The sequence below is a fragment of the Pseudomonas sp. NPDC089396 genome (genome assembly GCF_044749545.1).
Taxonomy (GTDB): Bacteria; Pseudomonadota; Gammaproteobacteria; order Pseudomonadales; family Pseudomonadaceae; genus Aquipseudomonas.
The window spans coordinates 113,066-169,862 of record NZ_JBIVIC010000004.1 but is presented as its reverse complement, the minus strand read 5'-3'; the positions used below and the strand labels follow the sequence as shown (position 1 = coordinate 169,862).

Here is a 56,797-nt window from a genome sequence, read left to right as displayed (position 1 = left end):
TGACGTTGCGCAGGCAGAGGCTGGCCAGCTTGCGCTTGCGCGGGCCCTCGCGCAGGGTGATGTCGAACAGGAAATGCTCATCGAACAGCTCGGCGACCCGGCTGAACTGCAGGGCCTGGTAGAAGAACTGCAGCACCTGTGGGTCCAGCTCGGCGGGCTGCTGGTTCAGGCGTTCCTGGATCAGCCCGATGCACTGCTGCAACGCGCGCAGAAAATCATCGGGCAATCGCTCGCTGGCCTGATAAGGCGCCCGCTGCGCCTTGTACAGGGCATTCCACTGGCGGTTCAGCCGGTCCAGCGCGCTGGTCAGACCTTGCGGCCTGCTCTGGCGCAAGGCGAGCAACTGGCCCTGATCAAGGCTGGCGCTGTACATGCCGCGGCCGCGCTCGACCAGGTTGTGCGCCTCGTCCACCAGCGCCGCGACGCGCCACTGGTTGGCCTGGGCCAGGCTGAAGAGCAAGGCATGGGCGTCGAAGTAGTAGTTGTAGTCGGCCACCAGCACATCTACCCAGCGGGCCATCTCCTGCCCCAGGTAATACGGGCAGACCTGGTGCGCAAGGGCCACCTCACGCAGGTTGTCGCGGTCCAGCAAGGGGCGCAGCGCCGCTGCCTCGCGTGCGGCCGGCAGGCGGTCGTAGAAACCTTGGGCCAATGGGCAGGACTCGCCGTGGCAGGCCTTGCCGGGGTGCTCGCAGGCTTTGTCCCGGGCAATCAGCTCCAAGGTGCGCAAGGCGGGTTGGGGGGCGGCCTCGGTCATCTGCCGAAGGGCATCCAGCGCCAGCGCCCGACCCGGCGTCTTGGCCGTGAGGAAAAACAGCTTGTCGAGCTGTTGCGGGACCATGGCCTTGAGCAGCGGAAACAGCGTGCCCAGGGTCTTGCCGATGCCCGTGCTGGCCTGGGCCATCAGGCAGCGCCCGGTGCTCACCGCCTTGTACAGGGTCTCGGCCAGCTGGCGCTGGCCCTGGCGGAACTGCGGGTAGGGAAACGCCAGGGCCTGAAGGCCCTGGTCACGCTCGGCCAGGCGGCGCTCCTGGCCTTGGGCCCAGGCCAGGAAGCGCTGGCACTGGGTTTCGAAGAAGGTGCGCAAGGTATCGGCACTGTAGTGTTCGCTGATCAGCGTCTGGCCGTCGTTGTCGACGTCCAGGTACACCAGCGCCACCTCGATGGTGGGCAACTGCCGCGCTTGGCACAAGAGCCAGGCATAGACCTTGGCCTGGGCCCAGTGCAACTGGCGATGGTTGGCCGGCTGGCGCGTCAGGTCGCCGCGGTAGGTCTTGATCTCCTCCAGGCGGTTGGCGACAGGGTCGTAGCCGTCGGCACGGCCGCGCACCTGCAAGCCTTGATAATGGCCTTCGAGGGGGACTTCCGCCTCATAGCCGGCAGCACGCCTGGCCACCACCCGAAGGTGGCCTTCGATGCCCTCCTGAGCCGTTGGCGATGGGGTAAAGCGCAGGTCCAGGTCACCCACCTTGGCACTGAACTCGCACAGGGCGCGCACTGCCACCCTGTAGCTCACGCCGGCTCACTCCAGCGCACATGACAAACCGCCACCGGCAAGCCGTGTTCGGCGCAGAACGCCAGCCAGCGCAACTGGTTATCCTGCAGGCGATCACCCGGGCCCTTGACCTCGACCATGCGGTACTCGCCCTGCTCGGGCCAGAACTGGATCAGGTCGGGCATGCCGGCGCGGTTGTTGCGGATGTCCTGCAGCAGGCGCAGGAAGCACTGCTTGAGGTGTGCGGGCGGCAGGCAGGCCAACGCCTGTTCGAGCAAGGCCTGGTCAAGCATCTGCCAGAACACGAACGGCGACTGCAGACCGTACTTGGCGGCAAAGCAATCGAGGATGGCCTGGCGATGCGTGCCATCGTCGAGCCGGCCCAGGCAGGCATCGAACAGCGCTGCACGGCGTAGCTGGAAATCGCTGTCGTGCAAGTCCTGGGGCGCGGCCTGGAACGGATTGAAAAATGCGCCAGGGACCGGCGCGAAAATCGCGTCCCAACACAACAGGCCGAACAGGCTGTTGAGCAGCGTGTTTTCCACGTAGTGCACCTGCCCGCCGACCTGCGTCAGGTGTTGGCGCACCGCCTCCTCGACACCCAGCGCCGCGAGCTCGCGCGGCAGATTCAGCTCGATCAGCTGCGGCGCCAGGGTGCGTCGGCGCGGTTGCGCTGGCCCGCCGAGCTTGCGCGCCAGCCGCGGCAGCATGCGCTCCAGCGCCTGCACTTCCAGCGCGTTGGCGGGTGCCGCGGCCAGTTGCAGGGCCAATTCATGGGCCTGTGGCCAGCGCTCGCTGCGTTCGAGCACTCGCACCTGGCGGATACGCGCTTGTGCATGGCTGCTGCGGGCATACACCGACAGCGCCTGGTCCCAGTCGCCCAGCCGCTCGCACTGCTGGCCCAGGGCAAACAACAGGCGCCCATGGCGCCGGGCCAGCCACGGGTTGTCGCTGCGCCACGGGGCCAGGTCATCGAGGATCGCCGCAGGTGCCTCACCTTGTTCCAGGCGCTCGGCACAGTGGTGCAAGGCCATCGCCAGGTCGACCTCACTGCGTTGCTGCAGGGCGCGTGAGCCGGGGCTGAACGGCACTTGCTCGAAGCGCAACAGGCCCAGGTCGGTGAGCACGAAGTCCGACCAGTCCTGGTACAGATTGCCGAAGAACAGCAAGCGCATGCGGTCGCACAGCGGCTGCAGGCACCACTGAAGAATGCACACGGGGGCATCGGCGTACCATTGCGACAGCGGCCTGGGCGCCAGTGCCAGGGCTTGCAGCTGGTCGAACAGGTCGCGCTTGGCGGCGCGAGGTCGACTCAGTTGCTGGGCGAAACACTGGACCAGCTCGTCCTTGCGCAGCAACGCGAACAACTGCTCAAGGCTCAACTGCTCGGGCTCGCGTACCCAGCCCAGCGCCTGCAGTGGCTGCAGGGCGCGCACGGTATCGCCGATCTCGGCATAGTCGAGCCGGTCGCTGCGAAACAGCTCGCCCTTGCGCATGACCATGCGCACCATCAGCGCCTGGGCCGGTTGCTCCAGGGCCGCGAAGGCCTGAAGGAAGGCCAGCTCCTGGGCGTCGAGCAGGTCGGCATAGCGTTGTTCGACCCACAGCAACACCTGGCGAAAGTTATGCAGGTAGTACAGCGGGTCATCGACGGAATGGGCAATCACAAGGTACGGTCGGTCAGCAGGCATGGATACTGTTTATACATACAGATAACACACGCTGGCAAGCGCCCATGGATCGCCTTGCCTGAAGCCCGGCAACCTGCCGACGAAAGGCACTCGCTCACCCTTCGTCATCCGCCTGCCGACCGCCGGGCTGCGCCAGGGTTTCGCCCAACCTGTTCAGCGCCTCGCGCAGCGCGTCGGCCCCCTCCCCCGTCCAAGTCAGCAGCAGGTGGTGCTGATAGCGCCCATGCGCGCTGAACTGAGCGCCCACCAGTGCTGGCAAGACGGTGCCAGCCATCGCCGTCACCACGCGATCCATCGATACCGGCCCCAGCAGACGTACCCATACGGCATGCCCACCCTCGGGTACGGCAAAGTCCAGTTGCCCGCCCAGGTGCGCCTGCAGTTGATGACAGAGCTGTCGCATGCGCCGGGCCAGGACCACACGCTGGCGGTTCAGGTGTTCGTCTATCTCCCCCTTGGCGAACATCTGCGCCAGGGCCTGCTGGCGCAGCGGCGGCAATTGATACGCACGCCGGGCAAACGCTTCGCCCATGGCCGGATGCCGGCCAAGCACATAGGCGTAGGGTGCCTCGGCCCCGACCGTGGCTTCCAGGGAACCCAGCACCAGTAGCCAGCGTTGATCGACCCAGTCACGCAGATACGTGCCGGGCGACGAGGTGAAACGGCGTTCGCTGTCCAGATCATTCTCCAGCAACCACACCGGATGCCGTGCCAGCAGGTGGGCAAGCTGTTGCTGAACGTGCGGCGAGATCATTCGCCCGCCGGGCAACCCCAGGCACGACGGCATGATCAACATCCGCACCGTGCCTTGCCCGAGCAGCCGTGCCAGGCTGGCCAGGTCGAAGCCGCCATGATGATCCAGGGGTATTTCCAGCACCTGCAAGCCAAAGCGCTGCAAAACCTGCAGCAAACGCCAGCAACAGGGTGACGCTACCAGGACTGTGCTCCCTTGCAGCGCCAAGGCGGCCAGCAGCGTTTCCAGCAATGCCTGTACGTCGGGGCCCAGGTGCACATGCTCCGGCTTCCAGGGCTGGCTGCCCGTGCGGGTATAGCGGTGCGCCAACGCCTCCCGCAGGCGCGCACCAGCACCGCATGGCGACACGGCGTGCGCCTGCGCTCGCTGACGCGCCAAACGCCGTTCGTGGGCCAACAGCGAACGTTCGAGGCTCGGCTGCACCGGCTCGGGGCTGCGGCGCATGCGATTTGCGCCCCCATTGCCGCGGGGCTGCACGAAGTAGCCGGATTTCGCCACCGAACGCACACGCCCTTCATTTTCCAGCAGGCCATAGGCTGCCTGCACGGTAGCCAGCGACACCCGCAGATGCCGGGCCAAGGCACGCAACGAGGGCAGGCGCGGCTCCCCGCCCCGCTCGGCTTGGTCGATCAACGCTTGCAGATAGCGATAGACCTTGAGATAGGCGAACTCTCGCCCCATCAGGCTGACGCCTCGCGATCCGCCGGGCGGGGCAGCAAGCGCAGGTGCACATCGCGCCGCGCCAGCGCCGCCAACAGACGCCGCGTACCCTGCTGCAGGTGCCCGGCATAGACAACCCGCAAATGCCGTAGCGAAAGACCGCTGATATTGACCAGCCAGTTCTTGACCGCGTCAGGGCAAGGCTTGCCTTGCAAGGCACGGTGCAGATAAGGCAAGGCCACCAGCATGTCGGGGTGACGACACTGCAGAAAGCGCTCCAACCCCCGCCCCTGTTCGGCGAAAGGGCCAGACAGCATGCAGATGAGCTGGGCCTGGTCAACGCCATGAACCTGGGTGAGGTGCGCGAGCTGTGGCCTTTGCGGACTGCCCGAGGCCCGCTGGCCAACCAGCCGCAACGCCTCCCGTGGCCGGACCGGCGCCAGGCAGCGCTCGCGCAGCTCCTGCAGCTGCGCCACTGCCAGCGGGTCCAGGTAGGCTGCCAGCGGCATGGCGTCCTGCGACGGCGCGAAAGGCTGCTCCATCATGCGATCGAGCGCCCCCTCACACAGCAGCTGAGGCAACAGATCATCAATGGCCAGCAGCCGCATCGGCGCTTGTGCAAGCGGCTCATGGCTTGGCATTTCCGGCTCGCCCACCGGTAACCCGGCAAGCCCATGCAACTGACGCAGTCGCTCGGCCAGGCTCGCCAGGCAAGGGGTCGCAGTGAGCTGGCCGGTGTCCCCCGCAAGGCGCAAGCCCCTGCGCGCCCAGGCCAGGTAACGGCGCCGCTTGCCCACAGGCATGGCGGTCACCAGCGCATCTGCGCAAGGCTGGTCTTCGCAGGTCAGTCCCACGGCAGCGGCCAGTTCCAGGTGCATGCGGCTACCCAGCAGCGCTTCGGGCCGCGAGTCGATCAGATGGCCGAACAGCAACATCGCATCGCGCGCCAATGCCCAGGGCGCACAGGCCCTGGGCTGGCGGTCGAAGGGCACCACCCTCCCCGCCGTGACCATCTGCAAGTGAACGCGCGGATCGTCATGCATGAACAAGTTATCGAAACAACGCTGATGTTGCTCCAGCAGCACGCGTCCGGTCGCCGGCAGGCCCACCACCCGTACCTCCAGCTGGAAAGTCAACGGTGCGCGCAGGGCGATGCTCAACTGCGCGGCACGCAAGATGGCCAGCAGTCGGGCGCTGCGGTTATCGGCGCCCTGCACCACGAGCAATTTGAAAGTACCGATGTATTCCGGCCCTCCGGACGTCACCAGCAAACGCTGGATAAGCAACTGCAATGAGGCACGCTGGGGTTGGGTCATATGGCCCAACAAACGCTCTAGAACTTGTTGGTAGATATAGTGCATTGCCTGGTCGTGAATATGGCTCACGGGTCACCTCACCGCTTCAGTCACGCGTCGCACAGTGGATGTTTAAATCAATAACCGCACGACGAAATCAATAGGAGAAAATTCCTATTTATATTTAGGAAAAACTGAAGTAGCGAAACTCTGTCGCCAAGCCATCGAGAAAAAAGATCCCCTTCGCGCACCAGCTGCCTGGCGCCCAAGCCCGGCGTGGGGCCATCCCTTCTCCATCGCACGCTCCTTGCGTTAAGTATCACTGCGCCATTATCAAGCGTTGCCGAACGAATAAAAGATACAGATGCCGGTAAAAAAACCATGCAGCCAGAAGAAAAATACCCCTGCAATCAATCACTCATAGAGGCAGCAGATAGCGATTTCAGGAAAGTGGCATCGACATACATATTTAACGCGGAAAGAACACAAGAAAATTGAAGTTTGCTTGTAGGAAAATTCTTATTCTGCAGGCAGAAAAAACCCGGGCTTAGCCCGGGTCCATTTCGCTGCCATAGCCCTCTCAGGGCTGTCCCATATCCAGCACCACCCGCCCACCACACGGACATTCATCCATGCACTGATGGGCCTCGACCACCTGACTGAACGGAAACACCTTGATGATCTGCGGTGTCAGCAGTTGGTCGGCGGTGAACTGGTTGATATCGCGCAAGGCACGCTGCAAGGCCACCTGATCCTGGCTGATGCCCAGCTCCGGCTTGCCTGTGAAGTTGCCGATGCAGTGCACGTAGAACTGAATGTTCTTCTGGAACGCCGCACAGGCCGGGAACGGTGTCTGGTTGCCCCCTTGCAGGCCATACAGCACCAGGCTGCCACGCGGCGCCAACACATCGCCGAGCAGCGACATCTGTGGCCCCCCCATGCCATCGAGGACCATGTCCACGCCACGCCCGTTGGTGTACTTGCCGACCTGCATCAGCAGGTCCTGCTCTTCGGTGACGATCACCTTGTCGGCGCCCAGCCCCAGCAGGTATTCACGCTGCTCGGGTTCCTTGGTGGCGGCGAAGACCGTGAGCCCAAGCGCCTTGCCCAGCTGCACGAACGCAGGGCCCGCGCAGTGGCTGGCGTCGGTCACCAGGGCGGTCTGCCCGGCCTTGGCCCGGGCCAGATCGACGTAGGCGAAGTAGGCGATGAGCAAGGGCGTGTAGTGCACGCTGGCTTCGATCGGCGTGAGCACGTCCGGGTAACGGGTAATGGCGGTGCGCGGCAGCACGATGATATCGCCATACACCGGATGCTCGTTGGCACTGGCGGCCGGGAAGCTGGCCACCCGGTCACCGACCGCGATATCTTCGACACCCTCGCCGACCGCCGTCACCACGCCCGCCATCTCACTGCCGATCCCGGCCGGCAGGCGGGCCTGGGACGGTGCCAGGTTCTGCCGCCAGAGCACGTCGTACCAGCTCACGCCAATGGCCTCGACGCGGATCTGCACCTCGCCAACGGCAGGGGATGGTTCGGCCTGCTCCTCGCAACGGAGCACATCGGCAGCGCCGAACTTGTGGAAACGGATCATGCGGGACATCGCATACCTCGCCTGTGTGAACCTCGTATTACCACGAACTTTATCCGGGCTTTAGCCGTTAGACCATCAGTGGCGGTTAATAGTCGACATGCCTGTCATCGATTGGGCACCTGGCTTTCCTGTGCATTGGCACCCGGAAATCGGTGCAGGGTAACAGCCTTTGGCCTTAAGATTCACCCCTGCCCCCTTTAAGGCGAAGCGCACCGATGAATCGAAACGACCTGCGTCGCGTAGACCTCAACTTGCTGATCGTGTTCGAAACCCTCATGCACGAGCGTAGCGTGACCCGTGCCGCCGAGAAGCTGTTCCTCGGCCAGCCGGCGATCAGCGCGGCCCTGTCGCGCCTGCGCAACCTGTTCGACGACCCGTTGTTCGTGCGCACCGGTCGCAGCATGGAGCCCTCGGCGCGCGCCAACGAGATCTTCGCCCTGCTCTCCCCGGCGCTGGACTCGATCTCCACCGCCGTCAGCCGCGCCGCCGAATTCGACCCGGCCACCAGCAACGCCGTGTTCCGTATCGGCCTGTCGGACGACGCCGAATTCGCCCTGCTGCCGCAACTGCTCAAGCGCATTCGCGCCGAGGCGCCGGGCATTGTGCTGGTGGTACGCCGGGTCAACTACCTGCTGATGCCGACCCTGCTGGCCTCGGGCGAGATTTCGGTGGGTGTGAGCTACACCAATGAACTGCCGGCCAACGCCAAGCGCAAGGTGCTGCGCCGCAGCATGCCCAAGCTGCTGCGCGCCGACAGCGTGCCGGGCAGCATCACCCTGGACGACTTCTGCGCCAGGCCGCATGCACTGGTGTCGTTCGCCGGCGACCTGTCCGGGTTCATCGACGAAGCGCTGGAGGAAATCGGCCGCAAGCGCCACGTGGTGCTGGCCGTGCCGCAGTTCAATGGCCTGGGGAGTCTGTTGGCGGGGACCGATATCGTTGCCACGGTGCCGGACTACACGGCGGATGCGCTGACTGCCGCTGGCGGGTTGCGCGCAGAGGAGCTGCCGATCGAGGTGCGCAGTTTCGAGTTGCACATGGCTTGGCGGGGCGCACAGGACAATGACCCGGCTGAGCGGTGGTTGCGGTCGCGGATACAGATGTTTTTTGGGGATCCCGATAGCTTGTGACTGACCTCCATCGAGATCCTTAAATGCTAATAAAATCAGTGCTTTAATCTGATTTTACGTCCAAAACCGTCCGTCGTATTCCGCTCACTTCCAATGCACCTGCGGGTATATTTTTGGGTACTTTTTCCGTTTCAGAAAAAGTACCCGCACATGACGACTTCCCTCCCCACGCCGGCATTGCGGCGTAAACTCAGCGATGCCTTCTTGCGTGCCATTGCTGAACCCGGCAAGTACTCCGACGGCGAAGTACCCGGTCTTTACCTGCATGTTCAGGCCTCGCAGAAGTCGAACAAGCCTGCCGCAAAATACTGGCGGATGAGGTATCGCCTGAACGGCAAGGTGAATCGCCCCTGGTTTCGTAGACACCTCCAAGCCCCATAATGAGGCCCAAATAGGAGGTGCCATGAACTGGCCTAATGATTTTGGACACCTTCACTTTTCGTACAGAGCCTAGGGTTCATTGCGCTGGGTGCATTGGCACTGACAGGCGCGCTTCCCGATGTTTCAGTCAGCGGCGTGGTCAACCTGAGCCATGAGTTCGGGTGCCAGCCCCATTTGCCCCCGAGGCCCAACACCCAAGCACAAATTGGACCTACCCCTCCCCTCATTCGCGCCCGACCATACCGCGAGCCATCATTCCCGAGTCTACTGGGCTCAGGTGGCCTGACGTCTATCAAGAAACAGAATAACCCGCTACCTCACGCCCTGAGGGCACGCGGTTCCTTGCATCTCATTAATACAATCATAAGAGCGTGCAACTTATGAAGTTCAGCTTTGTAGACAACAGCAAGCCGAGCCGCCGGCGTTTTCTGCGCGATGCCATGACCCTGGCGTTGGCGGCCTCGCCGTTGGCGAGTGTTGCCAACGCTGCCAGCAAAACCGGATCACCCGACAACAACCTCGATGAGGTGACCTTCGCCGCAGGCCCGCGGCCGCTGGTGCAATATCCACAGAAGCGACCATTGACCTTGGTGACCACTCGCCCGCCGCATCTGGAAACGCCGTTCGCTGTTTTCAACGAAGGGCCGATCACGCCAAATGACGCCTTTTTTGTGCGTTATCACCTGGCTAATTTCCCTACCAGCATCGATCCCGAGCGTTACCGCCTGACGATCAAGGGCGCGGTGGACACGCCGCTGTCGCTGTCCCTCGCAGAGCTCAAGGGGCTCGCCGAACCGATAGAGGTGGTGGCCGTCAATCAGTGCTCAGGGAACAGTCGTGGTTTCTCGATGCCGCGGGTGTTCGGCGCGCAGTTGGGCAATGGCTCAATGGGGAATGCTCGCTGGCGGGGCGTACCGCTCAAGGCTGTACTGGAAAAGGCCGGTGTCAAAGCCAACGCCAGGCAAGTGACCTTCCAGGGCCTGGACAAACCCGTACTGGCGAGTACGCCGGCGTTCATCAAGGCCCTGGACATCAGCCATGCCATGAACGGTGAGCCGATGATCGCCTGGGCAATGAACGGTACCGACCTGCCCTTCCTCAACGGTTACCCGATCCGTCTGGTGGTGCCCGGCTATTTCGGTACCTATTGGATCAAGCACCTCAGTGAAATCGAAGTCGTCGATCACACCTATGAGGGCTTCTTCATGGCTAAAGGTTACCGCGTGCCGGACAACGACTGCTTATGCATCGCCCCTGGCACCACCGCCGCGCAAACCAAGCCGATTTCGAAGATGCCAGTACGCAGCTTCATTACCAGCATCAGCCAAGGCGATGTTTTGCCGCTCAATACAAGCGTGGTGCTCAAAGGCATAGCCTTTGATGGTGGCGATGGGATCGACAAGGTGCAGCTGTCCATCGACGGCGGCAAAAGCTGGCGCGAAGCTCAGCTTGGGCAGGATCTCGGCCGTTTTTCTTTTCGTCAGTGGACGCTGCCAGTCACCTTCACCCACAAGGGGGCTACGCAGTTGATGGTGCGCGCCAGTAACCGTGCCGGCGAGATACAACCGCTGCGAGCCGACTGGAACCCCGGTGGCTACCGCCGTCATGTTGTCGAAACCAGCCACGTCACTGTCGCCTGAGGGAGCTCGTATGAAACGTCTGACCACCTTGCTGTGCGCGGCGCAGATTTGTTTCGCTGGCGTCGCCAATGCGGCGCCGCTGTCGATCAGCTTGCCGCCTGAAACCGCAGCGCTCAAGCCCAGTCCACTGCCAGGCTACAAGCTGGCCCAGCAAAAATGCTCGACCTGCCATTCCGCCGACTACATCAACTTTCAACCTCCCGGGATGACGTTGGCGCAGTGGACTGCAGAAGCCGGCAAGATGCAGCAGGTCTACGGGGCGCCGATCAGCAATGAGGATGTGAGCATTATCGGCGCCTACCTGGCAGTGACCTACGGCAGTGCCCAGAGCAGCGACGCCGATGTGCAGGCCGCACATTCGCCGATGGGCCAGCGCGCAGCAACGCCCGCAACAAAAGTTGATGCGATGGCCCTGCTGCAGAACAATGCATGTCTGTCCTGCCACGCATTCGATCACAAGGTCGTAGGCCCGGCGTATCACGAGGTCGCTGCCAAGTATGCGGGTGATCCGCAGGCAGCGGCCAAGATAGCCGCCAGCATCCAGCATGGCGGGGCAGGGAAATGGGGGCAAATCCCGATGCCGCCCTACACCCAGTTGAACCCAGAGGATCTGCAAACCCTTGCGGCGTTCATATTGGCTCGATAAGCCCTGCCGGGGTCGACCTTCATGCCGATGTTTCCAGCAATAGCCTGGGCAGCGAATCCCAGATCAAGCTGATGCCTGCCAGCGCCATCAGGACAAAGACTATCCAGCGCACCGTACGCGGCGACAACTTCGTCGGATAACGTCGAACCAGCCAACTGACGAGCAGCACCAACGGCAATGCTTCGGCACTCAATAGCAAAGTGGACATGTGCATCTGTCCCTGGGCGACGACAAGGCCGAGGCGCGCCGCCGCATTGGCGGCGAATACCGTGACCAGGGTATTGCGGATAATTTCGTAACCCAGGGGCTGGCGATACAGGTGATAGACAATCGGTGGCCCGCCACTGGAAAACAAACCATTGAGCAGTCCGCATAGCGCTCCGGCCAGCCAGAACGAAGGCTGTGGCGACAGTCGCGCCTTGGGTTTGCTCTGCACCACCAACATGAGGCTGGCCGCCAGAATCAATACGCCGAGCAGGACCCGAAGCCAGGCTATCTGACTGCCGTTCAACGCACCGAGGCCCCATATCCCCAGGCTGACGCCAAGCAGGCTGCTGAGCAGCACCGGCATCAACACCGAGCGGTCAAGCTGCGGCTTCGGTCCGCCAAGCGTGGCCATGGCATTGCCCAGGGTAAGGATGCTGATCACCACTGCCACTTCAGTCAGGGGCACCATGTGCAACGAGGCAATCATGCCCATCAGGATCAAGCCAAAGGCAAAACCGGTCAGGCTCTGGGCAACCGTCGCCAGGGCTACACAACACAGAAAAATCAGATGCACTTGCAGGCTCATACCGCCTCCATTACTGCTTGAGCCAAACTGCCGCCGCACAGTCACTGTGGCGGCGGCAGTCGTGGTGATCAGGTGGGGGCGATGAAGATCACCCAGGGTGCAGGCTCACGCCAGCCATTTGACCGCTATCAGAATCAAGGCCGCGAGAAACACCGTTTCACTCACCAGCAGGGTCGCTGGACGCCAACCGACTTCCAGCAGTGCCTTCAATGAGGTTTTCATTCCCAGCGCGGCGATGGCCGTCACCAGGCACCAGCGCGACACATCGCCGGCAAACGTCTGCATCTGCGCCGAGGCGACGCCGCTGCTGTTTATCGCCACGAACAGCACAAAAAAGATGATGAACAAGGGCAACGGCAATGCCGGACGGGGACCGCCATCGCCGCGCTTGCGCAAAAGCAACGACAGGCTGAAGACGATAGGTACCAGCATGGCCACGCGCAACAGTTTGACCACGGTTGCGGTATCGCCGGTCTGCTCCGACATGCTGTAGCCAGCGCCGACTACCTGGGCCACATCGTGAATCGTTGCACCGAGAAATACCCCGGCCTGATGGGCGTCCAGGCCGATCCACCGAGCGATCGGCGGGTAGGCAATCATGGCGATGGTGCTCAGTGCCGTCACACTGATCACAGTGAAGATGATGTTGCGCTCACTGTCCTTGTCCTGCGGCAGTACCGCAGAAATTGCCAACGCCGCCGAGGCGCCGCAAATGCCCACACTGCCGCCGCTGAGAATACCGAAATCACGTGACTGGCCGAGTAGCCGAGACAGCAGGATGCCGAAACTGATGGTCAGGAATACGGCACCAATCACCACCGCCATCAGCGTTCCTCCCAGCGAGAGTATCTGCTCCACGGTAATGCGCATGCCCAGCAACGCCACGCCACAACGCAGGATGATGCTGGAGGTGAAACGGATACCGGCGACCGCCCGGCCCTCCTCGGAGAGAAAGCCCAATGCCATGCCCAGCAACAGGGCCATCAGCATCACCGGCGCACCGTAATGTTCAGAAAGGAAAGTGGCACTGGCGGCGACCACAACCGAGGCAAGGATGCCCGGCAATAACAGGCCGAGGCTCTGCTGCCGGCGTGCCAGCCACGACGTCGAGGGCTGGGCCGTGTCGCGCGGCCGGCTGGGCATTGGGGGAATCGTGTGATGCTGTTTTATTTTCATTTCCAGCTACACCCTGTGGTTTATGAAATCACTGGGTTTTGATGCTAGAGAAATCAACTTCTTCCCATTAGGACCACGTCGGTTCGGTATAGGGGGCCAGTCGCCACCTGCGCGCCGCGATGCTTCAGACCGAAGCTCGCAGCGCATCCGAGGTGATGCCAATCAATCGGCTAACTGCTCCAGGCGCTGACGCGTTTCGGCACTGTACTGCACCGCGGCCAGCGCAACCCGATCGCCAATGGCATTGCGGATCTGCTCGACGTCGGCCTCGGTGAACGCGCCGCACAACTCGATCAATTGAACATGCCGGGTCAACAACTCCTGGGCCACCAGCACCGCCTCCTCGACGTTCGCAACGCCACACACGGTCGCAGTGAAGGCATCGGACTCCAGGCTGCCGTTGTGGGTGAGGAACTGCATGCCCGGTGCCTTGAAGATAAAGCCATAACGTTGCACAGCCATCATCGTTCTCCTTGGGTCTGGACGTTGCCTAACCGGCAGCCAGCAGCTGGCTGTGCGACTGGCGACGATAGTCGATAAAAATGGACGCCAGGGCGCAGGATGCCACACGCGCCTCCAGCGGGTCCGCACGCGAAGTGAGAATGATCGGCACCCGCGCGCCTAGCACCAGGCCAGCGGCCGTGGCACTCATGAAGTGAACCATCTGCTTGAACAGAAAATTGCCGGCTTCCAGGTTCGGCACCAATAAGATATCGGCATTACCCGCTACCTCGCCGCCGATACCTTTGATCCGCGCAGCTTCCAGCGACACCGCATTGTCAAAGGCCAGCGGACCTTCGACACTGGCATGGCCCAATGCACCGATCGCCGCCAGTTTGGCCAGCTCGGCAGCATCCTGGCTGGACGGCATGCTACGCATGACTTCTTCGCTCCCCGACAACACCGCCATGCGCGGTTTCTCGTAGCCCAGGGCATGCATCAGCTCGATGGCGTTGCGGGCGATATGGATCTTGTCGACGATCGTGGGCTGAACATTGATCACCGCATCGGTGATCGACAATGCTTTGTCGCTACCCGGCAGGGTCATGTGGAACACATGGCTCAGACGGTTGGCAGCACGCAGTCCGAACTCATGCTTGAGCACTGCACGCAGCAATACATCGGTGTGCAGATGCCCCTTCATCAGTGCCTGCGCAGTACCGGCCCCGGCCAGCATACAGGCGGCTTCGGCGCACTGTGCCTCGTCACTGACATGCTGGATGCGCAGATCATGCAGATCCCAGTCCAATACCTCGGCCACGGCGCGGATTCGCCCCTGGTCCCCGACCAGCACCGGCTCGATGAGCCCTTCATCACACGCCCGCTTGGCACCGCTCAGGCTGAGCAGGTTGACGGGATTGACCACCGCGGTGACCACGCGCGGCAGCGCCTTGGCCCGGTCAAGCAGGAATGCCGGGCATTCCGGAGGAATAGTGCTCAACATGCTTGGATTCCTGTCTGTCTACAGTCGAAGCTGCAACAGCGCCCGAAGGCGCCGCGGCAGTGTTTCAGGTGGCCGGGGCAAACCGGTCACTTCGGCGACTCAGACGTAGTCTTTGTACTTCTCGAGGAAACGCACCGGCTTGGACAGCGCATCGCGGCGGAACGGATCGCCCAACTCACGGGTGCACATGATCTCGATCACCGTGGTCTTGCCAGCCTTCTGTGCCTCACAGGCTGCCTGGAGTGCCGGGCCGACATCTTCGAGACGGTCGACTGTGACGCCTTCGGCACCCATCGAGCGCGCAATCCCTGCGAAGCTCTGGTTTTCCAGCTCGCCTGCGACGAAGCGACGGTTGTAGAAGTCCACCTGGTTCTTCTTCTCCGCGCCCCACTGACGGTTGTGGAACACGATCGAGGTGACCGGAATGTTCTCGCGGACACAGGTCATGATTTCCATCATCGACATGCCCCAGGCACCGTCACCGGCGTAGGAGATGGCGGTGCGGTGTGGTGCAGCGACCTTGGCGCCGATGATGGTCGGCAGCGCGTAACCACAGTTGCCAAAACTCATGGCGGCGAAGAACGAACGTGGTTTCTCGAAACGCAGGTAGCTATTGGATACCGAGTTGATGTTGCCAATGTCGGTAGACACCATGGCATCGGCGGGCATGGCTTTTTCCAGTTCACGCAACACTTGGCGCGGGTGCAGGTAATTGCCCTCCTCACCGCTTTGCTCCTTGATCATGTCCAGCGAGAATTCGTCCTTCTCGTGGATCCAGGCGCTCAGCTCGGTTTCCCATTCATATTTTTCCTTGGCGATTTCCTCGGCTCGCGCCCCTTTGCTTTCCAGGCACAGCACGTCGAGAGTCTGCAGACGGCCGAGCAGATTGACCGCCGCAGCTTTGGCATCGCCGCAGATACCTACGTTGATTTTTTTCACCAGGCCGAGCATTTTCGAATCGCAGTCGATCTGGATCACCTTCGCCTGCTTGGGCCAGTAATCCAGGCCGTGCTGCGGCAAGGTACCGAATGGCCCCAGGCGCGTTCCCAGCGCCAGCACCACGTCGGCGCGCGACAGTAGTTTCATCGCGGCCTTGGAGCCCTGGTAGCCCAACGGGCCACACCACAGCTGGTGACTGGCCGGGAAGGAGTCATTGTGCAGGTAGCTGTTGACCACCGGGGCGCCGAGGTATTCGGCGAGCGCCTGGCAGGCTTCGACGGCATCGCCCATGACCACACCGCCACCGGAAATGATCACCGGGAATTTCGCCCCCGCCAGCAGCTGGGCTGCTTCGGCCAGGCTTTGCTCGCCACCAGCGCTGCGCTCGATACGGATCGGCGTGGGGATTTCAACGTTGATATCGCCGTAGAAGAAATCACGCGGAATGTTCAGCTGGGTCGGGCCATTTTCCTGCATCGCCCGATCGAAGCAGCGGCCGGTAAATTCCGCCATGCGCGCAGGATTGGACACATGGGCCTGGTATTTGGTGATGGTTTCGAAGAACGGCAGTTGCTGGGCTTCCTGGAAGCCACCCAGGCCCTGACTCATCGAGCCGGTCTCCGGGGTGATGACGACCACCGGGCTGTGCGCCCAGTAGGCCGCAGCGATGGCCGTGACGAAGTTGGTGATACCGGGACCGTTCTGCGCGATACACACGCCGTGACGACCACTGACCCGCGAGAAGCCGTCAGCCATGTGCCCGGCACCTTGTTCGTGGACCACCGGGATAAATCGAATACCGGCTGGTGCGAAGATGTCCATCGCATCCATGAAGGCCGAACCCATGATGCCAAAGATGTCGGTGACGCCGTTGGCAACCAGTGTTTCTACCATTGCTTCGCTAGGGGTCATGCGTGGCATATCGATCTTCCTCTCGTTACTTGAAGTACGGCGGCTGCGCCGCCAATGACTCGGGGCTCAGCCTTTCAGCCCGGCGGCGGCATAGGAATTCGTTTCAGGACAGGCATGCCGATCTCTCCGATTGTTGTTGTGATGGAGTTTTGGGGCAGGTCGAACGAGCCGCCTCTGCTTCACGTTGACGCGAGGACTGGCTGTCTTGGAGCTAGAGTAGGAGCCGGGGGAAAGTGGCCGATAGGACCAGTTGAGGACCAACTGTTAAGCCAGTGGGTCCAGATGCGTGAGCAGGCAAAGACAGCCCAGGCTGGGGGCGATCGGGAACCCTGAAACTGTGCGTATGAGATCACCAGCCATCGCGGGGCAAGCCCGCTCCCACAGGGTATCTGTGGGAGTCCGGCTTGCCGGCAATGGGCCGCGCAGCGGCCCCATTGGCCTTAACCGACGGGCATCAGGTTAGCGCTTAGCTGATCTGCTGGATCAGTTCAGCAAGCAGTTTGATCCCCGGTCGAATGCGCTCAGCCGGAATCGACGAGTATCCGAGACGGAAGTAATTGAGCGGCGGTTGCTCGCCGAAGAAATGAATGTCACCGGGTTCAATCAAGATGTCGTGTTCGCCGGCAAGTTTCTGCAGACGCCGTGCGTCCAGGCTATCGGGCCCCTTAACCCAGTAGCAGGAGCCGCCGAAGCTCGGCTCCTTGGACGACTCTGGCAGGTATTCGCGCAGGGCCGCGCCCATCTGCTCATGACGTTCCTCGTAAGCCCGCATCAGGCTCATGACCAATGCATCGTGGTAGCCTCGCTCAAGGAACAGCGCCACCGAACGCTGATTGTTCGCCGCAGGATGACGCACCATCAACCGACGCAACGCCCGTGCCTCCCGGATCAGCGCTTCGGGCCCGACCAGATAGCCAACCCGAAGGCCCGGCGCCAGGGTTTTCGACAGGCTGCCGACATAGAGCACCCGATCATTCTTGTCCAGGCTCTTTAGCGCTGGGATCGGGTTGCGCTTGAAGTTGGTCTCGCTTTCGTAGTCGTCCTCGATGATCAGAAAATCGTGCTCATTGGCCCGCTGCAACAACTCGTAGCGCCGCTCCAGGGGCATGGTCACAGTGCTCGGGCACTGATGACTGGGCGTGGTGTAGATAAGGTCGCAGCCATTGAGCTCATCGCTGAGCATCAAGCCCTGGTTGTCCACCGCCAGCGCCTGGACCCGCGAAGGATTGAGCATGGCGATATTGCGCACGTCGACATAACCCGGTTCTTCAATGCCCATCACACTGTCGGAGCGCAACAACAGGCGCGCCAGCATATACAGCGCGTGCTGCGCGCCTACTGTGACCAGGATCTGCTCGGGCGAAGCCCAGACTCCACGGCGCGGCAACAGACGTGTTCTGATCTGCTCCATCAGCAGAGGATCATCGTTATCGAAACGATCGGAGGCCCAATCACGGATCGCCGGAATACTCACTGCATCACGACAGCATTCACGCCAGTTGGCCGTCGGGAACAGGGCCGGGTCGAACTGGCCGTAGATAAAAGGGTACTTATAATTCTGCCAATCGCGTGGCTTGCTCATGTTGCGTTGCTGCGAGGGCTGCATGACCAGCCGTTGCGACCAATCCTGCTGGGTGACGACGGTCTCGTCCGGGTGCGCGCGCGGCGTCTCCACCTTGCGCCCGAGGATGGCCGGATTCACATAGTAGCCACTACGCTCACGGGCCAGCAGGTAGCCATCGTCGAGCAAGTGCTCGTAGGCAAGCACTACCGTATTGCGCGCAATGTTCAGCTGTTTGGCCAACTTGCGGCTAGAGGGTAACGGATTGTCGAGCGGAATATTGCCGTTGAGAATGACTTGCGCGATCTGCTCGCGCAGTTGCTGCTGCAAGTTGGTGGATTTATCGGCGGACAAATGGAATAGCTGGAACATAGCGGCCTCGACTGAACGGACGACAAGCACTGGTACCGCACACCACTCGGCCAGGCATTTCAGAGTGCTCTTGTCAGCACATCGCTGACGCAGCGATCGTCAGGCAGACTAGCAACAACACGTCGACAAGACTATCCGGTGCTCGACCATAAACGCCGCGCCAACAACAAGACCGGCCCGTCAATGCAACTCGGGACCGGTCTGTTCAAGCTTCGCAAGCGTTATGGATTGGCGGCTAGGCGGCCAAAGGCGGCGTCCAGGGCGACGATGATCACATCCAGGTCCTGCTGTGTCGCGATCAGTGCCGGGCTAAAACACAGCGTATTGTTGAATTGCTCGAAGCTGCGGTTGGTACGCCCGATCATCACGCCTTGGCGCATGCAGTCAGCGGCGATGGCGATCGTTACGCTTTCGGCCACCGGCTCCTTGGTCTTGCGGTCCTTGACCAGTTCCATGCCACAGAACAGGCCCTTGCCGCGAACATCGCCAATGATCGGATACTTGTCCTGCAATTCGCGCAGGCGACCCATGAAGTACTCGCCCATATGGGTGACATTCTCCAACAGGCCTTCGTCTTCGATAATCCGCATGTTCTCAAGCGCCGCCGCCGGGCCTGCGGTGCAGCCGCCAAAGGTGCTGATGTCACGGAAGTAGCCCATGCGGTCATCGGCTTCCCCTTTGAATGCTTCGAACACTTCCTCGGTGGTCACTGTGCAGGAGATCGCTGCGTAACCGCTGGCCACACCCTTGGCCATGGTGACGATGTCCGGGCTGATGCCGTAGTGTTGATAGCCGAACCATTTGCCGGTACGGCCCAGGCCACAGACCACTTCGTCAATGTGCAGGAGGATGTCGTACTTCCTGCAGATCGCCTGGATGGTCTCCCAGTAACCCTCCGGCGGGGTGATGACGCCGCCCCCGGCGGTGATCGGTTCGAGCACCACGGCGCCGATGGTATCCGGCCCTTCGGCGAGAATCACCCGCTCCATTTCCTTGGCCGCGCGAATGCCGTAGTCGGCCACGTCACCGAACTGCGAGCGGTATTCGCAGCAATGGGGAAACTCGACGAAACCGGGGGTGAAGGGACCGTACTGGTTCTTGCGCTCGAACTGGCCGGTAGAGCTCAGCGCAGTGATGGTGGTGCCATGGTAGTCGCGCTCGCGGAACAGGATCTTGTGCTTTTTGCCGCCGTACTTTTTGTGCGCAATCTGCCGGACGATCTTGTAAGCCTTCTCATTGGCCTCCGAGCCTGAGTTGGAGTAGTACACCCGGCTCAGGCCAGGCATCTTCTCGATCAGCTTCTTGGCGAACAAGGCACCTGGAATACTGCCGGCGGAACCGGCGAAGAAGTTCATCTTCGCCAACTGATCGCGCACCGCGTCTGCAATGCTCTCGCGGCCGTAACCGACGTTGACGGTCCATACCCCGCCCGACACCGCATCCAGGTACTCATTGCCCTTGATGTCGCGTACGCGCATGCCTTTGCCTTCAACGATCATCAGCGGGTCGCTGTGTTCCAGTGGTTTGTGCTGGGACAAGTGATGCCAGACGTGAGCGCGGTCACTTGCCAAGGCCTCGACTGCATCGAACTCGTGAGCTGTTGTTTTCATGCTTACCTCTCGACTGGTGCATTGTTTTTGTTGGTCACCGGGCAGCAGACAATCACCAGGCACCCGCATACGAAGGAGCAGTACTGGGCATCGCAACGCAGCACTGCCCGATCCACCCCTGAGGTAGAAACTAAGAACAAGCAGCGTGCACAGTTAGATCCAGTTATTGACCTTGCGTGATGCCAGCCTTGTATCAGCACACTGGACCAGCGCAGCAATTGCGACTGGCTCTAATAGCACCGTGGCGATCCCCTCACCCTGCGAGCACGACAACCCTCATCGACACGAGAGCCTGAATGATCGAAGTGGAGATCAACGGGGTAGCCCAGCGGTTGCCAGCGGACATCGATCTGGCGCAACTGCTCGTCCGCCTGAAGTTGCAAGAGCGGCGCCTGGCCATCGAGTACAACCTCGAAGTGGTACCGCGTAGCGAATACGCCCAAGTGCGGCTGAAACAGGGCGACCGCGTGGAAATCGTGAATGCCATCGGCGGCGGCTGATTGCTCGTGAACCAGCCATTACCCCCAACTGGAGCTTCTATGACATCAATTCGCCCAACCCACGACCCACTGATCATTGCCGGCCAGCCCTACGCCTCGCGCTTGCTGGTCGGCACAGGACACTATGCAGACCTGAGCGAGACCGGCGCAGCGATCGAGGCCAGCTCGGCGCAGATCGTCACCTTTGCGGTACGCCGCAGCAACCTTGGCCAGGAAGCCGACCAGCCCAACCTACTCGACACGGTCATGCCGCAGCGCTACACCCTGCTGCCCAATACCGCAGGCTGCTACAAGGCCAAGGATGCCGTGCGCACCTGCTTGCTGGCACGTGAACTACTGGACGGCCACCCGCTGGTGAAACTGGAGGTGCTCGGTGACAGCCAAACCCTGTACCCCGATATCGGTGAAACCCTGATCGCCGCTCAGCAATTGGTCGACCTGGGCTTCAAGGTGATGGTCTACACCAGCGATGACCCGCTGGTGGCTCGGCGCCTTGAGGAAATTGGCTGCGTAGCGGTAATGCCCTTGGGCGCGCCGATCGGTTCCGGGCTGGGCATCCGCAACCCCTACAACATTCGCCTGATCGTGGAAAACGCCAAGGTCCCGGTGATTGTCGATGCCGGTGTCGGCACCGCCTCCGATGCCGCCATTGCCATGGAACTGGGCTGCGACGGGGTGCTGATGAATACCGCCATTGCTCGCGCCCGCGAACCGATTCGCATGGCCTCGGCGATGCGCAAGGCGGTCGAAGCCGGCCGCGAAGCCTACCTGGCGGGGCGTATGCCGCGTCGGCTCAGCGGCGACGCTTCCTCGCCCTTGAGTGGCCTGTTTCTGTAAGTGCTCGAAGGTGCGGCTCAGCGCACCTTCGAGCGCCTTGCGAACAGTTCAACCGCGAGCCCCATCCAAGGCCAACGACAGCGCCAATTGCGCGGCTGCCGCCTGCATCTGCGGAATGAACTCGATCAGCTCGTTGAGACTTTTCCGTGCCGTCGGCGCATGACAGGCCAAGGCTGCCAGGCACTGCCCATCGGCACCTCTGATTGGCACGGCGACGGCCACCATGCCCCTGACGAATTCCTCACTGTCGATGCCCACACCCCGACTGTGGATACGCTCCAGCTCGGACGCCAACACGTCGTGATCGGTGATGCTGCGATCGGAGCTCGGCGTCAGCTCCAGATGCTTGAGAATGGCGCTGCGCCGGTGCACGGGCATCTCGGCGAGGAACAACTTGCCACTGGCAGTGCAATGCAACGGCACATGGGTGCCAGGCTCGACATGCAGGCGCAAGGGTTCGTGCGTTTCCACACGGTCGACGTAAATTACCCTGTCGCCATCCAATGCGGTCAGGTTGCAGGTTTCACCCAACTGCCGCACCAGCGTCTGCAGAATCAGCCGGCTGCGCTCAAGCACCACGTGGTTGCGCAGTAGCGCCAGCCCCATGCGGCTGGCCCGAGGACCGAGCAGGTAAGTCTTCTCGTCCCCTTCACGGAGCAGATAACCCAGACGCTCCAACGCTACCAACATACGCAGCAGCGTGGCTTTCGGCGCTGCAAGCCGCTCGCACAACTGTGCAAGAGACAGCGGCGCATCGACGCTGGCGAGCACTTCCAGAACCAGCAAGGCGCGCAGGCTGCGATCCGGATTTTCGGCGTTGATCGGCTCCAGCGGCCGCCCCTCGGTTTTCGCTACGATATGTTCCATTTATCAATTGCCCGATGAAAAGCCGTGGTGAATTAATTCATTAATTATTAATGCATTAAGCCGTCTTTTAGCAAGAAAAACAGCAGTGGACTAATCAGCACTCCAAATCTGGCCCCACATAAGTGGAATGAATTGTTCTAGTTTTCGAGTGCAATTCGGGTTCACAACTATAAAAAGAAGGGGATTTCGGATGTCACGTGCCTATGACTTCGTCATTGTCGGTGCCGGTTCGGCCGGTTGCGTGCTAGCCAATAGGCTCAGCGAGAATGGACGATACAGCGTTTGCCTGCTCGAGGCGGGGCCTACGGATCGCTATCCGTGGATTCACATCCCGATAGGCTATGCCAAAACCATGTTCCACCCGGTCTACAACTGGGGCTTCTACACCGATCCAGACCCTGGCATGAACGACCGGCGCATCTACTGGCCGCGCGGCAAGGTGTTCGGTGGCTGTAGTTCAATCAACGGGCTCATCTTCATTCGCGGCCAGCGCGCCGACTACGATGCCTGGGCCAGCGCCGGCAATGTCGGTTGGGGCTGGGACGAGGTATTACCGTACTTTCGCCGCGCCGAGTGCAACGACCTTGGCCCAGGTCCCACACGCGGCACAGACGGGCCGTTATCGGCATCCAGCATCAAGGCGCGCAACCCTCTCACCGACGGTTTCATCGGTGCGGCCAAAGAACTCGGTGTCGCGCACGTCCAGGACTTCAATACAGGTGATCAGGAGGGCGTCGGCTACTACCAACTGACCACCCGCAAGGGGTTGCGCTGCAGCACTGCGGTGGCTTACCTGCACCCCGCCAGGCGCCGGGCAAACCTGACGATAGTGTCGCTTGCCCATGCCGAGAAAATACTTTTCGAAGGCACCCGTGCAGTCGGCGTCCAGTACTGCCAGAACGGTCGGTCGATGAGCGTAAAGGCTAGACGTGAGGTGATTCTCAGCGCCGGTGCACTGCAATCACCACAGCTCCTGCAACTCTCCGGCGTCGGCCCCGCGCCGTTATTGAAAAAACTCAATATCGCCGAGGTGCATGCCCTGCCGGGTGTGGGTGAAAACCTGCAGGACCATTTGCAGATTCGCATGATCTACGAGTGTACCCAGCCAATCACCACCAACGATGACCTACGTTCACCCCTGCGTAAACTGCGCATGGGTCTGCAGTGGTTGTTGACCCGCAGCGGCCCACTGGCAATCGGCATCAACCAGGGCGGTTTGTTCACACGCGTACTGGAGCAAAGCGCCACTCCCGACATCCAGTACCACTTCGGTACGCTCAGTGCCGACTCTGCCGGCGGCAGCGTACACCCCTTCTCCGGCTTCACCCTGTCGGTTTGCCAGCTGCGCCCGGAAAGCCGTGGCCATGTACGCATTACCTCTACCGACCCACTGCAAGCACCGTCGATACAGCCCAATTACCTGTCGACCGAACAGGACCGCAAGACGGTCATTGCCGCGGTGCGCTACACCCGCAAGCTGGCCGCGACCCGCTCGCTCAAGCAACTGATCCGCCATGAGTTCCGCCCCGGCAGCGAGACCCAGAGCGACGAGCAGATTCTCGAGTTCTGCCGTCAGTACGGGGCGACCATCTTTCACCCCTCCGGTACCTGCAAGATGGGTAACGATCCGCTCGCGGTGGTCGATTCACGCCTGCGCGTCCATGGCCTGCAGGGGCTGCGGGTGGTCGACTGCTCGATCATGCCGACCCTGGTCTCGGGCAACACCAACGTCCCAGTGGTGATGATCGCCGAAAAGGCTTCAGCAATGATTCTTGAAGATTGCCTGCGGCCCAGTGCCCGCACGCCGCACGGCGTGGCGCCAGCAATGCCGGAACCGAGCACATTGGCATCTTGATGAAACATCCAAGGCAGCGCGCAACCGCGCTCACCTTCCCTATGAATACAACAATAGGAACAATCACATGTCCACGGCCAGTCCTGTGCGCAAGGTGGTTATCGCCAGTGTTATAGGCGCCACCATTGAGTGGTACGACTTCTTCCTCTACGGCGTCGTCGCCGGTGTCGTGTTCAACCAGCTGTACTTTCCGAGCGATGACCCGCTGGTGTCCACCATGTTGGCTTACGGCACATTCGCCGTCGGCTTTCTCAGCCGCCCGATCGGCGGGGTGATCTTCGGTCATTTCGGCGACAAGATCGGGCGCAAGAGCATGCTGATCATGACCATGATGATCATGGGCGTGGCCACCTTTCTCATTGGCCTGGTCCCCAGTTACAACAGCATCGGCATCTGGGCACCGACCCTGCTGTTGCTGCTGCGCGTCGTCCAGGGTATCGGCCTAGGCGGGGAATGGGGTGGCGCCGTGCTGATGGCCTTCGAGTACGCGCCACAGCACAAGCGCGGCTTCTATGCCAGCCTGCCGCAGATTGGCCTGGCAATCGGCTTGTGCCTGGCCTCAGGCGTGGTGGGGCTGCTGTCCTACGTTCTGAGTGACGCCCAGTTTCTCACCTGGGGCTGGCGCATCGCATTCCTGGTCAGCGCTTTGCTGGTATTCGTCGGCACCTGGATTCGTCTGAACGTGATGGAAAGCCCCGAGTTCGCCAAAGTCAAAGCGGCCAATGCCGAAGCCGCCATCCCGTTCGTGGACATGATCAAGCGATACCCCAAGAATGTTCTGGCCGGTATGGGCGCGCGCTACATCGATGGGGTGTTTTTCAATGTGTTCGGGGTGTTTTCACTCAGCTACCTGACCCAGACACTTGACCTTCCACGTTCCGAAGCGTTGATCGGAGTGATGGTGGCAGCGATCGTGATGTGCTTCACCATCCCGATGTTCGGCGCCTTGTCCGATCGTATCGGCCGCACCCGCGTGTATTTCTGGGGATCGCTGATTACCGCGCTGTCTGCCTTCCCAGCCTTCTGGCTGATGATGGTCAGCAACGGCGATATGTTCCTGATCTGGATGGCGATCGTGGTGCCCTTCGGAATCTTCTATGCGGCGATCTACGGCCCTGAAGCCGCCATGTTCTGTGAGCTGTTCGACGCCAAAGTACGCTATACCGGCATCTCTTTCGTCTATCAGTTCTCTGGCATCTTCGCCAGCGGCCTGACCCCGATAATCGCCACCGCGCTGATGCGCAGCAGCGATGGCCAGCCCTGGACGACGTGCTTGTATGTCCTCTTCGCAGGTGCCGTCAGTGCTTACTGCGCCTGGTGGATAGGCACGCGCAAAGGTGAGCGGATGAACAGCGAATTCAGCCCTGCGCCGTACCCCAGCACCTGAAAACATCCTGCCCCGCTACACACGGCGCAATGCCCGCCCCATTGCGGGGAAGGCTTTGCGTCGCGTCCATACACTGACTTTTCTGCCGCAGGAGTCATTGCCGTCAAAGCTTTATCCCAGCATCGATCACGATTGCATCAGGCTGGCCATCCGGCGACCAAACAGCTGGGCCAGCACCTCGGGATCGCCAGCGGCTTCTTCCAGCGCCTCGACCACGGCCTGCAGCGTTGGCCGAGTCCTGGCCAGCAGTTCGTCGATATAATACTGCGGAGTGACCTGGGTATGCAGCTGGTATCGGCGAAACAGTTCCAGAAGCTGCGGATCCAGCGTGATCGTCAGGGTATCGGCGGACATCAGAGAGACCTCTCAAGGTTGTTCGGCGGCAACCGCCAGGCGCTTTACTGCGCGGACAATCCTTAGCCGCCATCGCACTGAACCATAGGGCCAGTTTTCGCCCTAACGTGGTGCCAGCCTCTACTGGCCGCATCAAGCTCCGCTAACTGGCCCCTCCCCCGCTCCAGCCCCCCCTCCTAGAATCAAGACTTCCTTTCCGGCCCTCAAGGCGACATTCATGACCGACCTGAACTTCGAACCTGCCAGCCGTCTGGTCCCTGTCTGGGAATTGTTCGGTATTGATTCCAGCATGCGTGTACCGATGTTCCTCACGCGCAACGAGCATGTGCCGGAGATCGACACGGCCTACCGTTTCAACCCGGAGGTCACCCTGGCGATTCTCGCCGGTTTCACCCGTAATCGCCGGGTGATGCTGCAAGGGCTGCACGGCAGCGGCAAGTCGACCCATATCGAACAGGTCGCAGCAAGGCTCAACTGGCCTTGCACACGGGTCAACCTGGACGGTCACATCAGCCGCCTGGACCTGATCGGCAAAGACGCCATCGTCCTGCGCGAGGGCAAACAAGTCACCGAGTTCCAGGAAGGCATCTTGCCCTGGGCACTGCGCCGGCCCATGGCGCTGATCTTCGACGAGTATGACGCGGGCCGTGCCGACGTCATGTTTGTCATACAGCGCATTCTCGAGCGCGACGGCAAGCTCAACCTGCTCGACCAGAACCTGGTGATCCATCCGCACCCCTCATTCCGCCTGTTCGCCACCGCCAACACCGTTGGCCTGGGCAACCTGAACGGGCTGTACAACGGTACCCAGGTGCTCAACCAGGCGCAGTTGGATCGCTGGAACATCGTCGCCACGCTGAACTACCTGCCACAGGCCGAAGAAGTTGCCATTGTCGCGGCGCGGGTGCCGCATGTGCTCGCCCGCCATGGCGAAGGTTTGCTCAGGCAAATGGTGGCAGTGGCCGAACTGACCCGCCAAGGCTTCGCCAGCGCCGACCTGTCGACGCTGATGTCGCCGCGCTGCGTCATTTCCTGGGCCGAGAACATGGAAATTTTCAGCGACCCGGCGCTGGCCTTCCGCCTGACGTTCCTCAACAAATGCGACGAAGCGGAGCGGCCAATCGTCGCCGAATACTACCAACGCTGCTTCGACCAGGAGCTGGCCGAATCGGCCCTCCCCCTGCTGGCACTGGCTTGAACACAGGAAGACCATCATGACCCCACCGCTACGCCGCGAGAAACGCCAGCAACAACTCGAGGAACTCTGCGCGGCGACGCTGCGGGCTCTGTCCGGGGAGCAGCGCGTACGCTATCGCGGCGGCCGCCTGGAAGTGCAGGAGCGGCACTATCCGGTACGCGCCCCGCACCTGCATCCCAACCCGGAATACGAGGAAAGCCACGCCTGGCGTGGCGTGTCAGATAGCCTCGCGCTGCGCCTGAAACACAGCGATCAGGCCCTGGTTCGCCAGGTACATCCGCCGCAGCCGATCGCCTGCCTGGTGTTCGAGCTGCTTGAGCAACTGCGCGTCGAGTCATTGGTAGCCGACTGTCATCCCGGTGTTCGGCGAAATCTGTTGCGCCGCTTCGAGCAATGGAGCCAGCAGTTTCTCGACGCCGGCCAAGCTGAGGGACACATTGGCCTGCTGCTTTTCACCCTGGCGCAAATGAGCTGGATTCTGCTGTGTGGCGGCCGTGCCGGGGAACAGACAGAGATGCTGATTGAAGCGCCACGCTTGAGTCTGCTCGGCCATTTCGGCGCAGCCTTCGGTCTACTGCGCCGCTGTCGCCATGACCAGCTGGCGTTCACCGAGCATGCCTTGCTGATTGCCGCCAAGGCGCACGAACTGATCGAGCAACTGGACGCTGAACTGCTCGGTAACGACGAGCGCAAGGTCTCGGAGGTCGTCGAGAAGACGCGTCTTGCCTTCGCGCTGATACTGGACCTGGATCAGGAGGGCGAAGGAGAGAACAGCAGCAGCGCTACTGCCCACGGCAATCCACGCGGCAGCAACGACAGCTTTTCCTATCAGGTGTTCAGCCGCGACCATGATTGCGAGCGTGACGCCACCAGCCTGGTGCGCAGCGACTTGTTACGCGAGCTGCGCCAACGTCTGGATCGGCGCCTGGCAGGTCAGGGCCTGAATCTGCCACGTCTGGCCAAGCGTCTGGGCGCCCTGCTGGCTGCTCCGCGTCGGGATGGCTGGGCCTTTGCCCAGACCGACGGGCAAATCGATGCAGGTCGCCTCAGTCGTCTGATCATCAGCCCTGAACAACGCGAGATTTTTCGCCACGAGCAGGAGCGTCCGCACTGCGATTGCCTGGTCACCCTGCTGATCGATAATTCCGGTTCCATGCGCAATCATATCGAGAGCATCACCTTGCTGACTGACGCCTTCTGTCGAGCACTGGAACTGGCAGGTGCGCGCAGTGAAATCCTTGGCTTCACCACCGGTCAATGGAACGGCGGACGTCCGTTGAAGCGTTGGCGCGCCCTGGGCCAGCCAGCCAATCCAGGACGGCTCAACGAGCTCAGTCATGTGGTCTACAAGGACGCCGAAACCTCCTGGCGCCGCGCCCGGCCAAGCATTGCCGCGCTGCTCAAGTCCGATCTTTTTCGCGAGAGTATCGACGGCGAAGCGCTGCTCTGGGCACATCAGCGGCTACTGCAGCGCGATGCCCGACGCCGCTTGCTGATCGTCATCTGCGACGGTTGCCCGATGGACAGCGCCACTCATCAAACCAACCAGCAGGACATCCTTGACCTGCACCTCAAGCAAGTAACGCGGCAGATCGAACAACAGGGGAATGTTGAGTTGTACGCCCTTGGCGTTGGTCTGGACTTGAGCACTTATTATCGTCGCAGCCTTGAGCTGGATTTATCGCGCAGTCTGGACAATGCGGTATTCGATGAGATCCTGCGTCTGCTCAGTGGCCGCCAGTAACTTGCGCTAGTGCCCACCCTTCACATTCGAATTCGGCCTTCCCACGAAACACAACGCCCCAGCGCTCGTGGGTTTGGCCGAACCGGGCAGTATGAATGCCCGGTTCGGCCAAACCCACGAGCGCTGGGGCGTAACGTTTAATTGCTTACCGGCACAACGGTCGGCAGGCCTTTGATCCGTCGCCAGATGCTGCGACTGATAAACGCCAACAGCAGAATCGCCAAGCTGACCACACCCAGTGCCAATGGCATGCGTTGCTCCGGTATGAAAGCCATGCCGGTGACGATGCCGAGCATGCCAATGATGGCGACATAGGTCAGGTAGGGAAAGCACCACATCCGCACTTTGAGTTTCTCCGGCGCCTCGCGCTCCAGCTTGCCCCGCAAGCGCAGCTGAGACAGGGCGATCAGCACATAGACGAAGATCGCTACGGTGCCGTAGGAATTGACCAGAAAGGCGAAGATGGTATCCGGCGATATGTACGACATGACCACCGACAAATAGCCGAACAGCGTGCCAAACAGGATCGCTCGACGCGGTACGCCCTGGGACGACAGCTTGGCCAGGCCGCGCGGTGCATCACCCCGTTTGGTCAGGGCGAACAGCATGCGCGAAGAGGCATAGATGCCCGAATTGAGACAGGACAGCACTGCCGTCAGCACGATCGCGTTCATCACATGTGCCGTCCAGCCGAAGCCCATGGCTGCCAGCGCACTGGAGTACGGCGTGAGTATCGCCGGTGAGTTCCAGGGGACCAGGGTGACCACCAGCAGGATCGAGCCGACATAGAAGAACAGCACGCGAGTGATCACCGAATTGGTCGCCCGCGCGACCGAGCGAACCGGGTCGGAAGATTCAGCGGCCGCTACGGTGACGATCTCGGCACCGAAATAGAATCCGGTCGCAGCCACCGCACCGGTCAGCACCGGCCCGATGCCATTGGGCATGAAACCGCCGTTGCTCAGCATCGAACTCAACCCGTGGTGGGTTTCGGTCGGCCACATGCCGAGCAGGTACAACCCACCCAGCAATAGAAAGACCAGGATTGCTGCCACCTTGATCGAGGAGAACCAGAACTCGAATTCGCCGAAGGAGGCGACCGAGCACAAGTTAGTGCATGTCAGAACTATCATCAGTACCAGGCTGATGGTCCAGGACGGAACCTCCGGTAGCCAAAACTGAATGAGAGAAGCACCGGCCACGGCCTCGACCGCAACGACAATCACCCAGAAATACCAGTACATCCAGCCGGTGAGAAACCCGGCCAATTGGCTCGTCTGTGGATTGTCGGCCCAGGCCATGCGTGCATATTCGTAGAACGAGCCGACAGCCGGTAAAGCACAGGCCATCTCGCCGAGCATGCGCATGATCAAAATGACCAGTACGCCGGTGACCATGAATGAAATCAGGGCTGCAGGCCCCGCCGACTGAATGACCACACCGCTGCCGACAAACAGACCGGCACCAATGACACCACCCAGAGCGATCATGGCCATGTGACGTTGCTTGAGCCCTGACTGCAGGCCGCCGTTTGAACTTTCTGATCGTTGTTGAGGTACGGACATGCTGCTCACCCCATTCGTTATTATTTTTGGTTGAAAGGCATTTTTCGAAGCAGTCGATTCTCGCCCCTCATGCTTGGGGAGCGCATTTGGCTGCTGACGCAGTGTCTTCCGGGTGTGCATAACTTTTTAGGGCCAATTGCGACACGTGGCTGGAGCCACGCCGAGACATCCGGCTTACGGGGCTCTGCTGAAGACGATTGTTGCCGATGAGTATCAGGTCAAAGGCAGGAGTGAGGATGAAATCAGTATCACCACTCATGGTGACCAAGGGGTGTTCCCTGAGAACCAGGACAACCTCTGCTGCGGCCAGCCCTGCGCCTCGAAAGGCTAAGCCGAACAGGCCGATTAAACTACGAATGGTCTGGCTGTCGTAGATGGCATCTTCGGTACCTTCATCGGAGAAACCGAAATACTGCTGCACGACATACATGCGCAGCAAGCGCGACAAGCCGATTACAGGGTGTCCGCGCTCGCGTGTGGTGTCGCTGTAGAACGGCACCGCTTGCGCCTCCAGTTGCGCCCAGGACACCAGCTGTTCCAGGTCAGCCAAGAAGCGATCGCGACGAGTCTGCCTTTACTTGCAGCGTCTCCCTAAATGGGTGACCGGTTTTATTAGACCACTACATCGGTAGGCCACAATCCGCCGCGCATCCTGGTGGGGGTATCGAGGGTATTTCTGGGGGTACATTGTTGCTTTTGCACGCCAGAAATACTGCCCTAGAGCCCTGTCCAAATGTTTTTTGTCAGTGATGAAAACATGTAGAACCAAAATCTGGGACCCCCTTTCAGCGCGTCGTCCTGCTGCAGAGCCTTCCGTCGCTCAGCGGGCACCCTCCCGCGAGCGGCAGGCCGAACAGAGGGTGAACAACCTAAAAAGGAGTTCCACCATGACACCAGCAAAACCCTCTACGTTACTGCTCGCACTGTGCCTAGGCTTCGCTGCCCCCCTTGCATTGGCCGCCACAGACCTGAACGATCAACGCGCCCCGGGCATGCAACCGCACGTCAATGGGCAAATGAACGGCCAAGGCGAGGCGACCGGCTCAGGAACACCAGGCGATGGCATGGGTACGGGTGATGGCGGTACTGATGACAATGGGACGAACAACACCGGAGGTGACGGTACCAACAGGGGCTCGGGAACCGGCAGTAATGGTTCTGGTGGTAGCGGCACTGGCTCGGGCAGTGGTAGCAGTGGCTCAGCCGGTAGTGGATCAGGCGCAGGTTCCGGCAGTTAGCTGAAATGGCAGGCCCTGCAGAAGCGGGGTGACGGGAGCGGATCGTCGCAGCGCAAGGCCCACGAGCCGCGCACTCAACGCCAATGCGTCATCAGCGCGCCCCGCATGCCGCTGACCGGGTCCTGCGCTGGGCGCGGCACCTTGGCGATGCGCGCCAGGGCGTACGGGTGCGCGGCGCTATCGGGCCGCTGAATGTCGTAGTCTTCCTGCCCTTGAGGATAGGCACCCACCACCAGGAAGTCATCGCTGCACGCGATGCAGCGATGGCCCGTGCCTGCCGGCAGCACCAGGACATCGCCCCGTTTCACGCTCATGCTTTGCCCAGACTCCCCGCCAAGCGTCAATCGGGCCCGCCCGCAGGCAATGCCCAGCGCCTCATGGGCGTTAGGGTGAAAGTGGTGATAATCGAAGATCCCGTCACGCCAGAGCGGAGTCCATTGGTGAGCCGCAAACAGGGCTTCGAAGGCACTGGCATTATCCCCGGACGGATCAAGCTTCAGCCGGTAGAGCAGTACGGGAAAACGGCTGTTCGGCGTCGCGCCGTCGTCTTCGAAATACAAAGCCTGCACGCTGGCATCCGCTGTACTCATGAGCGTCATGATGCGCATCCTGATCGGGTCATCGGTTCACTTTCGAACCCGCCGGCTGCTGCCAGGTTCCAGCCGACAGACCGGTGTACCTGACGTGACCGGCCAACATCACGCGGTGGAAACCTCTATCCGGGACGCCGGCCCCTATTTGAGGTCTATCGGTAAAAGGAGATAAACGATGAGTGCACGACTGAACGGCAAACGCGTGGCCTTTCTGGTCACCGATGGTTTCGAGCAGGTGGAGCTGACCGGCCCGCGTGAAGCGCTGGAAAACAGTGGCGCGGTGGTCGACATCCTGGGCGAGAAAGAAGGCAAGGTACGCGGCTGGAACCATGACAAACCCGCCGACGAGTTCGAAGTGGATGCGTCGTTCGAGGGTGCCCACCTCGACCTTTACGACGCCCTGGTGCTGCCCGGCGGCGTGCAGAACTCAGACACGATCCGCTTGAACACCGGTGCGCAAAAGCTGGTAAAGAGCCATGACGCGGCGGGCAAGCCGCTGGCCGTCATCTGCCACGGTGCCTGGTTGCTGGTGTCGAGTGGCTTGGTCAAAGGCAAGCGGATGACCAGCTACAAGACATTGCAGGACGACATTCGCAATGCGGGTGGCCTGTGGGTGGATGAGCAGGTGGTGGTGGATGGCAACCTGATCACCAGCCGCCAGCCGGACGATATTCCGGCCTTCAACGAGCAGTAGATCAAGGCGCTGGCAGGCTGAGCGCAGCGTTTCTGCGTCGCGCCCTCCGGTCGTGCTTCAGGGCGTCCCTAGGGCGCGGGTCACGCCAGTTGGATATAAACCGAATAGGTGCCTAGCAAGGCCCAGAAACCGAGAAAAATCCAAGGCGTGCGCAGGGAAAACAGCAGCGATTTGCGGTGCCCCGCCCGAGAGGTTTCCGCTTCGCAGAACAACGGGGATTCGTCGTAGGCCAAACCCATCATTGGCTCGCTGCGCAGCAAGTGGCTTTGCTTGAGCTGCCAATGCTCGATGATTCGAAAGGCCGCGCGGATGCCTGGCCAGGCGTTCAGCGTGCTCAGCACGCCGAGCAGTGCGAGAAACGCCGGCACCATCAACGTGAACATCTCGCCCCAGCTCTGGTTCAGGTTGCCCATCGACGACACGAACGCGATCACCAGGAATGACTGAGCCGCGAGGTAGGCATCGGTTCGGTTGGCCAGGATGGTGGTCTCGTACTGTATTTCGCGTCGATAGAAATCCAGACGCTCTTTTGGGGTACCGAACATCCTCGCATTCTGCTGATCGATCTCATGCTCGGGGGTGGTGGGTGTGATGATTCGAGGCACTTGGACGCTCCAGTCTCTGCTGACATTGTTGAGGCCCGCTGTTGCTGGCCTCAATGCTTCCTCTCCTCTTCACGACGCGCTGTTTTCTGCGCGGTCGAATCATGATCGGTGCCTGACGAGCCATCCGGTCGATGCGCATCATTGTCGCGTCTACTTCACCCTGAGCTTTTGACGGGGTCTGCGGTTTATGCTCGGCGTCTGTGTGTTTTTTCATGCCTGCCCTATCCTTTTCTCAATCATTCACATAGCGGTTCGGAGCCCAGCTCTGTATTTCCTACAGTGATATCAACGCGGGCAAGAAAGTTCAGGTCCAACAACAAAGCGAACCTGCGCTGAACCGGTGAACCATTTACATCGCCGATACGTCCACCGCAAAAGAACAACGAGTCGACACCAAGATGGCAAGTGATCCCGTACTGGCCGTGCTCGGCTATCTCAAAGACCATCACCTGGTACTCACCACTGCCGAGTCCTGTACAGCAGGCTGCATGGTCGCTTTGCTGGCGGCCTTCCCTGGTACAGGCGAGGTACTGGAAAGTGGCTATGTCGTCTATTCGCCCTCAGCCAAGAAACGTCTGCTCGGGGTAAGCCCGGAAACCATCGAACGGTACGGTCTGACCAGCGAGCCAGTCGCCTGGGAAATGGCCCTGGGGGCATTGAAGGACAGCGATGCCAACGTCGTGATTGCAACGACCGGTGTAGCCGGTCCTAGCCCAGAAACCGGGGTTTTACCCGGCACGCTGTGCTTTGCGTGGGCATTTGCCGGCGAGCCGACTGCCGTGTTTACCCGTACCCAGCGATTTTTTGGAGAGCGAGCGCAAGTCATGCACGACGGCGCCGTCTATGGACTGACCCGACTGATCCATTATCACGAGCGCTGGCTGCGGGGGGAGCGCGCCTGAGGGGTATGGCTATGGCGGATGATCAACGGGTGTCGAGACAGCACCTTGAAGGTGCCCCGAGCATGCGCCTTAAGGTACTAGCGATGATTGCGATAACGCTCGGTCAAGGACTGCACGCGGGTGACGTAGGTTTGCGTCTCGGCGTAGGGAGGCACCCCGTTGTACTCGACCACCGACGCTTCGCCGGCGTTGTAACCTGCCAACGCCAGCACCTGGTTGCCGTTGAAGCGCTTGAGCAGCCAGGCCAGGTAGCGCACGCCGCCACGAATGTTCTGCCGTGCGTCGAACGGATCGTCCACGGCGAAGCGCTCGGCGGTGGCGGGCATCAACTGCATCAGCCCTTGGGCGCCGGCCATGGAGATGGCGTTGGCGCGAAACGCCGATTCGGCATGTATCACGGCGCGGACCAACGCTCTGTCTACACCATATAGAGCCGCAGCGGCTTCGATCTCGCGCCGGTAGGATTGAGTGTCCAGGCGCAGTGAAGCGACGTTGAAATCCTTCGGCGCCATGCACAGATAGCAACCCTTGATGTAATAGAGATCAAGGACATCGACCCGTGCCGAGATCCCCACAGGACGCCGGCTTACATATTGCCGAACGCCCCGGTGCATGAAGGTGTACACCCGAACCCGCACCGCGCCAGGGTCGTCGAAATGCACAATCCGTGGCTGGGCCTTTGCCTTGACGCCAACAGCGGCGCCCGCCGAGCCATTCTCGCGGGTGCAGCGGGCGCTGGTGATGGCTTGGCGGGTGTAGCTGATGGTTCCGTCACTGGCCTGGCACTTGAACATGGCGCTGGCGCACAATGGCGCGACCAGCACGGCCAGCCCGATGCCACCAAGGAGGCTCCTGCGAGCCCATCGCCATGCCTGGGAACTCATCACATCGCTCCGCGCCGCCGATCAGGCCCGGGGCCTGCCTTTTGCCGGTCTGTTCCGGGTGCCCCGCCTGTTGTTCTGGTAGTTATACCCCTTGCCCCTCCCCTTGTAACCGGCCTTGCGACTGGCGTTGAAGCAGAGGCTCGATTCAACCCAGCGCATTGGCAAACGCCTCGGGCGTCGGGCTTTCTTCCCATTGCGCAACGCCTTCCGGCAGCGCCAGCCACGGCTGCTTGCGCCGCGTCCAGATGTGCGCAACCGGTACGAACTGCTCCGCCCCTTCCAGCACCCCGGCCCGGACCACGCGCATGCCAGGCGCTGCCGTGGTCTCGTTGAACAGCCGGGTATGGCACACACCGCAGGCATATTGCACAGAGGTCTGCCCCCGGTGCTCCTTGGCATAGGTGGCCGTCTCACCCGTCACGCGCACATCCGATGCCCCGCACAGCAGGTGCAGACCAAACGCGCTGCCGCTCCAGCGCTGGCAGTCGAGGCAATGACAGGCGTACAGCGGCGGCAGGTTCTGCGCTTCGATTTCGAGCGTGACGTACCCGCAATGGCACTGACCGGTGAATCCCATGCGTTGACTCCTTACAATGACGTCCGGAAATGTTCGGGGCGCATGATCCCCGTTCACAGGCCCTCGCAGAAGAGCAAAAAGGAAGCAACCGTTGGTCAAGAATGTATGAGCGGGCTTGAATGGGAAAGCCAACGGGTGTTCCTCGCGGTGCTGCGCTCGGGCAGCCTGAGCGGCGCCGCCAACCTGCTGGGCATAGCCCAGGCCACGGCGCGCCGGCGCCTGGATCATCTGGAGCGTGCGCTGGGCCTCAGTCTGTTCACCCGCACCTCCACGGGCCTTACGCCCACCAGCGGCGCGCAGCGCTTGATCGAGCATGTCGAGGCGATGGACCTCGCCGCCCAGGCCTTCAACCGCATGGCCAGCGCCGAAACGACGATGGACCAGGGCACGATCAGGCTCACGTGTGGCGAGCTGCTGGGAGTGGAGGTGCTGCCCGGTCTATTGCAAAATTTCCATCACGCTCATCCTGGACTGAAGCTCGAACTGAGCATCGCTGACGGGCTGGAAGACATCGCCAGGCTGCAATCGGATATCGCCGTGCGTTTGATGCGCCCCGTGGAGGCTGATATCGCAGCGCGGTGTGTGGGGCGGTTGCGGGTAGGCATTCATGCCAGTGCCAAGTGCCTGCAACGCTACGGCAAACCGGACAGCCTGCAGGCACTACGCCAGGGGCCGCTGATCGGGCCGGACCGCCGCTCGGCTGATCTGCGTCGGATCGTCGAAGCCGGGCTATGCGAAGCGGACCAACATTTCGCGATCGCCTCCGATAACCACCTTGCGCAACTGGCCGCGCTGAAAGCAGGGCTGGGTTTCGGTCTCTGTCCGACGCGGATTGCCAAGGAATACGAACTGATCGAAGTGCTGCCAGGCACTTTCGGCTTCGACGTCGAGGTGTGGATCGCGATGCACGGTGATCTTCGCAAGATCAAACGAATCGCCCGAGTATTCGATGTGCTGGGCGAGGCATTGCATGGCTATTTGCGCGAGGCCGACCGCTGAGGTCGGCAGAGACGCGGGTGCCGTCAGTTGAACACCCAAAGCACGCGGGTGGGCTTGTCCGTCAAGTTGGCATAACGGAACTTTGCATGGGATTGCAGCTGAAAACTGTCATTGGCATGAAGTGTCACAGGCTCGCCCTCGTCCAGCCAGACGGTCAGCTCGCCTTCGAGCACGAAGCAGCCCTGCTCCGAGCTGTCATTGAGGAATTCCTCGCCGCTGGTGGCCCCGGGTTCAAGGTGGCTATCGAGCATGGAAAACCCACCGGTGATGGTGGGTGATACCAGCACATCCTTGATACCACCGTCGAAATGCAACATACGGCGCTCATGCGGACGCGTTACCCAACTCAGGCCACGGGGCTTGTCCAGGTTGTAGAAGTACGCCGTCGATACACCGAGTGCTTCGCTGATGGCCGTCAAGTCCGCCACGGTCGGGCGTGAAACGCCGCGCTCAACCTGGGAGAGAAAGCCCACCGAACGACCGATGCGTTGCGCCAGCTCGCCCAGGGTCAGGCCCTTGAACTTGCGCAGGTCGCGAATCAGTGTGGCCAGCTCTTCAATTTCTTCGTGCACTAACGTGTGAACCATGATCAAGCGTGGCCAGTAATAAATGAATTATTGGCATGGAAAATACCTGAATAAATTCACAAATCAAGCGCGTGACGCGATGGGCGCCAGGACTTGCTCCTGGCGCTGAAACGAGCACTCCGGCAGGGCGCTGCGCCTCTGCCGGAGTGCCATGGCCTTATTGGATAGCCTGGTAGGTCAGGTCCAGGCACTTGCGGGCCTTTTCCACCAGTTCGTCGATCTCTTCGATGCTGATGACCAGTGGCGGCGCGATGATCATGGTGTCACCCACGGCGCGCATGATCAGGCCGTTATCGAAACAGTGCTGGCGGCAGATCATGCCGACGCCCTTGCCTTCGTAGCGCGCACGGGTGGCCTTGTCCTTCACCAGTTCGATCGCGCCCAGCATGCCCAGGCCACGGACTTCGCCCACCAGCGGGTGGTCGGCCAGCTCGCGCAGGCGCTGTTGCAGATAGGGCGCGGTTTTTTCGCGAACCTGCTCGATGATCTTCTCCTCGCGCAGGATACGCAGGTTTTCCAGGCCCACCGCCGCCGCCACCGGGTGACCGGAGTAGGTGAAGCCGTGGTTGAAGTCACCGCCTTCGCTGATCACCTTGGCAACGGTGTCACGCACGATCACGCCGCCCATGGGGATGTAGCCGGAGGTGAGGCCCTTGGCAATGGTCATCAGGTCGGGCTTGAGGTCGTAGTAGTCGGTACCGAACCACTCGCCGGTACGGCCGAAGCCGCAGATAACTTCGTCAGCCACGAAGAGGATGTCGTACTTGGCCAGGATTTCCTTGATCTTCGGCCAGTAGGTCTGCGGTGGGATGATCACGCCGCCGGCGCCCTGGATCGGTTCGGCGATGAAGGCGGCGACATTGTCCACGCCGACCTGCAGAATCTTCTCTTCCAGCTGCTGAGCTGCCCACACGCCAAACTCGGCCTCGGTCATGTCGCCGCCTTCGCCGAACCAGTACGGCTGCGGAATGTGCACGATGTCCGGGAGCTGGCCGCCCTGCTCGTGCATGCCGCTCATGCCGCCCAGGCCCGCACCGGCCACGGTGGAACCGTGGTAGCCGTTGATGCGGCCAATGATGACCTTCTTGTCTTTCTTGCCCTTGATCGCCCAGTAATGGCGAACCATGCGCAGCACGGTGTCGTTGCCTTCGGAGCCGGAGCCGGTGAAGAACACATGGTTCATGCCTTCAGGCGCCACGTCGGAAATCGCCTTGGCCAGCTCCAGCGCTGGCGGGTGCGCGGTCTGGAAGAACAGGTTGTAGTACGGCAGTTCCTTCATCTGCTTGCTGGCCACTTCGGCCAACTCGTCACGGCCGTAGCCGACGGCCACGCACCACAGGCCAGCCATGCCATCGAGGATCTTGTTGCCTTCGCTGTCCCACAGGTACACACCCTTGGCCGAGGTGATGATGCGGGGGCCTTTTTCGGCCAGTTGCTTGACGTCGCTGAACGGTGCCAGGTGATGGTCACGGCTCATCGCTTGCCAGGCCAGAGTCTGCGAATTCTTTTCACTCATTGACTTCTCTCCATCAAATAACGCAGTTGAACTGCGGGGAAACTTTCAGATTCGGCGTCGGCCGTTATTCAGGCCGATTTCAACATCAACTGGCGCAGTACCGAGCGTTGTCGGCACGCTTTACCAAAGGACTGGAAGATCGTCAGGTAATGGGGGTTGTCCATGACCTCGAACTCCGGGTGCCATTGAACGGCCAGGGCAAAACCCTTGCTGCCTTGAACCGAAATCGCTTCCACCAGACCATCAGGCGCAATGGCTTCCACCCTGAGCCCAGGCGCCAGCACATCGATGCCCTGGCCATGTATGGAATTGACGTCGATGACCGACGGAATGCCCATGCGGTCCATCAAGCCGCCGCGCTGGATATGCATCTTGTGGCGCGGGCCGTATTGCTTGGATACGGGCTCATCCTTGCCTTCTCGGTGGTCCATGAACGAGCCGGTTTCATGCACGCTCTGGTGCAAGGTGCCACCCAGGGCCACATTCATCTCCTGGAAGCCACGGCAAATGCCGAGCACCGGAACACCCGCGGCGATGGCCGCACGCATCAGCGGCAAGGTGGTGGCATCACGCAGCGGGTCGTGATGGGTGCCGGGTGCACTGGCCGGGCCGTTGTAGTGGAACGGTTCGATATTGGACGGCGAGCCGGTGAAGATCAGCCCATCCACCGTGTCAATTATGTCGGCGGTATCCATCAGTTCAGCGAGACTGGGAATCACGATAGGCAATCCACACGCCGCATTGGCCGCAGCGCGTGCGTACTTCTCACTGATTTTCTGGGTCGCATGCTCTTCAATCATGCTGGTGCATGCGGTGATGCCGATAACTGGCACACGTGGCATATCTCTCATCCTCCGGCAAATCACTATTGCGAGTAAGAATCAAACTTATGGGTAGAGGGTGCAGCGCAACGACTTGACGCTCGCTACTTACAAGAACCAGCGGTATTCGCGCGCATTGATTTCATTCAGGAAATCCAGTTGCTCCTGGCGTTTGTTTTCGCAATAGACCATCACGAACTCACTGCCCAGCCCCTCGTTGACCATCGGGTGCTGGCGCATGGCGGCCACTGCACTCAAGGCGTCCTTGGGGAAATCGATGCCGCTCTGGCGGTCGTCGTTCAGCGGGGCGATAGGTTCGACGCCGCGGTCCAGGCCAAACTCCATCCCGGTCAGGATCGCCGCCAGGACCAGGTACGGGTTGGCATCGGCGCCGGCGAGGCGGTGTTCGATCCGCAGGTTGCGTGGGTCAGACTCGGGAATGCGAATGCACGCATCACGGTCTTCGAAGCCCCAGCTCGCGCGGCTCGCCGCGTTGACCATGGCGCCGTAGCGGCGATAGGCATTGTGGTTGGGGGCGAAGATCGGCATGCAATGGGGCAGCAGCTCCAGGCAACCCGCCACCGCATGGCGCAGGTTGCGCTGCTCATGGCCGGCCAGGATGTTGTTGCCGGCTTCGTCGTACAGGCTCACGTGCACATGCATCCCGCTGCCCGGCGCGTCCAGGTAGGGCTTGCTCATGAAGCTGGCGCGGTGGCCATGTTTCATCGCGACACCGCGGGTACTGCGGCAGAACAGCGCCGACCAGTCCGCCGCGCTCAGCGGGTCGTCACTGTGGGAGAAGTTGATTTCGAACTGGCCAGGGCCAAGTTCGGCGGTAATGACGTTCGCCGGTACACCCTGCTCATTGGCGACGTCGACCATCTCGTGCAGCACGGAGGAGAACCGCGACAGCCGTTCGATGTGCATGTTCGGCTGGTCGTCTTCATCCTCGGTCGCGGTGTCGCGGGGGAACTGCGGCAGGCCGTCCTTGAGCTTGCGGTCGAACAGGTAGAACTCCAGCTCGAAGGCCACCACCGGGCGAATGCCACGCCGGGCGAGGCGCTCAACCACACGCGCCAGCACTTCGCGGGGTTCGAACTCGATAGGTTTCGCGGTGCCGTCCGAGGTGATCAGCATCTGCGCGATCACTTCCTTTTCCCAACGCACCGGTTTCAACGTACCCGGCACCAGGCGCCGAGGTGCATCCGGGTCACCGTCGGCAAAGCAATAGTCGCCAATCGGGTAGAGGCCACCCTGGGTGCCCAGCAATACGCAGTTCTGGGGCAACTTCAGCGGGGTGCCCGCTGCGACTTTCTCCAGCATGTCCATGGGGTAGCGCTTGCCATAGAAATGCCCGGGAATATCCAGTGCAATCAGGTCGACATAGCGCACTTCTGGATGTTCCGCTCGGAAAGCGCGTACTTCAGTCAACAGATCCGGAAAGATGACACTCATCTTCTTATCCTTGTTATGTGAACGAATTCAATTGAAAACCCAGAGCACGCGGGTGAGCTTTTCCGTCAGGTTGGCGTAACGGAAATGCGCGTGGGGTTGCAGCTGGAAGCTGTCGTTGGCCTTGAGGGTCACGGCGTCGCCTTCGTCGAGCCAGACCGTCAGTTCGCCCTCGAGCACGAAACAGCCCTGCTCGGAACGGTCGCTCAGGTACTGTTCGCCACTGGTCGCACCGGGCTCAAGACGGCTGTCGAGCATCGAGAAGGCGCCAGCGATGGTGGGTGAGGCCAGCACATCGGTAATGCCCGAACCCAGGTACAACGTGCGCCGCTCATGGGGGCGAGTCACCCAATTGACTTCGCGCGGCTTGCTCAGGTTGTAGAAGTACGCCGTCGAAACACCGAGTGTTTCGCTGATGGCGGTCAGGTCTGCCACGGTGGGGCGCGAAACACCCCGCTCAACCTGGGACAGGAAGCCAACCGAACGGTCGATGCGTTCAGCCAGTTCGCCCAGCGTCAGGTTCTTGAATTTGCGCAGGTCGTGAATAAGGATCGCCAGCGCTTCAACCTCTTCGTGCATCGTCATCGCTCAGCACCACCGTGAAAATATTGGACTTATTTTTCATGAAAAAATACATGAAAAATTTCACGAGTCAAGCGAGGCATGCGCATACGCCGTCGCGAGCGCTGGAAGAGATCCAGCGCTCGCGACGGTCATGAGGTTTGATTCAAGCGAAAGGTCCGGCGTGAAGGCTCACGCCAGAAAGGCAAGGCAACGCTAGAGGATGTCGGCTTCGCGCTCGATGATGCGGGTGATGATGGGGACCGGTGTCATCAAGTGCTCCAGCATCATCTTGCTGGCTTTGACGGCATCTCGCCCGAGGATGGTGGTGACCAGTTCGGCATGCTCTTCGCGCTTGAGCCGCAACGCTTCCTCGGACAATACCGTGCGCTTGAGCCAGATCTGGCGGTAGCGCTCAGCCTGGTCCTGGAGAAAAGCACGCGCCTGCAGCAGGCTCTTGGAGCCGCAACCACTGGCGATGGCGTTATGGAACGCCTTGTGCCGGGCATCCCAGACATCGACCATTTCCTGCGGGGTGTGCAGCTCGACCACCTTCGACAGCGTGTGTGAAGACGCCACGATGGACGCTTCCCAGGCTTCATCGCCCTTCTCTACCGCCAGCCCCACGATCAACGCCTCTAGATGCGCCCGGGCAATATAGACATCGACCATCTCGTCCAGCGACATGGTCGCCACCCGGTAGCCTTTCTGGTTGATGGCGCTGACCAGCCGCTCGCCCACAAGACGCGCCAGGACCTCGCGCATCGGCCCCACGCCGACGGCGTAGCGGTCTTTCAAGGCGCTCATCAGCAGCTTTTCACCGGGCCGGTACAGGCCGCGGAGAATGTCGGTCTTCAAGCGCGAATAGGCGGCATCCGATGTGGTTTCAGCGAGATCTGTCAGGTCCATCCAGCGGGTTCTCTTGCAAGGCGAACCCATCATACCGAACTCCACCCGGCAACGCGGAACGTTAACAAAAAGATTTAATGGTTACGTTTTCATAAAATGTAGACATTTTTAAATTTCAGCGATATTTTGGCGCCATCACTTGACCAGTTGATTCCAGGAGTCGCCATGAACGCCATCACCCATTTCGATATGCCCGTCCTCGAGCAGCCTGCCCTGCTGCAAGGCTTCACCCTGCAATCGACGCCGCAGTCCGACCGCCTGCTGGAGCTGCGCTTCAGCAAGGAAACCGTCGAGGCCTTCGTCGCTGCAGTCGCCGAGTGGCCAGTGCAGGCCCTTGAGTACAAGTCGTTCCTGCGCTTCCAGGTGGGCAAGATCCTCGATGACATCTGCCAGGGCACCCTGCGCCCGGTCATCGTCAATACCCTGCTCGACCGCAGCACCGGCGGCCTGCTGGTAGTGCCCGAAGGGCTGGACACCGTCGCCCAGGCTGACGACATGGTGAAACTCTCGACCGCTGTGGCCCACCTGCTTGGCCGTTCGAACTTCGATGCCATGAGTGGCCAGTTCTATGCGCGCTTCGTGGTCGAGAACGTCGACAACTCCGACAGCTACCTGCGCCAGCCACACCGGGTGATGGAACTGCACAACGACGGCACCTTCGTGAATCAGATCACCGACTACGTGCTGATGATGAAGATCGACGAGCAGAACATGGAAGGCGGCAATTCGCTGCTGCAGCACCTGGACGACTGGGCCGACCTGGACACCTTCTACAAGCACCCGCTGGCCCGCCGCGTGATGCGCTGGACCGCCCCGCCGAGCAAGAACACCCGCGAGGACGTGTTCCACGCCGTGTTCGACACCGACTCGGTTGGCCGCCCGACCATGCGCTACATCGACCAGTTCGTGCAGCCGGACAACTTCGAGGAAGGCACCTGGCTGTTCCAGCTGGGCGAGTCGCTGGAAAACAGCGCGAGCAAGGTCTCGATTCCGGTGGCCGTCGGCTCGTTCCTGCTGATCAACAACCTGTTCTGGCTGCATGGCCGTGACCGTTTCGTCGCTCACCCTGGCCTGCGTCGCGAACTGATGCGCCAGCGTGGCTACTTCAGCTTCCCGAAAATGGAACACCACCGCGGCCAAACCTCCAACTGATGGTCATGATGGCCTCGAGGGCTGGTAACTCGAGGCCATCCACCGCAGCGTGCTTTTCGCTTCTCAATGAGGGGTCATGCCCGCCCATGCCATCATGAGACGGAAAGCACCCGCGACAACGCCCAGCGCAATGACGCTGGCGACCCAGATAGCGATCAACCACGCCACGCGCTGAAACCGAGAAGCGCCACCACTGCTGCGACATTCCATACCCTCACCCATAGGCCACCTGCATCATCAGCAGTGCAGCCAACAGCAGTCCTCCTGCGCCCACTACGAGCATCAGCCCAAACTGTGCAACACCCCTGAAAACGGGTCTTGCCGTTTCACCGGCTTGAATATCTACCCTACCGTTCATGATTCAACCCTCAGCTTCAGTTAGCTTTTACCTGTTCATCGATGGCATCTATCAACCCATTCGCCCTATCGATTTGACTGCGTCAAATTGCCTCATATACCGTGCCGCGCTCTTCGAAGTTGGTTTTTCCCCTCCCATGAATTGAACCGCAGCCTGTCCCACTCCCTGCTTTTGTTAACCCTCCCAACGGCGTTACCGTCGTCCTTGCGTTCGAGTTGTTGAAATGTCTGTCAATACCCCCTCCCGGATCACCGAGCTGGCCATCGAAGCCGGCACTCGAAAAGCTCACCTGCCAATCCGTGCCACCTTGATCCTGGGCTTTCTGGCCGGGGCGTTCATTTCGCTGGGCTTTCTTCTGGCGATCCACGTCAGCACGATGATCCCGGCGCCCTGGGCCTCGTTCGGCAACCTGCTGGCCGCCGCGGTGTTTCCCATCGGCCTGATCCTGGTGATCCTGGCCGGTGGCGAGCTGCTCACGGGCAACATGATGAGCCTGCCGCTGGCGATGTTCGCCGGGCGTATCCGCCTCTGGGCGGTGGTGCGCAACTGGGCATGGGTGACCTTGGCCAACCTGCTCGGTGCCTTGTTCGTCGCCTACTTTTTCGGCCATCTGCTCGGGCTGACCGAAGGGCCGTACCTGAGCAAGACCCTGGCGGGCGCCACCAGCAAGGTCGACGCCGACTTCCTGCATGCCTTCGTGTCGGGTATCGGCTGCAACTGGCTGGTGTGCTTGGCCGTGTGGCTGTCGTACGCCAGCCGGGAAATGAGCGGCAAGATCCTGGGTATCTGGTTCCCGATCATGGCCTTTGTCGCGATCGGCTTTCAGCACGTGGTGGCCAACATGTTCCTGATTCCGGCGGCGATCTTTGCTGGTTACCTGAGCTGGTGGCAATTGCTGGATAACCTGCTGGCGGTGTTTCTGGGTAATGCCGTGGGTGGCGCGATTTTCGTGGGGTTGGCGTATTACGCGTCGTATGGTGCTCCGGCAGCGGAAACACGCGCCACTCAGTAAGGACGCAGGCCAGGGCTTCGCCCTGGATCGCCGGCAAGCCGGCTCCCACAGAGGTCGCGCCGCTATAACCCTGTGGGAGCCGGCTTGCCGGCGATAGGGCCTGAAAGGCCCTCAGTGATAGGCATCCCCCGGCTGCACCTTGCCGCGGAACACGTGGTAGCTCCAGAACGTGTACACCAGGATGATCGGGATGATGAACAGCGCCCCGATCAAGGCAAACAGCTGGCTGGTCAGCGGCGCAGCGGCCTGCCACAAGGTCACCCCCGGCGGCACGATGTTCGGCCAGATGCTGATCGCCAGCCCCAGGTAACCCAGGAACACCAAGCCCACCACGGCAATGAACGGCAAGTGCGAATGGCGCTTGCGCAAGGTCTTCTGGATCACCACCACCGCCACCACGGCCAGCAGCGCGATCAGCGCCGAGCGCAGCCAATGGCTGGCGCCGAACCAGCGCTGGGCGATGTCGTCATGCAGCCAGGCCGTCCAGGCGCAGATCACCACGATCACCGCAGCCAGCAGGTAAGTCAGCGGCCGGCTGTAGTGGCGCATGCGCGATTCGAGCATGCCGTCGGTCTTGATCAGCAGCCAGGTGCTGCCCAGCAGCGCATAGGTCAGCACCAGGCCCACACCGCAGAACAGTGGGAACGGCGCCAGCCAGTCCCAGCCCGAGCCTGCGAACTGGCGGTCTACTACCGGGATGCCGGAAATGTAGGTGCCGATCGCCACGCCCTGGAAGAAGGTCGCCAGCAACGAGCCGCCGATGAACGCCTTGTCCCACAGATGACGCTTGCTCGCTTCGGCCTTGAAGCGGAACTCGAAGGCCACGCCACGGAAGATCAACCCGGCCAGCACCAGCACCAGCGGCAGGTACAGGGCCTCGAGAATCACCGAATAAGCCAGCGGAAAGGCGCCGTACAACGCCGCCGCCCCGAGTACCGCCCAGGTCTCGTTGCCGTCCCACACGGGCGCCACGGTGTTCATCATCACATCACGATCACGGGCGTCGCTGATGAACGGGAAGAGGATTCCCAGCCCCAGGTCGAAGCCGTCCATGATCACGTACATCATCAGCCCGAAGGCGATGATCACGCCCCAGATGACCGACAGGTCGATACCTTGAATTGCCATTGTCATGCTCCTTCTCAGTCAGCCACGGCCAGCGGGCGACGCGCAGTGGCCAGCGAAACCGGTTGTGCCGGGGTCGGGTGATCGTCGTGGGCCGACGGCCCCTTGCGCACCAGGCGCATCATGTAGCCGATCCCCACGGTGAACACCGAGAAGTAGATGACCACGAAGGCTGCCAGGGTCAGGCTCATCTGCAGCGCGCTGTGGCCAGATGCAGCATCGGTGGTGCGCAGCATCCCGTAGACCACCCAGGGCTGACGGCCCACTTCCGTGGTGAACCAGCCGGCCAGCAGGGCGATCAGCCCTGATGGGCCCATCAGCAGGGCGAACCAGAGGAAGGCGCGGGCGCGGTACAGCGCGCCGTTGCGGCGCAGCGCCAGGGCCAGCAACGCGCAGGCCAGCATCAGCATGCCCAGCCCGGCCATGACCCGGAAGCTCCAGAAGATGATCGTCGAGTTGGGGCGGTCCTCCTTGGCGAAGCTCTTCAAGGCCGGGATCTGCTTGTCCAGGCTGTGGGTCAGGATCAGGCTGCCCAGGTACGGCACCTCGATGTTGTAGCGGGTGATTTCCGCGTCCATGTCCGGCAGGCCGAACAGCACCAGTGGCGAGGCCTCGCCCGGCTTGTTCTCCCAGTGCCCTTCGATGGCGGCGATCTTCGCCGGCTGGTGCTCCAGGGTGTTCAGGCCGTGGGCGTCACCGACCACCACCTGCACGGGTGTGGCGATGAGCACCATCCACATGGCCATCGACAGCATCTTGCGCACCTGCGGGGTGTTGCGGCCACGCAGCAGGTGCCAGGCGGCGGACGCTGCGACGAAGAACGCGGTGGACAGGAACGCGGCCAGTGCCATGTGCGCCAGGCGATAAGGGAACGACGGGTTGAAGACGATCTTGAACCAGTCCAGCGGCATCACCCGGCCATCGATGATCTCGATGCCCTGCGGCGTCTGCATCCAGCTGTTCGAGGAGAGAATCCAGAACATCGAGATCAGCGTGCCGATGGCCACCATGACCGTGGCGAAGAAGTGCAGCTTGCGCCCTACCCGGTCCCAGCCAAACAGCATCACACCGAGGAAGCCCGCTTCGAGGAAGAACGCGGTCAGCACCTCGTAGGTGAGCAACGGGCCGGTCACGCTGCCGGCGAAATCGGAGAAGCGCGCCCAGTTGGTGCCGAACTCGTAAGCCATCACCAGGCCCGAGACCACGCCCATGCCGAAGTTGACGGCGAAGATCTTCGACCAGAATTTGTAGAGGTCCTTGTAGACCCCGTTACCGGTTTTCAGCCAGCAGCCTTCGAGCACGGCGAGGAAGCTGGCCAGGCCAATGGTGATGGCCGGGAAAATGATGTGGAACGAGACCGTGAAGGCGAACTGCAGCCGCGCCAGGTCCAGTGCACTCAGATTCGACATGACAATATCCTTGTGGACAGGCAGGTATCGCCCGGGCGGCGGCCAAACAGGCGCCGCACGCCCGAGGGCCCGCAGTCGATGAATGAAGGAAAGTGAGGGTTATTCGGCGACAGCGTGGATCAGGGCATCCGGCTGCGCGCGCTCAAGGCGTATGGCGACGAACTTCGAGGTCGGTGTGAAGGTCTGGTCGCCGTAGCTTTCCAGGGGCACCAGCGGGTTGGTCTCCGGGTAGTAGGCGGCCGCCTGGCCAGCAGGAATGTCGTAGGCCACCAGGGTAAAGCCACTGACTCGCCGCTCAAGACCGTCTTCCCACAACGACACCATGTCCACCTTGTCACCGGGCGCGAAGCCCAGGCTCAGGATGTCGGCCTCGTTGGCAAAGACCACTTCACGCAGGCCGAACACGCCGCGGTAGCGGTCGTCCAGGCCGTACAGGGTGGTGTTGTACTGGTCGTGCGAACGCAGGGTCTGCAGGATCAGGTCGGGTTTGTCGCCACGGGCCAGCACCGCTTCGTTGACCAGTTGCTCTGGCAGCGCAGTAGCGCTGAACTGCGCCTTGCCGCTGGCCGTGTTCCACTCGCGCTCGGCGGCGGCGTTGCCCAGGTAGAAACCACCGGGGTGCTGCAGACGCGCATTGAAGTCGGTGAAGCCGGGGATGGTGTCGGCGATCAGGTCACGGATGCGTGCGTAGTCGGCCACCACCCAGGCCCAGTCAATCGGCCGGTCACCCAGGGTGGCCTTGGCCATGCCGGCGATGATCGAAGGTTCCGAACGCAGCAACGGCGAACGTGGTTTCAACTGGCCGTGGGAAATGTGCACCATGCTGAAGGTGTCTTCCACGGTGACACCCTGCGGGCCTTCGGCCTGCACATCGATCTCGGTGCGGCCCAGGCACGGCAGGATCAGCGCGTCGCGGCCGGTGACCAGGTGCGAGCGGTTGAGCTTGGTGGAGATATGCACGGTCAGTTCGCAGTTGCGCAGCGCCACATGGGTACGCGGGGTGTCCGGCGTGGCCTGGGCGAAGTTGCCGCCCAGGGCGATGAACACCTTGGTGCGCTGCTCTTCCATGGCCTGGATCGCCAGCACGGCGTTGTGCCCGTGGCCGCGTGGCACGTCGATGCCGAAGCGCCGCTGCAGGTTGTCGAGCAGCCAGGTCGGCGGCTTTTCGTCGATGCCCATGGTGCGGTCGCCCTGCACGTTGCTGTGGCCGCGCACTGGCGACAGGCCGGCGCCCGGGCGGCCGACGTTGCCGCGCAGCAGCTGCAGGTTGACGATTTCCTGCACGGTCGGCACCGAGTGGCGGTGCTGGGTCACGCCCATGGCCCAGCACATGATCACCCGCTCGGCCTTGCGGTACATGCGCGCGGCCAGTTCGATGTCGGCCTTGCTCAGGCCGGACTGCTCGACGATGTGCCCCCAGGAGGTGGCATCGACCTGCGCCAGGTAGGCGTCCATGCCGTCGGTATGGGCCTTGATGAAGGCATGGTCGAACACCGCCGGCATGCCGTTGGCCTGGGCTTCGCGCTCCCACTGCAGGAGGAACTTGGCCATGCCGCGAAATGCCGCCATGTCGCCGCCCAGGGCCGGGCGGAAGTAGGCGGTGTTGGTCGGCTCGGAACCGTTGCTGAGCATCTCGAACGGGTGCTGTGGGTGCTGGAAGCGCTCCAGGCCACGCTCTTTGAGCGGGTTGAAGCACACCACCTGGGCGCCGCGCTCCACCGCCTCACGCAGCGGTTCGAGCATGCGCGGGTGGTTGGTGCCGGGGTTCTGGCCGATGACGAAGATCGCGTCGGCCTGCTCCAGGTCATGGAACACCACGGTGCCCTTGCCCACCCCCAGGGTTTCGCCCATGCCCAGGCCGCTGGCCTCGTGGCACATGTTCGAGCAATCGGGGAAGTTGTTGGTGCCGAAGCTGCGCACGAACAGCTGATAGAGGAACGCGGCCTCGTTGCTGGCCCGGCCGGAGGTGTAGAAGTCGGCCTGGTCGGGTGATTCGAGGCTGTTCAGGTGCCGGGCGATCAGGGCGAAGGCTTCGTCCCAGCTGATCTCGACGTAGTGGTCGGTGGTGGCGTCGTAACGCATGGGGTGGGTCAGGCGGCCCTGGTATTCGAGCCAGTAGTCGCTCTGTTCGAGCAAGGCGCTGACGCTGTAGCGGGCGAAGAAGTCCGGATCGACCGAGCGGCCGGTGGCCTCCCAGTTCACCGCCTTGGCGCCGTTCTCGCAGAACTTGACCATGCCGTTTTCGGGCGACTCGCCCCAGGCGCAGCCCGGGCAGTCGAAACCGTTGTTCTGGTTGGTCTTGAGCATCATGCGCACGTTCTTGACGGCATTCTCACTGCCCAGCCAGGCCTTCGTCACGCCCATGAGCGCGCCCCAACCGGCGGCCGGTCCGTTGTAACTTTTAATATGGTCTTCTTCGTTCATCACGGGTCACCCTTGATCGCGACTGGCGGAATAATCAGTGCGAAGTTTCATTGGGTTTGAATAACTAACTTCGACACTGTTGACCCGTGCAGGCTATTTTTGCGGGGCGCTGTCGTCAAATCAAAAGAAATGACCGGTTGATCGGTGATTTCTATCATGGTGTCGTGATAGAGCATACCGATCAACCAGTCATTAATTATGATTGGACGGGGTTAGTTCTCCGCTCATAAACTATTACCGAGCCGAAACTTTATTAATGTGCCTGCCATTGGATCCTGGGGCTGCCTTGCAGCCCAATCGCCGGCAAGCCGGCTCCCACAGGATCACCACAGTTCCTGAAATCTGTGGTGATCCTGTGGGAGCCGGCTTGCCGGCGATTGGGCCGCTGCAGACTGTGCGGGACTACCCCACCAGCCCATCAAATGAAATGAAATCGAGCACATCCCCCGCCTCGAACGTCTCCCCCGCGGGCACTTCCAGCAGCCCGTCCGCCTGCACCGCGCTGAGCAAGGTCGCCGAACTCTGGTTCTCCAGCAAGCGCGCGCGCCCACCGTCAAGCCGCACCCGCAGGTACTCCTGGCGCTTGCCCGCCTTCGGCCAGGCGAACCCCGCCACCACAGGCACCCGCATCGGTTCTACCCGTTCAACACCCATGCGCACCAAGAGATAAGGCCGAGCCAACAACAGAAACGTCACCAGCGCCGATCCCGGATTACCCGGCAACCCCAGCAACGGCACGCCACCCACATGGCCAAAGGTGAAAGGCTTGCCCGGCTTGATCGCCAGCTTCCACAGCTGCACATCACCCGACTCGCGCAACAGCGCACCAATACAGTCGGCATCACCCACCGACACCCCGCCGCTGGTGATGATCAGCTCGGCACCATGCACCTCGACCAGCGCCGCACGCAGCAGCGCAGGCTCATCCGGCACACGGCCCAAGTCGATCACCTCGCACCCCAAACGCTCCAGCAGTGCGGTCAGCACCACACGGTTGCTGTCATGGATCTGCCCAAGCCCAAGGTTCTCACCCTCGCCTGCCAGCTCGTCACCGCTGGACAGCAGCGCCACCCTGGGCCGGCGCACTACCGGCACCTGGGTGATGCCTTGCGAAGCCAGCACTCCCAGGGCAATCGGCTTCAGCACCGTGCCGGCGGCCAGCAAAGGCGCGCCGGCACGGATCTCGTTGCCCTGCGGGCGGATATTGGCACCCCGCCGCAGCGGCGTAAGCGAGCTTACCCGCCCCTGCGCATCGACCTCGCAATTCTCCTGCAGCTGCACGCAGTCGGCGCCCGCCGGTACGGGCGCGCCGGTGAACACCCGCGCACAGGTGCCGGCCTGCAACGGCCGGGGAGCTTCGCCTGCGAATACAGTCTGCGACACCGGCAGCGGTTGGGCTTGCAGGTCGTCGAAACGCAAGGCGTACCCATCCATGGCACTGTTGTCCCACGGCGGCAGGTCGATGGCGGCGCGCAGGTCCTCGGCCAGCACGCGCCCGTCGGCCTGACGCAGGGCAACCTGCTCGTACGCCGTCAACGGCGCCGCCCTGGCCAGCGCCAACAGCTGGCGCAGGGCCTCGTCGACCGCCATCAACGTACTCACGAGCGCGTTGCGCACAGAGTGGCAGCCTTCAAGTGAGGCACGAAGTTGCAAGGGCGGTGGCGGGCATCCAACTGCTCGACCAGGATGCCCTCCCAGGCCGTGCGGCAGGCACCGGTGGAACCCGGCAGGCAGCACACCAGGGTGCCGTTGGCCAGGCCCGCCAGCGCGCGGCTCTGTACCGTGGAGGTGCCGATATCGAGGATCGACAGGGCGCGGAACAACTCACCGAAACCGTCGATGTGCTTGTCCAGCAGGCAGCTGACCGCCTCCGGGGTGCTGTCGCGCCCGGTAAAACCGGTGCCCCCGGTGATCAGCACCACCTGCACGTCTTCATCGGCGATCCAGCCGGCCACCTGGGCGCGGATCTTGTACAGGTCGTCCTTGAGCAACACCCTGGCCACCAGGCGATGACCCATGTCCACCGCGCGACTGGCCAGCAGCTCGCCGGAGCTATCGGTTTCGAAGGTACGGGTATCGCTGACGGTCAGGACGGCGATATTCAGCGGAACGAATACGGCAGTGGGTTTAACACTCATGGTTGGACACTCTAATAATTCGACAAAATTGCCGAGAAACTAGACCGCCGTTGAAACTGCGTCCAATCGATAATATGCAATACACAATAAGTCTCCTCTATCACGCGCGATCATCAGCGGGGTCTATCGCGTCTTCGTTAATTCCCATTGGACGACAGTTACGCTTCAACTTACTTTTGCCCAGCGTTAACGCTGGCCGTACTCATAAATTCAAATGCCCGCTCTCGATGCGCATTTTCAAACTTGATCGGCAAGGCGAGTCCTCCCATTCAACTTGCCCCTGGAGCTTTCATGATCGACACACCCGAGTCACCCTGTCCCCTCACTCACCTGGACAGCAGCGGCCACGCGCACATGGTCGATGTCAGCGACAAACCGGACACCCGTCGCGAGGCGTTGGCCGAAGCCTGGGTGCGAATGAAACCGGAAACCCTGGCCCTGATCTGTGCCGGTGGCCACCCCAAGGGCGATGTCTTCGCCGTGGCACGGATCGCCGGGATCATGGCTGCCAAGCGAACCCACGAGCTCATCCCGCTTTGCCACCCGCTGCTGCTGACGGCGGTCAGTGTCGAACTCAAGGCCGTAGCCCCGGACTCGGTGCGGATCATCGCCAGCTGCGCACTCAATGGTGCGACCGGCGTCGAGATGGAGGCCCTGACTGCCGCCAGCGTCGCCGCCCTGACCCTGTACGACATGTGCAAGGCCGCCGACCGCAGCCTGCAGATCGACTGGCTGCGCCTGCTGCGAAAGTCGGGTGGGCGCTCGGGCTTGTACCAGGCCGAGGTGACGCCATGATCCGGGTGAACTACTTCGCGCGCTATCGTGAGCTGCTCGGCAGCGAGGGTGAGGCGCTGCCATGGGCGCCGACGCTGACCACCCTGGGCGCGCTGCGCGCGGAACTGGTCGGCCGAGGTGGCCTGTGGGCGCAAACCCTCGGCCAGGCCAACCTGATGTGCGCACGCAACGAGGAACTGTGCACACTGGACGAGCCGCTGTGCGATGGCGACGCCATCGCTTTCTTTCCACCGGTCACAGGGGGCTAGGCGCTTGCCCGCCCGCTGAGCGATGCCTGCCACGTCGTGTCGATTCGGTTAGAAACTGCTCTGCATCTTCACCCCCAGCACCCACGCATCATCGACCTCGCTGACACCCCCCGGATCCCGCACGTACTGAATGTTCGGGCGAATCACCAGCCAACGGGTGGCGTGGATGCCGTAGTACAGTTCGGCGTCGTACTCGTTGCCCTGCAAGGGTTGGTAGCCCGGGTTGTCGTAGTCGGTCTGCTGGTTCGCCGCATTGACCAACCGCTGGTTGTCGCGAAAGCGCGAATTGGTATGGATGCGCGCCACGCCAAAGCCGATATCGTCCTGCGGGCGGGCGTCGAACAAGCCTTTGTAGGTGAGCCCGGCCTGGAGGAAGTGCCCGACCTGGCTGGTTTCCCGGTCCGGTACCGTGACGTTGGCGAATAACGACAGGCCGCGCTGCGGGTCGCCGTCGTGGGCGGTCAGCTGCTGCTGGGCGACCAGCCAGTAACCGTACTTGCTGTCGCGGCTTTGCAAGGGGCTGTTCACATCGCCCGGGATTTCGCGGCTATGCACGTCGTCGGCGTCTGCGCTGCTGTAGTAGGCACCGACCCGATACTCACCCGGCAACTGCCGGAAGGTGGGCTTCCACACCAGCTCCACCGGCAGGATCACACCCTTGCCACCGCTGAAGTTGAGCTTGAAGCCATTGCCCGTTTCCAGCAGCGACGGGTTGTGCTCGAACACGCCGACCTGGGCGAACAGCTCCGGTGTCAGTTGGTACTTCACCCGCCCGCCCCACTGCGCAATCGGCCAGTTGTACCAGGTGTTGGCGCCTGCCCAGTTGCCCATCTGCGAACCGCACAGGGCCAGGTTCTGGAAATCGCAGGGGAAGCTGTTGAAGTCTTCGCCTTCACCGAAGCGGCCGAACTTGAGGTCGAGCTTGCGCTCGAAGAATGACTTGCTGATCCACATCTGGGTCAACCGCCAGGTCTGCCCCCTTCCCCAGACCTCCTGGTTGGAGGAGTACATGGGCGCCCTTGGGTCGCTGATGCGGTCGTTGGAGATATTGCGGCCTTCGCGCTCGGTGATGGCCAGCTTGAAGGTGGCGTCTTCCCAGCCCAGGATCTTCTGCAGGTCGAGCTTCGCGCCCAGGGTGAACTGGCCGCTCCAGCGTGCGGTGTGGTCCTGGTCGTAACCGCCGTGGGCGTTGTAGCCCAGCTCGCCGACATAATCGAGGGTAAAGTCGTAGCCCTTCTCCAGCAGCTCGCTGCGGGCCCCGCCCCAGTCCCCGGTCATGCCCGGTGCATTCGGGTCGAACATCCCGCCAGCCTGGGCTGCCTGGCTCCCCGCCAGGGTCAGGCTGGTGAACGCGATACCTTTGAGCCAGGCGCAGGCGTGCCCGCCGCGCAAATCAGCGTATTTCATCGTGTATGGCCTCTTGTTTTTATTGTGTGTGTTGCCCATCGCCGGCAAGCCGGCTCCCACAGGTACACCACAGGCTTTGAAATCAGTGATCACCCTGTGGGAGCCGGCTTGCCGGCGATGAGGCCAGTTGCTTCAAAGCAGCTCTTGCAGCTCCGGCACCGCTTCGAACAAGTCAGCCACCAGCCCGTAGTCAGCCACCTGGAAGATCGGCGCCTCTTCATCCTTGTTGATCGCCACGATCACCTTGGAATCCTTCATCCCTGCCAGATGCTGGATCGCACCAGAGATACCGACAGCAATGTACAGCTGCGGCGCAACGATCTTGCCGGTCTGCCCGACCTGCATGTCGTTGGGCACGAAGCCTGCGTCGACCGCGGCGCGCGAGGCACCGACGGCGGCGCCAAGCTTGTCTGCCAGGCTGTACAGGTGCTTGAAGTTGTCACCATTGCCCATGCCACGGCCGCCGGAAACGACAACCTTGGCACCGGTCAGCTCGGGGCGGTCGGACTTGGCCAGTGCTTCACCCACGAAAGACGATCTGCCAGCGTCATGGACAGCAGCGACGACCTCGACCGAAGCCGAACCACCTTCGGCGGCGACCGCGTCGAAACCGGTGGCACGCACGGTGATGACCTTGACCGCTGCGCTCGATTGCACGGTAGCAATGGCGTTGCCGGCGTAGATCGGACGTTTGAAGGTGTCGGCCGATTCAACCGAAATGATCTCGGAGAGCTGGTCGACGTCCAGCAGCGCAGCAACGCGCGGCAGGATGTTCTTGCCGTTGCTGGTGGCCGGGGCCAGCACGTGGCTGTAGCCCTTGGCCAGCTCGACGATCAGCGGCGCGACGTTTTCCGGCAAGACGTGGGCGTAGGCGGCGTTATCGGCCACCAGCACCTTGGCCACACCCGCGATCTTGGCAGCGGATTCGGCGACGCCACCAACGTTCTGGCCTGCGACCAGCACGTGCACATCACCACCGATCTTGGCGGCTGCAGCGACAGTGTTCAGGGTAGCCGGGGCAACGGCACCGTTTTCGTATTCAGCGACAACCAGGATAGTCATTTAGATTACCTTCGCTTCGTTCTTCAGCTTCTCGACCAGTTCGGCCACCGACTTGACCTTGATGCCCGCGCTGCGCGCAGCCGGTGCTTCGACTTTCAGGGTCTTGTTGGTGGAGGCGAGCGATACGCCCAGCGCGTCTGGAGTAAAGGTCTCCAGCGGCTTCTTCTTGGCCTTCATGATGTTCGGCAGCGACGCGTAGCGCGGCTCGTTCAGGCGCAGGTCGGTGGTGACGATCGCCGGCAGGTTCAGCGAAACGGTCTGCAGGCCGCCGTCGATTTCACGGGTGACGTTCAGCTTGTCGCCAGCCACTTCAACCTTGGAGGCGAAGGTGCCTTGGGCGTAGCCGGTCAGCGCGGCCAGCATCTGGCCGGTCTGGTTGTTGTCACTGTCGATGGCCTGCTTGCCGAGGATGACCAGCTGCGGCTGCTCTTTGTCGACAACGGCTTTGAGCGCCTTGGCCACGGCCAGGGAGTTCAGTTCATCGGCGGCTTCGACCAGGATGGCACGATCAGCACCCAGCGCCAGCGCGGTACGCAGCTGTTCCTGGGCAGTGGTCGGGCCGACGGAGACAACTACGATCTCGCTCGCCACGCCCTGCTCTTTCAGGCGCACGGCTTCTTCCACGGCGATTTCGCAGAACGGGTTCATGGACATCTTGACGTTTGCCAGGTCGACGCCGGAGTTGTCCGTCTTGACGCGGACTTTCACGTTGTAGTCGACCACTCGCTTGATTGACACAAGGACTTTCATTGCAGTGTTTTCACCTTTGCGATGGGTTACTTGACGATGGGAAGCTTGGAACGATCGAGGGTGAAGGCCACGGCGATGATCAGGATCACGCCGAAGACGATCTGCTGGGCGAACACGCTGATGCCGACGAAGGTCATGCCGATGCGCACCACCGACACCAGCAAGGCGCCGACCAGGGT

Annotated in this window: 52 protein-coding genes and 1 pseudogene (2 of these 53 cut by a window edge); 17 read left to right on the top strand and 36 right to left on the bottom strand. The window is 61.6% G+C overall.

From position 1 onward, the window contains the following. The 5 genes from ACIPZB_RS09010 to ACIPZB_RS08990 all read right to left on the bottom strand — a co-directional run. Window positions 1–1,516, bottom strand: partial view of an ATP-dependent DNA helicase gene (locus ACIPZB_RS09010; RefSeq protein ID WP_400639904.1) — the 5' portion only. 746 nt of this gene lie to the left of the window's left edge; only the first 1,516 of its 2,262 coding nucleotides appear in the window; the start codon lies at window positions 1,514–1,516; the stop codon falls past the left edge of the window. Beyond that, complete coding sequence (locus ACIPZB_RS09005) at window positions 1,513–3,162, bottom strand: VRR-NUC domain-containing protein (RefSeq protein WP_400640134.1); 1,650 nt, start codon at window positions 3,160–3,162, stop codon at window positions 1,513–1,515. The genes ACIPZB_RS09010 and ACIPZB_RS09005 overlap by 4 nt, the downstream gene beginning before the upstream one ends. 118 nt (window positions 3,163–3,280) lie before the next feature. Next, window positions 3,281–4,621: a PLP-dependent aminotransferase family protein gene (locus ACIPZB_RS09000; RefSeq protein WP_400639903.1), complete on the bottom strand. Its 1,341-nt coding sequence runs from the start codon at window positions 4,619–4,621 to the stop codon at window positions 3,281–3,283. Further along, window positions 4,621–5,985, bottom strand: coding sequence for a hypothetical protein (locus ACIPZB_RS08995; protein ID WP_400639902.1), 1,365 nt, complete (start codon window positions 5,983–5,985; stop codon window positions 4,621–4,623). The genes ACIPZB_RS09000 and ACIPZB_RS08995 overlap by 1 nt, the downstream gene beginning before the upstream one ends. Before the next feature lie 490 nt (window positions 5,986–6,475). Then, window positions 6,476–7,498: a zinc-dependent alcohol dehydrogenase family protein gene (locus ACIPZB_RS08990; RefSeq protein ID WP_400639901.1), complete on the bottom strand. Its 1,023-nt coding sequence runs from the start codon at window positions 7,496–7,498 to the stop codon at window positions 6,476–6,478. Window positions 7,499–7,704: 206 nt separating this feature from the next. On the opposite strand from ACIPZB_RS08990, the gene ACIPZB_RS08985 reads away from it, so the two are divergent. From ACIPZB_RS08985 to ACIPZB_RS08970, 4 genes are all read left to right on the top strand, one after another. Next, window positions 7,705–8,619, top strand: a complete 915-nt coding sequence (locus ACIPZB_RS08985; RefSeq protein ID WP_400639900.1) for a LysR family transcriptional regulator — start codon at window positions 7,705–7,707, stop codon at window positions 8,617–8,619. Between the two features lie 150 nt (window positions 8,620–8,769). After that, entirely contained in the window at window positions 8,770–9,000 is a 231-nt protein-coding gene (locus ACIPZB_RS08980; RefSeq protein WP_400639899.1) for an Arm DNA-binding domain-containing protein, read from the top strand. Window positions 9,001–9,380: 380 nt separating this feature from the next. After that, window positions 9,381–10,640 (top strand): molybdopterin-dependent oxidoreductase, encoded by a 1,260-nt coding sequence (locus ACIPZB_RS08975; protein WP_400639898.1) that lies wholly within the window; start codon window positions 9,381–9,383, stop codon window positions 10,638–10,640. A gap of 10 nt (window positions 10,641–10,650) precedes the next feature. Next, the gene (locus ACIPZB_RS08970; RefSeq protein ID WP_400639897.1) at window positions 10,651–11,286 is read left to right on the top strand and encodes a c-type cytochrome; all 636 of its coding nucleotides are present in this window, start codon (window positions 10,651–10,653) and stop codon (window positions 11,284–11,286) included. Between the two features lie 19 nt (window positions 11,287–11,305). On the opposite strand, the gene ACIPZB_RS08965 is transcribed toward ACIPZB_RS08970, so the two are convergent. The 7 genes from ACIPZB_RS08965 to ACIPZB_RS08935 form a co-directional block, all read right to left on the bottom strand. After that, window positions 11,306–12,079, bottom strand: a complete 774-nt coding sequence (locus ACIPZB_RS08965) for a sulfite exporter TauE/SafE family protein (protein ID WP_400639896.1) — start codon at window positions 12,077–12,079, stop codon at window positions 11,306–11,308. Between the two features lie 105 nt (window positions 12,080–12,184). After that, the gene (locus tag ACIPZB_RS08960; protein ID WP_400639895.1) at window positions 12,185–13,222 is read right to left on the bottom strand and encodes a YeiH family protein; all 1,038 of its coding nucleotides are present in this window, start codon (window positions 13,220–13,222) and stop codon (window positions 12,185–12,187) included. Window positions 13,223–13,417: 195 nt separating this feature from the next. Continuing rightward, the gene (locus tag ACIPZB_RS08955) at window positions 13,418–13,717 is read right to left on the bottom strand and encodes a DUF6506 family protein (protein ID WP_400639894.1); all 300 of its coding nucleotides are present in this window, start codon (window positions 13,715–13,717) and stop codon (window positions 13,418–13,420) included. Window positions 13,718–13,745: 28 nt separating this feature from the next. Further along, window positions 13,746–14,699: a bifunctional enoyl-CoA hydratase/phosphate acetyltransferase gene (locus ACIPZB_RS08950; protein ID WP_400639893.1), complete on the bottom strand. Its 954-nt coding sequence runs from the start codon at window positions 14,697–14,699 to the stop codon at window positions 13,746–13,748. A 99-nt stretch (window positions 14,700–14,798) separates the two neighbouring features. Next, entirely contained in the window at window positions 14,799–16,559 is a 1,761-nt protein-coding gene (gene xsc, locus ACIPZB_RS08945; RefSeq protein ID WP_400639892.1) for a sulfoacetaldehyde acetyltransferase, read from the bottom strand. A 457-nt stretch (window positions 16,560–17,016) separates the two neighbouring features. Beyond that, window positions 17,017–18,483: a PLP-dependent aminotransferase family protein gene (locus tag ACIPZB_RS08940; RefSeq protein ID WP_400639891.1), complete on the bottom strand. Its 1,467-nt coding sequence runs from the start codon at window positions 18,481–18,483 to the stop codon at window positions 17,017–17,019. A 221-nt stretch (window positions 18,484–18,704) separates the two neighbouring features. Next, on the bottom strand, window positions 18,705–20,093 hold the full coding sequence (locus ACIPZB_RS08935) for an aspartate aminotransferase family protein (RefSeq protein ID WP_400639890.1): 1,389 nt from the start codon (window positions 20,091–20,093) through the stop codon (window positions 18,705–18,707). Between the two features lie 299 nt (window positions 20,094–20,392). Between ACIPZB_RS08935 and thiS the strand changes: the two genes are divergently transcribed. Together thiS and ACIPZB_RS08925 are read left to right on the top strand one after the other, a co-directional pair. Next, window positions 20,393–20,593 (top strand): sulfur carrier protein ThiS, encoded by a 201-nt coding sequence (thiS, locus tag ACIPZB_RS08930; RefSeq protein WP_400640133.1) that lies wholly within the window; start codon window positions 20,393–20,395, stop codon window positions 20,591–20,593. Window positions 20,594–20,632: 39 nt separating this feature from the next. Beyond that, complete coding sequence (locus ACIPZB_RS08925; RefSeq protein ID WP_400639889.1) at window positions 20,633–21,430, top strand: thiazole synthase; 798 nt, start codon at window positions 20,633–20,635, stop codon at window positions 21,428–21,430. 48 nt (window positions 21,431–21,478) lie between these two features. On the opposite strand, the gene ACIPZB_RS08920 is transcribed toward ACIPZB_RS08925, so the two are convergent. After that, the gene (locus ACIPZB_RS08920; protein ID WP_400639888.1) at window positions 21,479–22,297 is read right to left on the bottom strand and encodes an IclR family transcriptional regulator; all 819 of its coding nucleotides are present in this window, start codon (window positions 22,295–22,297) and stop codon (window positions 21,479–21,481) included. Between the two features lie 190 nt (window positions 22,298–22,487). Between ACIPZB_RS08920 and ACIPZB_RS08915 the strand changes: the two genes are divergently transcribed. Together ACIPZB_RS08915 and ACIPZB_RS08910 are read left to right on the top strand one after the other, a co-directional pair. Next, window positions 22,488–24,152, top strand: coding sequence for a GMC family oxidoreductase (locus tag ACIPZB_RS08915; RefSeq protein ID WP_400639887.1), 1,665 nt, complete (start codon window positions 22,488–22,490; stop codon window positions 24,150–24,152). Between the two features lie 67 nt (window positions 24,153–24,219). Then, window positions 24,220–25,539 carry an MFS transporter gene (locus ACIPZB_RS08910; RefSeq protein WP_400639886.1) on the top strand — a complete coding sequence of 440 codons (1,320 nt, stop codon included), beginning with the start codon at window positions 24,220–24,222 and terminating at the stop codon, window positions 25,537–25,539. Window positions 25,540–25,665: 126 nt separating this feature from the next. Here the strand turns inward: ACIPZB_RS08910 and ACIPZB_RS08905 are convergent, their stop codons facing one another. Beyond that, the gene (locus ACIPZB_RS08905) at window positions 25,666–25,893 is read right to left on the bottom strand and encodes a hypothetical protein (protein WP_400639885.1); all 228 of its coding nucleotides are present in this window, start codon (window positions 25,891–25,893) and stop codon (window positions 25,666–25,668) included. 217 nt (window positions 25,894–26,110) lie between these two features. On the opposite strand from ACIPZB_RS08905, the gene ACIPZB_RS08900 reads away from it, so the two are divergent. Further along, complete coding sequence (locus tag ACIPZB_RS08900) at window positions 26,111–27,091, top strand: AAA family ATPase (RefSeq protein ID WP_400639884.1); 981 nt, start codon at window positions 26,111–26,113, stop codon at window positions 27,089–27,091. 16 nt (window positions 27,092–27,107) lie between these two features. Next, window positions 27,108–28,835, top strand: a complete 1,728-nt coding sequence (locus tag ACIPZB_RS08895) for a cobalamin biosynthesis protein CobT (RefSeq protein ID WP_400639883.1) — start codon at window positions 27,108–27,110, stop codon at window positions 28,833–28,835. A gap of 137 nt (window positions 28,836–28,972) precedes the next feature. Here ACIPZB_RS08895 and ACIPZB_RS08890 read toward each other — a convergent pair whose 3' ends face one another. From ACIPZB_RS08890 to ACIPZB_RS08880, 3 genes and pseudogenes are all read right to left on the bottom strand, one after another. Continuing rightward, window positions 28,973–30,400: an amino acid permease gene (locus ACIPZB_RS08890; protein ID WP_400639882.1), complete on the bottom strand. Its 1,428-nt coding sequence runs from the start codon at window positions 30,398–30,400 to the stop codon at window positions 28,973–28,975. A gap of 337 nt (window positions 30,401–30,737) precedes the next feature. Next, window positions 30,738–30,974: pseudogene (locus tag ACIPZB_RS08885) on the bottom strand (transposase); the annotation flags it as partial. A 738-nt stretch (window positions 30,975–31,712) separates the two neighbouring features. Continuing rightward, entirely contained in the window at window positions 31,713–32,237 is a 525-nt protein-coding gene (locus tag ACIPZB_RS08880; RefSeq protein ID WP_400639881.1) for a cupin domain-containing protein, read from the bottom strand. 169 nt (window positions 32,238–32,406) lie between these two features. On the opposite strand from ACIPZB_RS08880, the gene ACIPZB_RS08875 reads away from it, so the two are divergent. Further along, window positions 32,407–32,925, top strand: a complete 519-nt coding sequence (locus ACIPZB_RS08875; RefSeq protein WP_400639880.1) for a type 1 glutamine amidotransferase domain-containing protein — start codon at window positions 32,407–32,409, stop codon at window positions 32,923–32,925. Window positions 32,926–33,005: 80 nt separating this feature from the next. Here the strand turns inward: ACIPZB_RS08875 and ACIPZB_RS08870 are convergent, their stop codons facing one another. Beyond that, a complete protein-coding gene (locus ACIPZB_RS08870) occupies window positions 33,006–33,530 on the bottom strand; it encodes a hypothetical protein (protein ID WP_400639879.1) in 525 nt (174 codons plus the stop codon). Window positions 33,531–33,928: 398 nt separating this feature from the next. Between ACIPZB_RS08870 and ACIPZB_RS08865 the strand changes: the two genes are divergently transcribed. Beyond that, window positions 33,929–34,432, top strand: a complete 504-nt coding sequence (locus tag ACIPZB_RS08865) for a CinA family protein (RefSeq protein ID WP_400639878.1) — start codon at window positions 33,929–33,931, stop codon at window positions 34,430–34,432. A gap of 77 nt (window positions 34,433–34,509) precedes the next feature. Here ACIPZB_RS08865 and ACIPZB_RS08860 read toward each other — a convergent pair whose 3' ends face one another. Together ACIPZB_RS08860 and ACIPZB_RS08855 are read right to left on the bottom strand one after the other, a co-directional pair. Beyond that, window positions 34,510–35,316, bottom strand: coding sequence for a lytic transglycosylase domain-containing protein (locus tag ACIPZB_RS08860; protein WP_400639877.1), 807 nt, complete (start codon window positions 35,314–35,316; stop codon window positions 34,510–34,512). Window positions 35,317–35,461: 145 nt separating this feature from the next. Then, entirely contained in the window at window positions 35,462–35,893 is a 432-nt protein-coding gene (locus tag ACIPZB_RS08855) for a GFA family protein (RefSeq protein ID WP_400639876.1), read from the bottom strand. Window positions 35,894–35,998: 105 nt separating this feature from the next. On the opposite strand from ACIPZB_RS08855, the gene ACIPZB_RS08850 reads away from it, so the two are divergent. Further along, entirely contained in the window at window positions 35,999–36,892 is an 894-nt protein-coding gene (locus ACIPZB_RS08850) for a LysR family transcriptional regulator (RefSeq protein ID WP_400640132.1), read from the top strand. A gap of 23 nt (window positions 36,893–36,915) precedes the next feature. On the opposite strand, the gene ACIPZB_RS08845 is transcribed toward ACIPZB_RS08850, so the two are convergent. The 6 genes from ACIPZB_RS08845 to csiR all read right to left on the bottom strand — a co-directional run bounded on the left by ACIPZB_RS08845 (window position 36,916) and on the right by csiR (window position 42,738). Next, window positions 36,916–37,479, bottom strand: coding sequence for a helix-turn-helix domain-containing protein (locus ACIPZB_RS08845; RefSeq protein ID WP_008095244.1), 564 nt, complete (start codon window positions 37,477–37,479; stop codon window positions 36,916–36,918). Window positions 37,480–37,636: 157 nt separating this feature from the next. After that, complete coding sequence (locus ACIPZB_RS08840) at window positions 37,637–38,995, bottom strand: aspartate aminotransferase family protein (protein WP_400639875.1); 1,359 nt, start codon at window positions 38,993–38,995, stop codon at window positions 37,637–37,639. Between the two features lie 68 nt (window positions 38,996–39,063). Further along, window positions 39,064–39,837 (bottom strand): gamma-glutamyl-gamma-aminobutyrate hydrolase family protein, encoded by a 774-nt coding sequence (locus tag ACIPZB_RS08835; RefSeq protein ID WP_400639874.1) that lies wholly within the window; start codon window positions 39,835–39,837, stop codon window positions 39,064–39,066. Between the two features lie 87 nt (window positions 39,838–39,924). Further along, window positions 39,925–41,271, bottom strand: a complete 1,347-nt coding sequence (locus tag ACIPZB_RS08830) for a glutamine synthetase family protein (protein ID WP_400639873.1) — start codon at window positions 41,269–41,271, stop codon at window positions 39,925–39,927. 27 nt (window positions 41,272–41,298) lie between these two features. Beyond that, window positions 41,299–41,853: a helix-turn-helix domain-containing protein gene (locus ACIPZB_RS08825; RefSeq protein ID WP_043273668.1), complete on the bottom strand. Its 555-nt coding sequence runs from the start codon at window positions 41,851–41,853 to the stop codon at window positions 41,299–41,301. A gap of 192 nt (window positions 41,854–42,045) precedes the next feature. Next, window positions 42,046–42,738 (bottom strand): DNA-binding transcriptional regulator CsiR, encoded by a 693-nt coding sequence (gene csiR / locus ACIPZB_RS08820; RefSeq protein WP_400639872.1) that lies wholly within the window; start codon window positions 42,736–42,738, stop codon window positions 42,046–42,048. A gap of 165 nt (window positions 42,739–42,903) precedes the next feature. Between csiR and glaH the strand changes: the two genes are divergently transcribed. Beyond that, a complete protein-coding gene (glaH, locus tag ACIPZB_RS08815) occupies window positions 42,904–43,890 on the top strand; it encodes a glutarate dioxygenase GlaH (RefSeq protein WP_400639871.1) in 987 nt (328 codons plus the stop codon). Window positions 43,891–43,953: 63 nt separating this feature from the next. Here the strand turns inward: glaH and ACIPZB_RS08810 are convergent, their stop codons facing one another. Continuing rightward, on the bottom strand, window positions 43,954–44,100 hold the full coding sequence (locus ACIPZB_RS08810) for a DUF2474 domain-containing protein (RefSeq protein ID WP_081502544.1): 147 nt from the start codon (window positions 44,098–44,100) through the stop codon (window positions 43,954–43,956). 371 nt (window positions 44,101–44,471) lie between these two features. On the opposite strand from ACIPZB_RS08810, the gene ACIPZB_RS08805 reads away from it, so the two are divergent. Continuing rightward, window positions 44,472–45,260 carry a formate/nitrite transporter family protein gene (locus ACIPZB_RS08805; protein WP_400639870.1) on the top strand — a complete coding sequence of 263 codons (789 nt, stop codon included), beginning with the start codon at window positions 44,472–44,474 and terminating at the stop codon, window positions 45,258–45,260. Window positions 45,261–45,371: 111 nt separating this feature from the next. On the opposite strand, the gene cydB is transcribed toward ACIPZB_RS08805, so the two are convergent. The 5 genes from cydB to moaB all read right to left on the bottom strand — a co-directional run bounded on the left by cydB (window position 45,372) and on the right by moaB (window position 52,356). After that, window positions 45,372–46,388 (bottom strand): cytochrome d ubiquinol oxidase subunit II, encoded by a 1,017-nt coding sequence (gene cydB / locus ACIPZB_RS08800; RefSeq protein ID WP_400639869.1) that lies wholly within the window; start codon window positions 46,386–46,388, stop codon window positions 45,372–45,374. Window positions 46,389–46,402: 14 nt separating this feature from the next. Then, complete coding sequence (locus tag ACIPZB_RS08795; protein ID WP_400639868.1) at window positions 46,403–47,794, bottom strand: cytochrome ubiquinol oxidase subunit I; 1,392 nt, start codon at window positions 47,792–47,794, stop codon at window positions 46,403–46,405. A gap of 99 nt (window positions 47,795–47,893) precedes the next feature. Beyond that, complete coding sequence (locus tag ACIPZB_RS08790; RefSeq protein WP_400639867.1) at window positions 47,894–50,218, bottom strand: FdhF/YdeP family oxidoreductase; 2,325 nt, start codon at window positions 50,216–50,218, stop codon at window positions 47,894–47,896. A 402-nt stretch (window positions 50,219–50,620) separates the two neighbouring features. Next, window positions 50,621–51,808 (bottom strand): gephyrin-like molybdotransferase Glp, encoded by a 1,188-nt coding sequence (gene glp, locus ACIPZB_RS08785; RefSeq protein WP_400640131.1) that lies wholly within the window; start codon window positions 51,806–51,808, stop codon window positions 50,621–50,623. A gap of 8 nt (window positions 51,809–51,816) precedes the next feature. After that, complete coding sequence (gene moaB, locus ACIPZB_RS08780; protein ID WP_400639866.1) at window positions 51,817–52,356, bottom strand: molybdenum cofactor biosynthesis protein B; 540 nt, start codon at window positions 52,354–52,356, stop codon at window positions 51,817–51,819. Window positions 52,357–52,647: 291 nt separating this feature from the next. Between moaB and moaC the strand changes: the two genes are divergently transcribed. Next, entirely contained in the window at window positions 52,648–53,151 is a 504-nt protein-coding gene (gene moaC / locus ACIPZB_RS08775; protein ID WP_400639865.1) for a cyclic pyranopterin monophosphate synthase MoaC, read from the top strand. Next, window positions 53,148–53,399, top strand: a complete 252-nt coding sequence (locus ACIPZB_RS08770; protein ID WP_400639864.1) for a MoaD/ThiS family protein — start codon at window positions 53,148–53,150, stop codon at window positions 53,397–53,399. The genes moaC and ACIPZB_RS08770 overlap by 4 nt, the downstream gene beginning before the upstream one ends. 48 nt (window positions 53,400–53,447) lie before the next feature. On the opposite strand, the gene ACIPZB_RS08765 is transcribed toward ACIPZB_RS08770, so the two are convergent. From ACIPZB_RS08765 to ACIPZB_RS08750, 4 genes are all read right to left on the bottom strand, one after another. Next, on the bottom strand, window positions 53,448–54,806 hold the full coding sequence (locus ACIPZB_RS08765) for a carbohydrate porin (protein WP_400639863.1): 1,359 nt from the start codon (window positions 54,804–54,806) through the stop codon (window positions 53,448–53,450). Between the two features lie 132 nt (window positions 54,807–54,938). Further along, complete coding sequence (locus tag ACIPZB_RS08760) at window positions 54,939–55,868, bottom strand: electron transfer flavoprotein subunit alpha/FixB family protein (protein WP_400639862.1); 930 nt, start codon at window positions 55,866–55,868, stop codon at window positions 54,939–54,941. Beyond that, complete coding sequence (locus tag ACIPZB_RS08755; protein WP_400639861.1) at window positions 55,869–56,618, bottom strand: electron transfer flavoprotein subunit beta/FixA family protein; 750 nt, start codon at window positions 56,616–56,618, stop codon at window positions 55,869–55,871. Window positions 56,619–56,644: 26 nt separating this feature from the next. Then, on the bottom strand, window positions 56,645–56,797 hold the 3' end of the coding sequence (locus tag ACIPZB_RS08750; RefSeq protein WP_400639860.1) for an ABC transporter permease. Its footprint extends 795 nt past the window's final position; the window shows 153 of its 948 coding nt (coding positions 796–948); the start codon falls outside the window, past its right edge — the gene reads right to left on this strand; it ends in the stop codon at window positions 56,645–56,647.

Bases quoted from the DNA above. Each gene is read 5' to 3' on its own strand.
- ACIPZB_RS09000 (WP_400639903.1), bottom strand. From the start codon at position 4,621: ATGGGGCGAGAGTTCGCCTATCTCAAGGTCTATCGCTATCTGCAAGCG.
- ACIPZB_RS08990 (WP_400639901.1), bottom strand. From the start codon at position 7,498: ATGTCCCGCATGATCCGTTTCCACAAGTTCGGCGCTGCCGATGTGCTC.
- ACIPZB_RS08985 (WP_400639900.1), top strand. From the start codon at position 7,705: ATGAATCGAAACGACCTGCGTCGCGTAGACCTCAACTTGCTGATCGTG.
- ACIPZB_RS08980 (WP_400639899.1), top strand. From the start codon at position 8,770: ATGACGACTTCCCTCCCCACGCCGGCATTGCGGCGTAAACTCAGCGAT.
- ACIPZB_RS08975 (WP_400639898.1), top strand. From the start codon at position 9,381: ATGAAGTTCAGCTTTGTAGACAACAGCAAGCCGAGCCGCCGGCGTTTT.
- ACIPZB_RS08970 (WP_400639897.1), top strand. From the start codon at position 10,651: ATGAAACGTCTGACCACCTTGCTGTGCGCGGCGCAGATTTGTTTCGCT.
- ACIPZB_RS08965 (WP_400639896.1), bottom strand. From the start codon at position 12,079: ATGAGCCTGCAAGTGCATCTGATTTTTCTGTGTTGTGTAGCCCTGGCG.
- ACIPZB_RS08960 (WP_400639895.1), bottom strand. From the start codon at position 13,222: ATGCCCAGCCGGCCGCGCGACACGGCCCAGCCCTCGACGTCGTGGCTG.
- ACIPZB_RS08955 (WP_400639894.1), bottom strand. From the start codon at position 13,717: ATGGCTGTGCAACGTTATGGCTTTATCTTCAAGGCACCGGGCATGCAG.
- ACIPZB_RS08950 (WP_400639893.1), bottom strand. From the start codon at position 14,699: ATGTTGAGCACTATTCCTCCGGAATGCCCGGCATTCCTGCTTGACCGG.
- xsc (WP_400639892.1), bottom strand. From the start codon at position 16,559: ATGCCACGCATGACCCCTAGCGAAGCAATGGTAGAAACACTGGTTGCC.
- ACIPZB_RS08940 (WP_400639891.1), bottom strand. From the start codon at position 18,483: ATGTTCCAGCTATTCCATTTGTCCGCCGATAAATCCACCAACTTGCAG.
- ACIPZB_RS08935 (WP_400639890.1), bottom strand. From the start codon at position 20,093: ATGAAAACAACAGCTCACGAGTTCGATGCAGTCGAGGCCTTGGCAAGT.
- ACIPZB_RS08925 (WP_400639889.1), top strand. From the start codon at position 20,633: ATGACATCAATTCGCCCAACCCACGACCCACTGATCATTGCCGGCCAG.
- ACIPZB_RS08920 (WP_400639888.1), bottom strand. From the start codon at position 22,297: ATGGAACATATCGTAGCGAAAACCGAGGGGCGGCCGCTGGAGCCGATC.
- ACIPZB_RS08915 (WP_400639887.1), top strand. From the start codon at position 22,488: ATGTCACGTGCCTATGACTTCGTCATTGTCGGTGCCGGTTCGGCCGGT.
- ACIPZB_RS08910 (WP_400639886.1), top strand. From the start codon at position 24,220: ATGTCCACGGCCAGTCCTGTGCGCAAGGTGGTTATCGCCAGTGTTATA.
- ACIPZB_RS08905 (WP_400639885.1), bottom strand. From the start codon at position 25,893: ATGTCCGCCGATACCCTGACGATCACGCTGGATCCGCAGCTTCTGGAA.
- ACIPZB_RS08900 (WP_400639884.1), top strand. From the start codon at position 26,111: ATGACCGACCTGAACTTCGAACCTGCCAGCCGTCTGGTCCCTGTCTGG.
- ACIPZB_RS08895 (WP_400639883.1), top strand. From the start codon at position 27,108: ATGACCCCACCGCTACGCCGCGAGAAACGCCAGCAACAACTCGAGGAA.
- ACIPZB_RS08890 (WP_400639882.1), bottom strand. From the start codon at position 30,400: ATGTCCGTACCTCAACAACGATCAGAAAGTTCAAACGGCGGCCTGCAG.
- ACIPZB_RS08880 (WP_400639881.1), bottom strand. From the start codon at position 32,237: ATGACGCTCATGAGTACAGCGGATGCCAGCGTGCAGGCTTTGTATTTC.
- ACIPZB_RS08875 (WP_400639880.1), top strand. From the start codon at position 32,407: ATGAGTGCACGACTGAACGGCAAACGCGTGGCCTTTCTGGTCACCGAT.
- ACIPZB_RS08865 (WP_400639878.1), top strand. From the start codon at position 33,929: ATGGCAAGTGATCCCGTACTGGCCGTGCTCGGCTATCTCAAAGACCAT.
- ACIPZB_RS08860 (WP_400639877.1), bottom strand. From the start codon at position 35,316: ATGAGTTCCCAGGCATGGCGATGGGCTCGCAGGAGCCTCCTTGGTGGC.
- ACIPZB_RS08855 (WP_400639876.1), bottom strand. From the start codon at position 35,893: ATGGGATTCACCGGTCAGTGCCATTGCGGGTACGTCACGCTCGAAATC.
- ACIPZB_RS08850 (WP_400640132.1), top strand. From the start codon at position 35,999: ATGAGCGGGCTTGAATGGGAAAGCCAACGGGTGTTCCTCGCGGTGCTG.
- ACIPZB_RS08845 (WP_008095244.1), bottom strand. From the start codon at position 37,479: ATGGTTCACACGTTAGTGCACGAAGAAATTGAAGAGCTGGCCACACTG.
- ACIPZB_RS08840 (WP_400639875.1), bottom strand. From the start codon at position 38,995: ATGAGTGAAAAGAATTCGCAGACTCTGGCCTGGCAAGCGATGAGCCGT.
- ACIPZB_RS08835 (WP_400639874.1), bottom strand. From the start codon at position 39,837: ATGCCACGTGTGCCAGTTATCGGCATCACCGCATGCACCAGCATGATT.
- ACIPZB_RS08830 (WP_400639873.1), bottom strand. From the start codon at position 41,271: ATGAGTGTCATCTTTCCGGATCTGTTGACTGAAGTACGCGCTTTCCGA.
- ACIPZB_RS08825 (WP_043273668.1), bottom strand. From the start codon at position 41,853: ATGACGATGCACGAAGAGGTTGAAGCGCTGGCGATCCTTATTCACGAC.
- csiR (WP_400639872.1), bottom strand. From the start codon at position 42,738: ATGGACCTGACAGATCTCGCTGAAACCACATCGGATGCCGCCTATTCG.
- glaH (WP_400639871.1), top strand. From the start codon at position 42,904: ATGAACGCCATCACCCATTTCGATATGCCCGTCCTCGAGCAGCCTGCC.
- ACIPZB_RS08810 (WP_081502544.1), bottom strand. From the start codon at position 44,100: ATGGAATGTCGCAGCAGTGGTGGCGCTTCTCGGTTTCAGCGCGTGGCG.
- ACIPZB_RS08805 (WP_400639870.1), top strand. From the start codon at position 44,472: ATGTCTGTCAATACCCCCTCCCGGATCACCGAGCTGGCCATCGAAGCC.
- cydB (WP_400639869.1), bottom strand. From the start codon at position 46,388: ATGGCAATTCAAGGTATCGACCTGTCGGTCATCTGGGGCGTGATCATC.
- ACIPZB_RS08795 (WP_400639868.1), bottom strand. From the start codon at position 47,794: ATGTCGAATCTGAGTGCACTGGACCTGGCGCGGCTGCAGTTCGCCTTC.
- ACIPZB_RS08790 (WP_400639867.1), bottom strand. From the start codon at position 50,218: ATGAACGAAGAAGACCATATTAAAAGTTACAACGGACCGGCCGCCGGT.
- glp (WP_400640131.1), bottom strand. From the start codon at position 51,808: ATGGCGGTCGACGAGGCCCTGCGCCAGCTGTTGGCGCTGGCCAGGGCG.
- moaB (WP_400639866.1), bottom strand. From the start codon at position 52,356: ATGAGTGTTAAACCCACTGCCGTATTCGTTCCGCTGAATATCGCCGTC.
- moaC (WP_400639865.1), top strand. From the start codon at position 52,648: ATGATCGACACACCCGAGTCACCCTGTCCCCTCACTCACCTGGACAGC.
- ACIPZB_RS08770 (WP_400639864.1), top strand. From the start codon at position 53,148: ATGATCCGGGTGAACTACTTCGCGCGCTATCGTGAGCTGCTCGGCAGC.
- ACIPZB_RS08765 (WP_400639863.1), bottom strand. From the start codon at position 54,806: ATGAAATACGCTGATTTGCGCGGCGGGCACGCCTGCGCCTGGCTCAAA.
- ACIPZB_RS08760 (WP_400639862.1), bottom strand. From the start codon at position 55,868: ATGACTATCCTGGTTGTCGCTGAATACGAAAACGGTGCCGTTGCCCCG.
- ACIPZB_RS08755 (WP_400639861.1), bottom strand. From the start codon at position 56,618: ATGAAAGTCCTTGTGTCAATCAAGCGAGTGGTCGACTACAACGTGAAA.